We start from the raw sequence: 44,496 nt of genomic DNA, 5'->3' as shown, positions 1-44,496 counted from the left end.
GCGGAGAGATGGCAGGAGAGGCACAGGAGTGTACAGTGAGAGATGTGCCGAGAGATGAGAGAGTGGCGGCCGGAGGGCGTGGGAGAGGGGTAGGGGTGAGAAGAGGCATAGGGAGGGGAAAGGGGGGAGGGTAGGGGGTCGTCGGCAGCGTCGGAGGTGTATAAGAGACAGCTCCGCGCCCGGCACCCCCACCGCCTCCTCCGTCACCGACACCTCGGTGAAGCTGAGCTGGGCCGCGGCCACCGACGACAAGGGCGTCAAGAACTACGACGTGCTGCGCGACGGCAAGAAGGTCGCCACCGTGACGACGACCTCGTACACGGACACCGGCCTGAGCGCCGGCACGGACTACTCCTACACCGTGCAGGCCCGCGACACCGCGGACCAGACCGGCCCGGTCAGCGGCTCGGTCGCCGTGCGCACCACCGGCGGCACGACCACTCCCCCGCCCACCGGCGGCGGCAGCAAGGTCAAGCTCGGCTACTTCACCGAGTGGGGCATCTACGGCCGCAACTACAACGTCAAGAACCTGGTGACCTCCGGCTCCGCGTCGAAGATCACGCACATCAACTACGCCTTCGGCAACGTCACCGGCGGCAAGTGCGCCATCGGCGACTCCTACGCCGACTACGACAAGGCGTTCACCGCCGACCAGTCCGTCAGCGGCGTCGCCGACACCTGGGACCAGCCGCTGCGCGGCAACTTCAACCAGCTGCGCCAGCTGAAGGCCAAGTACCCGAACATCAAGGTGCTGTGGTCCTTCGGCGGCTGGACCTGGTCGGGCGGCTTCGCCGACGCCGCGAAGAACCCGGCGGCCTTCGCCCAGTCCTGCTACGACCTGGTGCACGATCCGCGCTGGGCCGACGTCTTCGACGGCATCGACATCGACTGGGAGTACCCGAACGCCTGCGGCCTGACCTGTGACACCAGCGGCCCGGCGGCGTTCCGGAACCTGATGTCCGCGCTGCGCGCCAAGTTCGGCAAGGAGCTGGTCACCGCCGCCGTCACCGCCGACGGCTCGGCCGGCGGCAAGATCGAGGCCACCGACTACGCGGGTGCCTCCCCGTACGTCGACTGGTACAACGTGATGACGTACGACTTCTTCGGCGCCTGGGACGCCAAGGGCCCCACCGCCCCGCACTCCCCGCTCACCTCCTACACCGGCATCCCGAAGGCCGGCTTCACCACCGCCGACGCGATGGCCAAGTTCAAGGCGCAGGGCGTGCCCGCGAACAAGCTGCTCATCGGCATCGGCTTCTACGGCCGCGGCTGGACCGGCGTCACCCAGGACGCCCCGGGCGGCACCGCGACGGGCGCGGCGAGCGGCACGTACGAGGCGGGCATCGAGGACTACAAGGTGCTCAAGAACAGCTGCCCGGTCACCGGCACCGTCGCCGGCACCGCGTACGCGCACTGCGGCACCAACTGGTGGTCCTACGACACCCCGGCCACCATCAAGTCGAAGATGGCCTGGGCGAACAGCCAGGGCCTGGGCGGCGCCTTCTTCTGGGAGTTCAGCGGTGACACCAGCGACGGTGAGCTGGTGAACGCCCTCAGCAGCGGCCTGTCGTAAGCGGACGAGGCCCGGGAAACACGAAGCTCCCCCGGTCGGCGGGCCGAGGGAGCTTCGTCATGAGGACCGGAGTACCGGAATGCGGGAGTGCCGGAGTGCGGGAGCACAACGTACCCCTGCCTAGGCGACGTTCACCCGCTGTCCGGGCGGGGCCGCCTCAAGCCAGGCGAGGAAGCCCGTCAACGCGTCCTCGCTCATGGCCAGTTCCAGGCGGACGCCGCGGTGCACGCAGACGAGGATCACCGCGTCGGACAGCAGCGCCAACTCCTCCTCGCCCTCGGGCAGCCGGCGGCCGGCCACCTCGATGGAGGCGCGTTCCAGCAGGCGGCGCGGACGGGGTGCGTAGGAGAACACGCGGAACCACTCCACGCGGTCGCCGTTGTAGCGGGCGACCCCGTAGCTCCAGCCCTTGCCGCTGGTGTCGGGGTCCTCGGCCACCTCCCAGCGCAGGCTGCAGTCGAACGTGCCGCCCGAGCGCTGGATGAGCCGGCGGCGCAGCCCGAAGACGAACAGTCCCACCACCACGAGCGCGACCACGATTCCGCACACAGTCAGAGCGAGGACCATCGGCACCGACCTCCTCGTCTCCTAGGTAATGGAACGGAAAAAACACCCACATCCGCCTCAGCCGCGGCCGGTACCGGATTGCTCCGGTACCGGCCGCGGCTGAGTGGTGTCATCACATCGCGAGCTGGGTTCAGCGCGCCGCCGTGGCCGCGCGCAGTCGTACGTCCGCACGGCGCTCGGCGTGAGTGTCGCCCTCTGCCTTCGCGCGCTCCAGCTCCCGCTCCGTGCGCTGGACGTCGATCTCGTCCGCCAGCTCGGCGATCTCCGCCAGCAGCGACAGCTTGTTGTCCGCGAACGAGACGAAACCGCCGTGCACCGCGGCGACGACCGTCCCGCCGTCACTCGTACGGATGGTCACCGGGCCCGACTCCAGCACACCGAGCAGCGGCTGGTGACCGGGCATGACGCCGATGTCGCCGGACGTGGTGCGCGCGACGACCAGGGTGGCCTCGCCGGACCAGACCTGGCGGTCGGCGGCGACCAGCTCGACGTGCAGCTCAGCAGCCAAGGGTGGCTCCTCGGGTCACCACCCGGCAGGGGTGCCGGGTGTTGGGGTCAATTCTAGTAGGCGTGCGTGAGGGGGCGGGACGCTCCCGCCCCCTCACACGAACTCACGGGTGAGTTCAGGAGACGCCCAGCTCCTTCGCGTTCTTCTTCAGGTCCTCGAGACCACCGCACATGAAGAACGCCTGCTCCGGGAAGTGGTCGAACTCGCCGTCGCAGATCGCGTTGAACGCGGCGATCGACTCGTCCAGCGGCACGTCCGAACCGTCCACGCCGGTGAACTGCTTGGCGACGTGGGTGTTCTGGGACAGGAAGCGCTCCACACGACGGGCCCGGTGGACGACGAGCTTGTCCTCCTCGCCCAGCTCGTCGATACCGAGGATCGCGATGATGTCCTGGAGGTCCTTGTACTTCTGCAGGATGTTCTTGACGCGCATGGCGCAGTCGTAGTGGTCCTTCGCGATGTACCGCGGGTCCAGGATCCGGGACGTGGAGTCCAGCGGGTCCACGGCCGGGTAGATGCCCTTCTCGGAGATCGGACGGGAGAGAACCGTCGTCGCGTCCAGGTGGGCGAAGGTGGTGGCCGGGGCCGGGTCGGTCAGGTCGTCGGCGGGGACGTAGATCGCCTGCATCGAGGTGATCGAGTGACCGCGGGTGGAGGTGATGCGCTCCTGCAGGAGGCCCATCTCGTCGGCCAGGTTCGGCTGGTAGCCCACCGCGGAGGGCATGCGGCCCAGCAGGGTGGAGACCTCGGAACCGGCCTGGGTGAAGCGGAAGATGTTGTCGATGAAGAACAGCACGTCCTGCTTCTGGACGTCGCGGAAGTACTCCGCCATCGTCAGGCCGGCCAGCGCCACGCGCAGACGGGTGCCCGGCGGCTCGTCCATCTGGCCGAAGACCAGCGCGGTCTTGTCGATGACGCCCGACTCGCTCATCTCGTCGATGAGGTCGTTGCCCTCACGGGTGCGCTCACCGACACCGGCGAACACCGACACACCGTCGTGGTTGTTGGCGACGCGGTAGATCATCTCCTGGATGAGCACCGTCTTGCCGACGCCGGCGCCGCCGAACAGACCGATCTTGCCGCCCTTGACGTACGGGGTCAGCAGGTCGATGACCTTGACGCCGGTCTCGAACATCTCGGTCTTCGACTCGAGCTCGTCGAAGTTCGGCGCCTTGCGGTGGATCGGCCAGCGCTCGCCGTCGTAGCTGGCCTCGACGTTCAGCACCTCACCGAGGGTGTTGAACACCTTGCCCTTGGTGAAGTCGCCGACCGGGACGGAGATGGGCGCGCCGGTGTCGGTCACCGGGGCCTGGCGGACCAGGCCGTCGGTGGGCTGCATGGAGATCGCCCGGACCAGGCCCTCGCCCAGGTGCTGGGCGACCTCGAGGGTCAGGGTCTTCTTCTGGCCCGCGTTCGCCGGGTCGGAGACCTCGACGTGCAGGGCGTTGTAGATGTCCGGCATCGCGTCGACGGGGAACTCCACGTCGACGACCGGGCCGATGACCCGCGCGACGCGGCCCGTCGCCGTGGCCGTCTCAACAGTGGTGGTCATTAGTAGTCACTCCCCGCGGTCGCGTCGGCCAGGGCGCTCGCGCCACCGACGATCTCGCTGATTTCCTGGGTGATTTCGGCCTGGCGGGCCTGGTTGGCAAGCCGGGTGAGCGTCTCGATCAGCTCTCCGGCGTTGTCCGTCGCCGACTTCATCGCGCGCCGCGTGGCGGCGTGCTTGGAGGCGGCCGACTGGAGCAGCGCGTTGTAGATGCGGCTCTCCACGTAGCGCGGCAGCAGGGCGTCGAGGACGTCCTCCGCCGACGGCTCGAAGTCGTACAGCGGAAGGATCTCGTCCTTCTTCTGCGTCTGCTCCGCCACCTCGTCGAGGCGCAGCGGCAGCAGCCGGGAGTCGACGGCCGTCTGCGTCATCATCGAGACGAACTCGGTGTAGACGATGTGGAGTTCGTCCACGCCGCCGTCCGCGGTGTCCTTCTCGATGGCCTCGATCAGGGGGGCCGCCACCTTCTTGGCGTCCGCGTACGAAGGCTCGTCGGTGAAGCCCGTCCACGATTCGGTGATCTTCCGCTCGCGGAAGTTGTAGTGGGCCACACCGCGCCGGCCGACGATGTAGGTGTCGACCTGCTTGCCCTCGCGCTCCAGGCGCTCGGTCAGCTGTTCCGCCGCCTTGATGGCGTTGGCGTTGAACGCGCCGGCCAGACCGCGGTCGCTGGTGAGCAGCAGGACCGCGGCACGGGTCGGGTTCTCCGCCTCCGTGGTCAGCGGATGCTTGGTGTTCGAACCGGTGCCGACCGCCGTGACCGCGCGGGTCAGTTCCTGCGCGTACGGCGTGGAGGCCGCCACCTTGCGCTGCGCCTTGACGACGCGCGAGGCGGCGATCATCTCCATCGCCTTGGTGATCTTCTTGGTCGCGGTGACGGATCGGATGCGACGCTTGTAGACCCGGAGCTGGGCTCCCATGAGTCAGGTCCCTTCCTTACGTCACTTGGCGGCGGCGGCCGGGGTGTCCTCGCCGAGCAGCTTGCCGTCCGAGGTCTCGAACTGCTTCTTGAACTCCGCGATGGCGTCCGCGACGGCCTGCAGGGTGTCGTCGGACATCTTGCCGCCCTCCTTGATGGAGGTCATCAGGCCCTGCTCCTTGCGGTGCAGGTACTCCAGCAGCTCCTTCTCGAAGCGGCGGATGTCGGCGACCGGGACGTCGTCCATCTTGCCGGTGGTGCCGGCCCACACGGAGACGACCTGGTCCTCGGTGGCCATCGGCTGGTACTGGTCCTGCTTGAGCAGCTCGACCATGCGCTGACCGCGCTCCAGCTGGGCCTTGGAGGCGGCGTCCAGGTCGGAACCGAAGGCGGCGAACGCCTCCAGCTCACGGAACTGGGCGAGGTCCACGCGCAGGCGGCCGGAGACCTGCTTCATGGCCTTGTGCTGGGCGGAACCACCGACGCGGGAGACGGAGATACCGACGTTCAGCGCGGGGCGCTGACCGGCGTTGAACAGGTCCGACTCCAGGAAGCACTGGCCGTCGGTGATGGAGATGACGTTGGTCGGGATGAACGCCGAGACGTCGTTGGCCTTGGTCTCGACGATCGGCAGACCCGTCATCGAACCGGCACCCATGTCGTCGGAGAGCTTCGCGCAGCGCTCCAGCAGCCGGGAGTGCAGGTAGAAGACGTCACCCGGGTAGGCCTCGCGGCCCGGCGGGCGGCGCAGCAGCAGGGAGACGGCACGGTAGGCGTCGGCCTGCTTCGACAGGTCGTCGAAGATGATCAGGACGTGCTTGCCCTGGTACATCCAGTGCTGGCCGATGGCGGAACCGGTGTAGGGCGCCAGGTACTTGAAGCCGGCCGGGTCGGAGGCCGGGGCGGCGACGATGGTGGTGTACTCCAGCGCGCCGTTCTCCTCCAGCGAGCGGCGGACCGACGCGATGGTGGAGCCCTTCTGGCCGATGGCGACGTAGATGCAGCGGACCTGCTTGTTCGGGTCGCCCGAGCGCCAGTTGTCGCGCTGGTTGATGATCGTGTCGACGGCCAGGGCGGTCTTGCCGGTCTGGCGGTCGCCGATGATCAGCTGGCGCTGGCCGCGGCCGATCGGCGTCATGGCGTCGACGGCCTTGTAGCCGGTCTCCATCGGCTCGTGCACCGACTTGCGCTGCATGACCGTGGGGGCCTGCAGCTCGAGGGCACGGCGGCCCTCGGTCTCGATCTCGCCGAGGCCGTCGATCGGGTTGCCGAGCGGGTCGACCACACGGCCGAGGTAGCCCTCGCCGACCGCGACGGACAGGACCTCACCGGTGCGGGTGACCGGCTGGCCCTCCTCGATGCCGCTGAACTCACCGAGGACGATGGCACCGATCTCGCGCTCCTCCAGGTTGAGGGCGAGGCCGAGGGTGCCGTCCTCGAACTTCAGCAGCTCGTTGGCCATGGCCGAGGGCAGGCCCTCGACCTTCGCGATGCCGTCGCCGGCAAGGGTGACCGTACCGACCTCCTCGCGCGAGGCCGCGTCCGGCTTGTACGACTGGACGAAGTTCTCCAGCGCGTCCCGGATCTCCTCCGGCCGGATCGTGAGCTCCGCCATCTGGGTTCCCTGCTCTCCTTGTTGGGCCCGAAGTTTCACTCGGGGGGTATGCCACGAGTCGGGGACTCCCCCCGATAAGAGGTGAATCCTCTGCACGGCCCAACCAGGGCCGTCGTTAACGTCTTGCTGTTGAGTTGCTGCTAGCTCGCCATGCGGCGGGCGGCGTCGTCGAGCCGGTCCGCGAGGGAGCCGTTGATGATCTCGTCGCCGACCTGCACCCGGATCCCGCCGATCAGCTCGGGGTCCACGTCGAGGTTCAGGTGCATCTGGCGGCCGTAGAGCTTGGCGAGGGCGGCGCCCAGGCGCCGCTTCTGCGTGTCGCTCAGCGGGACCGCCGAGGTGACGACGGCGATCATGCGGTTGCGGCGGTCGGCGGCGAGCTTGGACAGGGACTCCAGTCCCGCTTCCAGGCTACGTCCCCGCGGCGCCGTCACAAGGCGCGTGACCAGACGCTCCGTGATGGCATCGACCCGTCCGCCGAGCAGCCGGCGCAGCAGCTCGGACTTGGCCGAGGCGCTCGCGGCCCGGTCGGCCAGCGCGGCGCGCAGCTCGGTGTTGGAGGAGACGATCCGCCCGAAGCGGAACAGCTCGTCCTCCACGTTGTCGAGCGTGCCCGTCCGCTCGGCCGTGGTGAGGTCGGCGAGGTTCGCCAGCTCCTCCAGCGCGTCCACCAGGTCCCGCGGCTGCGACCAGCGCGCGCGCACCATGCCCGACACCAGGTCCACGGTCTGACCGCCGACCTGGCCGCCCAGCAGGCGCTGCACCAGCGCGGCCTTGGCCTCACCGGGCTGCGCCGGGTCGGTGAGGACCCGACGCAGGCCGACCTCGCGGTGGAGCAGTGCCGTGACGGCCGCCAGTTCGTCGGCGAGCCGCGCGGCGGAGGCGGACGTGGAGTCCGTCAGCGCGTCGAGACGCTCACGTGCGGCGGTCAGAGCCTCACGGCTCGCTCCGTTCATCGCGCGGCCTCGGCCTTCTCCTCGAGTTCGTCGAGGAAGCGGTCGATCACACGGCTCTGCCGGGCGTGGTCCTCGAGGGACTCGCCGACGAGCTTGCCGGCCAGCTCGGTGGCCAGCCTGCCGACGTCCTGGCGGAGCGTGGCCGCGGCGGCCTTGCGGTCGGCCTCGATCTGGGCGTGGCCGGCGGCGACGATCTCCTCGCGCTGACGCTGGCCCTCGGCCCGCATCTCGGCGATGAGCGCGGCGCCCTGCTCCTGGGCCTCCTGGCGCAGGCGAGCGGCCTCGTGCCGGGCCTCGGCGAGCTGGGCCTTGTACTGCTCGAGGACGCTCTGGGCCTCGACCTTCATGGCCTCGGCCTCTTCGATACCGCCTTCGATCGCCGCGCGGCGCTCCTCGAGAACCTTGTTGATGTTCGGCAGGAGCTTCTTCCCGAGGAAGAAGAAGACGATCGCGAAGGTGATGAGGCCGATGACCAGCTCGGGGCCGGGCGGGATGAGGGGGTTCTGCTGCTCCTCCGCCGCCAGCTGCACCAGCTGCTGTGTCAGCTGCATGTCATCAGTGCCTTTCCCTGATGGGGGTGGGTCGTCGGCCGCGGTTTACTTGTAGGTGTAAACGAACGGCATGACGATGCCGATGAGGGCGAGCGCCTCACAGAAGGCGAAGCCCAGGATCTGGTTGGCACGGATCAGACCGGCGGCCTCGGGCTGGCGGGCGAGCGCCTGGGTGCCGTTGCCGAAGATGATGCCGATGCCGATGCCGGGACCGATGGCGGCGAGGCCGTAGCCGACGGAGGCGATGGAGCCGGTGACGGCGGCGAGGGTCTCAGTGGCAGCCATGCTGATTCTTCCTTCTCTTTCAAGGACCGGTGGGGGTTGGCCACCGGACGACTGTGACGGGGCGGTTCGTACGGCTCAGTGGTGCTCGGCGAGAGCGCCCTGAACGTAGGAGCAGGCCAGGAGGACGAAGACGTACGCCTGGACGGCCTGGACGAAGAGCTCGAACAGGATCATGACCATGGCCATGACGAACGAGACGGCGCCGGCGACGATCAGCCACTTGTTCATCAGGTACCAGCTGGCGACGGTGAACATCACGAGCAGCAGGTGACCGGCGAACATGTTGGCGAACAGACGCACCGCGTGCGTGAACGGCCGGACCAGGACGTTCGAGAAGAACTCGATGACCACCACGAGCGGCAGCACCGGGCCGAGCGACTTGTCGTAACCGGTGAGGTTCTTGAAGCCGCCGGCGAAGCCGTGCTTCTTGAACGTCAGGACCATCCAGGTCACGTAGACGATCGCGGCCAGGGCGGCCGGGTAGGCGATGATCGACGTGACCGGGAACTGGGCGACCGGGATGATCGACCACAGGTTCATGATCCAGACGAAGAAGAAGATCGACACCATCAGCGGGACGTACTTCTCGCCCTCGCGCTTGCCGAGCGTCTCGTAGACGATGCCGCGGCGCACGAAGTCGTAGCCGGCCTCACCGACCATCTGGAGTTTGCCGGGAACGACCTTGGCCCTGCTGAAAGCGGCCCAGAAGAAGCCGACGACGACCACCGTGGTGACGATGGCGAGCAGCATCGGCTTGTCGAAGTCGTAGCCGCCGACGGTGAACATCGGCTTGAAGATGAAGGAGTGCAGGCCCGGCGACGGAAAGCCGCAGCCGTTCTCGGCGAAGACGCGGCAACTCCAGTCAAAGGCGAGCGTGGTCTGGTCAGCACTCACCGCGGGCTCCTTCGGCGTGGCGCATGGATACGGCAACCTCGTTGTGTCGGCGCGGCGCGCAGCCGCGGGTCGGCACCGGACTGGTGTTACGGATGTGGGGGCGGCCGGCGGGCATCGAGCCTCGCGATCGAGCAGGCGTCAGCTCAGATGCCCGCGCCCGCGATGCCGCAGTTGGCACCGGACGATAGCAGGAGATCACACACGTCTTTATCCCGGCCCTACCCCTCACGACGAGGACCCTGTCTTCTGGGACTTCTCGTTCTTCTCGGAGTCCGGTTCCACGTAGAAGATCTTGGACTTCATGTGCGCGCGCGCCTGTGCGGCCATCCATACGACGGTCGCGACGACGAGCGAGAACGCGAACGCCTTCGCATTGAACAGAGAGGTGCCCTTGAAGAGGGCCAGGAAGATCATGAGCAGCAGGAGTTGGGCGACATAGAGCATGAGGCCCATGGCCTGGAACAGCTGCGGCAACGACTTCGCCGTCCACTGCAGCACGTACAGGCCGATCCCCATGTAGAGAATCGCGAGGGCTGCACCGACCACGGCTCCGATCGCGCCCTTGCCGCCGGCGACCGCACCGCTGACCGCCACCGCGACCACACCGACAGCGGCGGTGGGCACTGCGGTGTGCAGTAGGTTCCGGACGTCATTGGACGGCATGGCGGCAACTCCGCTTTCACAGGGGGCAGGGGTGTCGTCATGGACGAGCGTAGTCCCCGGTTCGGACGAGGGTCCTCCACACCAAGGGGCCCTCGCACTCGGGTCCTTCGGCTGTATCCGGGGTTCTCGTGAACCGTATCACAAACTATTTGATGAGGTCTTTACCTGCTGGGTGTGCTTGCTGTCACACATGAGATCGACAGTGCCCGAGTGTGCAAAAACGTGACCAATTTGCCCGGAAACGCGGGAGATTGCACCCCCATGAATCGGCAACGCTTTAGTCAGATTCTTACCTTGGCCGTCAGCGCGAGGTTTCCGCTTTCCGCCCGTCCAGGAGACGCGAACGGGCGCCCAGCGCACTCGCTCCGTTGACACCCGCCACGGTCGCCGCGATGCGCGCCGCCCGCTCCCCGCTCTCGCCGGCCTCGGCGGCAGCGGCGCCCTCGCAGGGGGCGTCGGCCGTGGCCGGCCCGGAGGCGGCCGGGGCCGTCCGCGGCGCCGCACCCGGGCGACGGCGGCGGTAGCGCGGCGGCACGAACCGCTCGGCCCAGCGCGGCGCCCGGGGCGTGAACCGTGGCAGCAGGAGCAGCACCAGGCCGATGAAGCTGAGGACGACGATGCCCAGCACGATCCACATCGACGCGGAGTTCACCGAGTACGCCAGCGCCCCGAAGCCGATCAGCGCCGCCCAGAAGTACATGATCAGCACGGCCCGGCTGTGCGAGTGGCCGATCTGCAGCAGCCGGTGGTGCAGGTGGCCGCGGTCGGCGGCGAACGGCGACTGGCCGCGCCAGGTGCGCCGCACCACGGCGAAGATGAAGTCGCTGGCCGGGATCGCGATGATCGTCAGCGGCATCAGCAGCGGGATGTAGACCGGCACCATCTGGTGCACGGAGTTGCGCTCGGAGCCGGTGAACAGGTTCATCAGGTCCGGGTCGACCTGCCCGGTCACCGAGATCGCGCCCGCCGCCAGCACCAGGCCGATCAGCATCGAGCCCGAGTCGCCCATGAAGACCCGCGCCGGATGCATGTTGTGCGGCAGGAAGCCCAGGCACATGCCCATCAGGACGGAGGCGAAGAGGGTGGCCGGGGCGGCGGCCTCGATGCCGTACGAGTACCAGATCCGGTAGGCGTACATGAAGAACGCGGCGGCCGCGATGCACACCATGCCGGCGGCCAGGCCGTCCAGCCCGTCGACGAAGTTGACCGCGTTGATCGTGATCACGACCAGCGCCACCGTCAGCAGCGTGCCCTGCCACTGGGTGAGCGCGACCGTGCCCACGCCCGGGACCGGCAGCCACAGGATCGTCAGACCCTGCATGACCATCACACCCGCCGCGATCATCTGGCCGCCCAGCTTGATCAGCGCGTCGATCTCGAACTTGTCGTCCAGCACGCCGATCAGCCAGATCAGCGCGGCCCCGGACAGCAGCGCCCGCGGCTCGTTCGACTTCTGGAAGACTTCGCTGAGGTTGGTCAGGTGGTCGGCGGCCAGCAGGCCCGCGCACAGCCCGAAGAACATCGCGATCCCGCCCAGGCGCGGAGTGGGTTCCCGGTGCACGTCACGGGCCCGGATCTCCGGCATCGCCCCCGCCACGATCGCGAACTTGCGCACCGGCCCTGTCAGCAGGTACGTCACCGCGGCCGTGATGCAGAGCGTCAGCAGGTATTCACGCACGGGCTTCCCCACAGGTCTCGCTGGCCATCTCCGTCCCACACCCTAGCGACGCAGGCATATGTATGGGGACTTCCGGGTAGCGACGATGGTTGCACGTACGTCTGTGTACCGGTTTGTACGGCCCCCCGGCGTGCGCCGCCCCGCCGTACGGCCGCGCCGCGCGCCCGGTGCCCCTCACCGCGGATACGGCGGGAACGCGGCGGCCAGCTCCCGCACCTCCGCCCGGGCCCGGGCGGCGTCCAGATCGCCGCGCAGCACCTTGCCGAACAGCACGCCGATCCACTGCATCTCCTCCTGCGCCATGCCCTGCGTGGTCACCGCCGCGGTGCCCAGGCGCAGCCCGCGGGAGTCGGTGTGCGGCAGCGCGCAGCAGTCCAGCACGATCCCGGCGGCGGCCAGCCGGCCGCGCGCGGTGCGCCCGTCCACACCCAGCGGGGCCGGGTCGGCGGTGATCAGGTGGGTGTCGGTGCCGCCGGTGGTCACGTGCAGGCCCTCCGCGGCCAGCTGGGCGGCCAGCACGCGGGCGTTGGCGACCACCTGGTGGGCGTAGGCGCCGAACGCGGGTGTGGCCGCCTCGGCGAACGCCACCGCCTTCGCGGCGATGGTGTGCATCTGCGCGCCGCCCTGGGTGAAGGGGAACACGGCCCGGTCCACGCGCCCGGCCAGCTCGGCGGCGCACAGGATCATCCCGCCGCGCGGCCCGCGCAGCACCTTGTGCGTGGTGGCGCACACCACGTCGGCGTACGGCACCGGGCTGGGCGCCGCTCCCCCCGCGACCAGTCCGATGGGGTGCGCGGCGTCGGCGATGAGGTAGGCGCCCACGTCGTCGGCGACCGACCGGAAGAAGGCGTAGTCGAGGTGGCGCGGGTAGGCGATCGAGCCGCACACGATCGCCTTGGGCCGGTGCGCCCGCGCCAGGGTGCGCACCTGCTCGTGGTCGATGAGCCCGGTCTCGGCGTCCACGCCGTAGCCGACGAAGTCGAACCAGCGGCCCGAGAAGTTCGCGGGCGAGCCGTGCGTGAGGTGCCCGCCGTAGGGCAGCCCGAGGGCGAGGACGGTGTCACCGGGGCGCAGCAGCGCCGCGTAGGCCGCCAGCACGGCCGAGGAGCCCGAGTGGGCCTGCACGTTGGCGTGGTCGGCGCCGAACAGCGTCCTGGCCCGCTCCACCGCGAGCCGCTCGGCGGCGTCGACGATCTCGCAGCCGCCGTGGTGGCGGGCGCCCGGATAGCCCTCGGCGTACTTGTTCGCCAGCGGGGAGCCGAGCGCGGCCAGCACCGCCGGCGAGGTGAAGTTCTCCGCCGCGATCAGTTGCAGCGTCGTCGCCTGCCGCGCCAGCTCCCCCAGCAGGATGTCGGCCACTTCGGGGTCCTGCCGCCGCAGGACATCGGCCTCGAGGGCGGGGATGACCGACATGGTGGTCTCCGGACGGTCGACGGTGACGTACGTCCAATGTAGGCCCGCGCCGGACCTGCCGCGCGGCTGTTACGCCCCGCGGGTACCCCGCGGCGCCCGCCCTCTCACGCCCGCGCCGGCACGCCCGTCAGCGCCGTCACGACCGGGTCCAGCGCCTGGTGTATCTCGTCGCCGATGGACCGGAAGAACGGCAGCGGGGCGCCGTAGGGGTCGTGCACCTCGTCGGCCTCCGCGGTCGGGGCCAGGAGCCACCCGCGTAGAGCGGCGGCGGCGCGGACCAGGGCCCGCGCGCGTTCCACCACGCCGTCCTCCAGCGGGGGCAGCGTGGCCGGGTCGATCGCCTTGACCAGGCGGGTGAACTCCTTGAGCGTGAAGGTGCGCAGGCCCGCCGAGTGCCCCATCGAGATCACCTGGGCGCGGTGGTCGCGGGTGGCGGTGAGCACCAGGTCGGCCGTGATGACGTGCTCGTCGAGGAGTTCGCGGCCCACGAAGCCGGAGGCGTCCGCGCCGAAGTCCGCCAGCACCGTCTCGGCGTTGGCCTCCATCGGCGCGCCCTCGTGGCCCCAGGTGCCGGCGCTCTCCACGATCAGCCCGCCACCGGCCGGGTCGCCGAGCCGGTCCGCCAGGAAGTGCCGGGTCAGCCGCTCGGTGATGGGCGAGCGGCACACGTTGCCGGTGCTGACGTGGAGGATGCGGAAGGTGTCGCGGGGCGTGTCCGCCCGGTCCTGCTCGCCTATGCCACGCCCCGTGTCGGGCGGCGTCAATTGGCCACCTCGAGGTCGGGTACGACCTTGCGCAGCTCCTCGGGCGACAGGGCGCCCTCGCGGAGCAGCACGGGCACCTCACGGGTGACGTCCACGATGGAGGACGGGGTGTTGCCGGGGATGGGGCCGCCGTCGAGGTACACGGAGACGGCGTCGCCGAGCATCTCCTGGGCGGCGTCGCAGTCCTCCGGCGCCGGGTGCCCGGTGACGTTCGCCGAGGTCACCGCCATGGGGCCGACCTCGGTGAGCAGTTCGATGGCGACCGGGTGCAGCGGCATGCGCACGGCGACCGTGCCGCGGGTCTCGCCCAGGTCCCACTGCAGCGACGGCTGGTGCCTGGCGACCAGGGTCAGCGGGCCCGGCCAGAAGGCGTCCACCAGCTCCCAGGCCTTCTCGGAGAAGTCCGTGACCAGCCCGTGCAGGGTGTTCGGGGAGCCGATCAGGACCGGCGAGGGCATGTGGCGGCCACGGCCCTTGGCGGCGAGCAGGTCGCCGACGGCCTCGGAGGAGAACGCGTCCGCGCCGATGCCGTAGACGGTGTCGGTGGGCAGCACCACGAGTTCGCCCCGGCGGACGGCGGACGCGGCCTCGCGCAGACCGGTGACGCGGTCGGTCGCGTCGTTGGTGTCGTATCGCCGTGCCATGGTCAGCGGGCCTCCTCGTACACGTAATGCGGGACTCCGGTCACGCCTGTCGTCGGGGTCACGGCAGCGCCTTGCGGGCAGTGGCGAACCGGGGGCGGTTGTTGAGGTCGGGGTGGTCGGCCGCGTCCGCCCAGCCCCGTTCCTCGGTGAAGATCCACGGCACCTGGCCGCCCTGGGTGTCGGCGTGCTCGATGACGACGACCCCGCCGGGGCGCAGCAGCCGGTGCGCGGTGCGTTCGATGCCCCGGATCAGGTCCAGGCCGTCCTCGCCGGAGAACAGCGCCATCTCCGGGTCGTAGTCGCGGGCCTCCGGAGCGACGTACTCCCACTCGGTCAGCGGGATGTACGGCGGGTTGGAGATGACGAGGTCGACCTGGCCGTCGAGGTCGGGGAAGGCGGTCAGGGCGTCGCCCTGGCGCAGATCGACCCGGGATCCCGCCATGTTCTTGCGGGTCCACACCAGCGCCTCCTCGCTCAGCTCCACGGCGTGCACGCGCGAGCGCGGCACCTCCTGGGCGAGGGCGAGCGCGATGGCGCCGGAGCCGGTGCACAGGTCGACCACGCACGGCTCGGCCACGTCCATGGCGCGCACGGCGTCTATCGCCCAGCCGACCACCGACTCGGTCTCGGGCCGGGGCACGAACACCCCGGGCCCGACCTGGAGTTCCAGGTACCGGAAGTAGGCCCGCCCGGTGATGTGCTGCAGCGGCTCGCGCTGCTCGCGGCGGGCGACGACCTCCCAGTACCGGGCGTCGAAGTCGGCGTCCTTCACGGAGTGCAGCTGGCTGCGCTTGACGCCGTGCACGAACGCGGCCAGCTCCTCGGCGTCGGTGCGCGGCGAGGGCACGCCGGCGTCGGCCAGCCGCTGGGTGGCCTGCGCCACCTCCGCGAGCAGCACGCTGCGGGGGCCTGGGGGTCGCCCCCCAAATTCTTGCTGCACGCTGGTCCTCCGTGCTCGGTGCTCGTACGTGCTGTCCTGCCGTGCGATGCCGCCGGCGTGCGCCGCCGGGCGGCGCCCGTGCGCCTTACGCGGCCGCGAGCTTGGCGGCCGAGTCCGCGTCCACGCAGGCCTGGATCACCGCGTCGAGGTCGCCGTCCAGGACCTGGTCCAGGTTGTACGCCTTGAAGCCGACGCGGTGGTCGGAGATGCGGTTCTCCGGGAAGTTGTAGGTGCGGATCTTCTCGGAGCGGTCCACGGTGCGGACCTGGCTGCGGCGGGCGTCCGCGGCCTCCTTCTCCGCCTCCTCCTGCGCCATGGCGAGCAGCCTGGAGCGCAGGATACGCATCGCCTGCTCCTTGTTCTGCAGCTGGCTCTTCTCGTTCTGGCAGGAGGCGACGACGCCGGTCGGGATGTGCGTGATGCGGACCGCGGAGTCGGTGGTGTTCACGGACTGGCCGCCGGGACCGGAGGAGCGGTAGACGTCGATGCGCAGGTCGTTCGGGTTGACCTCCACGTCGACCTCCTCGGCCTCCGGGGTGACCAGGACACCGGCGGCGGAGGTGTGGATACGCCCCTGCGACTCGGTGGCGGGCACCCGCTGCACGCGGTGCACGCCGCCCTCGTACTTCAGCCGCGCCCACACGCCCTGGCCGGGCTCGATCTGCCCGCGGGCCTTCACCGCGACCTGGACGTCCTTGTAGCCGCCCAGCTCGGACTCGGTGGCGTCGATGATCTCGGTCTTCCAGCCGACGCGCTCGGCATAGCGCAGGTACATGCGCAGCAGGTCGCCGGCGAACAGCGCCGACTCGTCGCCGCCCGCGCCCGCCTTGATCTCCAGGATGACGTCCTTGTCGTCACTCGGGTCGCGCGGGACCAGCAGCAGGCGCAGGCGCTCGGTCAGCTCCTCGCGCTGCTTCTCCAGGTCCTTGACCTCGGCGGCGAACTCCGGGTCGTCGGCGGCCAGCTCGCGCGCGGCCTCGATGTCGTCGCCGGTCTGCTTCCAGGAGCGGTACGTGGCGACGATCGGGGTCAGCTCGGCGTAGCGCTTGTTGAGCTTGCGCGCGTGTCCCTGGTCGGAGTGGACCGACGGGTCGGCGAGCTTCTTCTCCAGGTCGGCGTGCTCGGCGACGAGCTCCTCGACGGCCTCGAACATCTTGCGGCTCCTGATACTGCGGGGTGGGGGAAGGCGGGCGACCAAAAACGCCGGTCCCGGCGCACCCTCGGTGAAGGGTACGGCCGTGGACCGGCGAATGGGGGCTCGCTACTTCTTGGAGCCGGCGGCAGCCTTGCCGAAGCGGGCCTCGAAGCGGGCCACACGGCCACCGGTGTCGAGGATCTTCTGCTTGCCCGTGTAGAACGGGTGGCACTCGGAGCAGACCTCGGCCCGGATGGTGCCGGACTCGATGGTGCTGCGGGTGGTGAACGACGCGCCGCAGGTGCAGCTGACCTGCGTCTCGACGTACGCGGGGTGGATGTCGCGCTTCAAGGTGTCTCCTAGGTTTCGGGAGGGCGCCGGGTCGCCGCCGCGGGCTGCGGGGGCGTGAACCGGGGCCGACGTACCAGTCTGCCAGGACTGGCGCCATCTCCCAAAACCGGGGGCGGGGGTGTTCTATTCCGCCGCGGGCGGGGGACCCGCCGGGTCCGCCGCGAGCGGGGGACCCTGCGGGCCGGTGATCACTGCGCCCGGCCGCTGCTCACCACGTCCCTGGCCTCGCCGGTGGCCGTGCCCTCGGTGGCCGTCCTCGGGATCGGCCGGTCGTTCCTCAGGGCCGTCCAGACCTGCCGGGCCTTGGGTTCGTCGATGACGACGCGATTGGCGTTGCCGGTGTCGTACTGCACCGGCATCGTGACCATGGTCATGTGCGAGGAGCTGATGCCCTTCAGGCCGTCGGCGAAGGAGATCAGGGAGTTGACCGAGCCGAGGTCGGAGTCGGTGGTGACGGACTTGGTGGCGGTGTCGGCCAGGTCGTAGAGCTTCTTGGGGTTGCTGAACACCCCGACGTGCTTGACCTGGTCGATCAGCGCCTTCACGAACGCCTGCTGGAGCTGGATGCGGCCCAGGTCGGAGCCGTCGCCGACGCCGTGCCGGGTACGCACCAGGCCGAGCGCCTGCTGGCCGTTCAGGGTGTGCGTGCCCGCGTCCAGGTTCAGGTGGCTGTCGGGGTCGTGGATGGCCCGGGTGGTGGTCACCCGCACGCCGCCGAGGTCGTCGACGAGCGTCCGGAAGCCGCTGAAGTCGACCTCCATGTAGTGGTCCATGCGCACGCCGGTGAGCGACTCGACGGTCTTGACGGCGCAGGCCGCGCCGCCGGTGGAGTACGCCTCGTTGAACATCACGTTCCGCGCGGCCGGGTGCTCGGTGCCGTGGGCGTCGGTGCACTCGGGGCGGTCGACGAGGGTGTCGCGCGGGATGGAGACCACACTGGCCTTCTTGTGGCCCTTGTAGACGTGGACGATCATCGCCGTGTCGGAGCGGGCGCTGCCGTCGTCGGTGCCGCCGCCCAGCTTTCGGTTGCCGCCGGAGCGGGTGTCGGAGCCCAGGACCAGGATGTTCTCCGAGCCGTTGTCCGCCTTCTTCGGCCGGTCGCCGCCGAGCATCTGGTTGATGTCGACGGTGGTGAGGTTGCCGTTGAGCTTGAGGTACAGGTACCCGGCGCCGGTGCCGCCCAGCACCACGATCCCGGCCGCCGTCCAGGCCATCACCGTCAGGGCCCGGCGGCGCGCCGTGGGGGGCTTGCGGCGGCGTCCCTTGCCGGCGCGGCGACGGGGGGCGGTGGAGCCGGTGTCCCCGGGTATGCCCGGGCCCGGCGTGCTCTCGGGGGACATGTACTCCTCAGCTCTCGTATCCGGTCGGTCACCCCCTGCTGTCAGGGTCGGCCCCGGCCTGTAGGACCGCGTACCGCGCCGGCGGCGCTCGTACCGTCAGACGGGGCAACTCGGGACAGGGTTGCACAGCGCTCTGTGCCGGCTGTGCGCCCGGAATGCGCGCCGCGTGTCGGCAGGTCACGGAAAGCGGCGGGCTCACCTGCGGTTTCGCGGCAACGGCCGGAGGCGGTCACGGCCCCTGCCGCGCGCGGTTGCTGTGGCAAAGGTCTCGCCGGTCCGGCCCGGCGGCGCAGGGAAGGTCGGCCGCCCGCCCGTGCGGCGCGGCGGTCCGTCGGAAAGCCCGCCCGCCCGTGCGACGACGGCGAGCACGGGCCGTGCGGGAACGGCGAAGGGCCGCCCCCGTGCGGGAGCGGCCCTTTCCGGCTGATCGCGTACCTCAGTCGCCGTTGCCCGGCGTCGGGGTCGTCTTCTGGATCTGCATGAGGAACTCGACGTTCGACTTGGTCTGCTTCATCTTGTCGAGCAGCAGCTCGATCGCCTGCTGCTGGTCGAGCGCGTGCAGCACCCGGCGCAGCTTCCAGACGATGGCCAGCTCCTCGGCGCCGAGCAGGATCTCCTCCTTGCGCGTGCCGGAGGCGTCGACGTCGACGGCCGGGAAGATGCGCTTGTCGGCGAGCTTCCGGTCGAGCTTCAGCTCCATGTTGCCGGTGCCCTTGAACTCCTCGAAGATCACCTCGTCCATGCGGGACCCGGTGTCCACCAGGGCGGTGGCGAGGATGGTCAGCGAACCGCCGTCCTCGATGTTGCGGGCCGCACCGAAGAACCGCTTCGGCGGGTACAGGGCCGTGGAGTCGACACCACCGGACAGGATGCGGCCGGAGGCCGGGGCGGCCAGGTTGTAGGCGCGGCCCAGGCGGGGGATCGAGTCCAGCAGGACGACCACGTCGTGGCCCAGCTCCACCAGGCGCTTGGCGCGCTCGATGGCCAGCTCGGCGACCGTGGTGTGGTCCTCGGCCGGGCGGTCGAAGGTCGAGGAGATGACCTCGCCCTTGACCGACCGCTGCATGTCGGTGACCTCTTCCGGACGCTCGTCGACGAGGACGACCATCAGGTGGCACTCGGGGTTGTTGTGCGTGATCGCGTTGGCGATCGCCTGCATGATCATGGTCTTGCCGGTCTTCGGCGGGGCCACGATCAGACCGCGCTGGCCCTTGCCGATGGGCGAGACCAGGTCGATGATGCGGGTGGTCAGCACGCCCGGGTCCGTCTCCAGGCGGAGGCGGTCCTGCGGGTAGAGCGGGGTCAGCTTGTTGAACTCCGGGCGGCCGCGGCCGTGTTCGGGCGCCATGCCGTTGACGGAGTCCAGGCGGACCAGCGCGTTGAACTTCTCGCGGCGCTCGCCCTCCTTCGGCTGGCGCACGGCACCGGTGACGTGGTCGCCCTTGCGCAGGCCGTTCTTGCGGACCTGGGCGAGGGAGACGTACACGTCGTTCGGGCCGGGCAGGTAGCCGGAGGTGCGGATGAACGCGTAGTTGTCGAGGATGTCCAGGATGCCCGCGACCGGGATCAGGACGTCGTCCTCGGTGATCTGCGGCTCGGACACGTCGTCGCGGCCACGGCGGCCACGGCGGTCGCGGTAGCGGCCGCGACGGCCCCGGCGCCCGCCCTCGTAGTCGTCGTCGTCCTGCTGGCGGTCCTGGCGGCCGCCGCCCTGCTGCTGGTTCTGCTGCTGGCGCTGGCCCTGCTGGTCGTCGCCCTTGCCGCGGCGGTCGCGGTCGCGGCCGCGCTCACGGCGGTCGCGGCGGCGGCCCTCGCCGCCGTCACCGGCGTCACCCTTGGCGTCGCCCTGCTGCGGCTGCTGCTGGCCCTGGGCCTGCTGCTGAGCCTGCTGCGACGACTGCTGGGCCTGCTGCGGCTGGGCCGGCGTCTCGGCCTTCGGCTCGCTCTTGGCCTCGGCGGTGACGGTCTCGGGGCTGCCGGACGGGCTGCCCGCCTCGGCGGTGGCCCGGCGCCGGCGCCGCTCCGCGGGAGCGTCATCGCTGGCGGGCTGCCCGGGAATCTCGATCTGCTGCTGGGCCGCGGCCTTCTCGGCAGGGGCCTCGGCCGCCTTCTTCGAGGCGGCGTCGTCGCCCGTACGGGCGCGAGAGGTGGCGCGGCGCTTCGGCTTGGTCTCGGTGGCGGCCGCGTCGGCCTTGGCGGGGGCGGATCCCCCTGCGGCCTGCGCCTCCTTGATGACCTCGATCAGCTGGCTCTTGCGCATGCGCGCCGTGCCCCTGATGCCGAGGCCGGATGCGACCTGCTGCAGCTCGGCCAGCACCATGCCCTCGAGGCCGGTGCCACGGCGCCGCCGGGAGCCGGCACCGGTGGCAGGCGCGGAGGCGTCCGTGGCGGGCGCGGCAGCGGTCTCCTCGACACGTGCGCCCATCAGATCGGTGGTGTCGCTCACGAAGGGTCCTTCCCTGGAGCGGACGTCGGCCTGTCTGGCTCGGCGACCGGTTGTGCTGTCCGGCTTCGGTCCTTGCTGTGTGGACCGTGCCGGGGCGGTGGTCCGCCAAAGCGGCGGAAGAAATATCTGGTGATGACGCTTCCTCGCGGCGTGACACCCGGTGTCACGCGTGGTCGCGTCGATTCCGGTACTCCCCCAGAGGGGGTTGCCCCACCTGTGGAGCGCTCAGCGTCCGCGTACGACGTACTGCCCGGATACGGCGTAGAGAACACGGAGTGTCTTGGGGAGCTCCCGGAAGAATGTTGGTCCCGGACGGGGACACGAAGCACCTCGCCGTGGTCAGGTCGGGTGCAGACTTGAGGTTAACACTACCGGACCCAACAAACATTCCCCCTCTCCATCATCCGGCAATCGCGTGTCAGCCCGCCAGCGGCAGCACGCTCGCGCCGTGCAGGTCCAGGCTGAGCCGGTTGGCGGCCCAGCCGCTGCCGGCCAGCTGTTCCACCTTGTCGGCGGTGCCCGCGTCGGCCAGGGCCATGACCGTGGGGCCGGCGCCGGAGATGACCGCCGGGACGCCGTCGGCGCGCAGCCGCTCCACCAGTGCGGCGCTCTCCGGCATCGCCGGGGCGCGGTACTCCTGGTGGAGACGGTCCTCGGTGGCGGGCAGCAGCAGCTCGGGGCGCCGGGTGAGGGCCTCGACGAGCAGGGCGGCGCGTCCCGCGTTGACGGCCGCGTCGACGTGCGGCACCGTGCGCGGCAGCAGGCCGCGCGCCGTCTCGGTCAGGACCGGCTTTCCGGGGACGAAAACCACCGGAACGATGGAATCGCAGGGCTCCATCCTGATGGCCCGGGCGGCGCCGGTCTCCATCCAGGACAGGGTGAAACCGCCGAGCAGACAGGCCGCCACGTTGTCCGGGTGGCCTTCGATCTCGGTGGCGAGTTCGAGCAGCGCGGTGTCGTCGAGTTTCGCTTCGCCGCCTATGGTCACGGCGCGGGCGGCGACGATGCCGGCGCAGATGGCGGCGGAGGAGGAGCCGAGGCCGCGGCCGTGCGGGATGCGGTTGGCGCAGACGATCTCCAGTCCGCGCGGCTGTCCGCCCAGGACGTCGAAGGCGGTGCGCAGGGAGCGTACGAGGAGGTGGTTCTCGTCGCGCGGCAGCGTCTGGCTGCCCTCGCCCGCGATGTCGATGTGCAGCCCGGAGTCGGCCACCCGGACGACGACGTCGTCGTAGAGCCCCAGCGCGAGGCCGAGGGCGTCGAAGCCCGGGCCGAGGTTGGCGCTGGTGGCGGGGACGCGCACCCGGACGGCGGCGGCGCGGAACGCTGGACCGGCCATCGCTCGTTGACTCTCCTTGAGCTGCGTGACGGTCGAGTGTCGTTCGAGGCGGTCTCGACGGACATCCGACCGGCGTTCGGCTGACGTTCGACAGGACGTGAGGACCCTCGGGCCGCGGCCGCGGAGACGACGCGGCGCCGCACGCAATGCGAAGGCATATGCGCCGGATGGGTTCAGTACAGCCTATCGAAGGAAGGTTCTGTGGCGACATAGGGCGCACAGGAGGCGCACGATGCGTGTCGTAAGCCCCTTGTGCCCCCCTCATCAGCGTCCCCCGGGGAAGGCGCGCCGGAACATGGCCCGGTTGCGCGACGCGCCGCACAGCGCCGCACGGGTCGCGGGCGGCGCGGGGGCGTGCGCGGCTGGGCTCGGAGCGCGGGACGGGCGACGTACGCGGTCCGGGGTGCCGGGCGCGGTGGCGTGCGCGGGACGGTGCCCGAACCGAGTCGAGCCACGAGGAGCCGCGCGTGCCGCGCGGAGCCGCTCGCCTGCGCCGCAGGTGACGTACGCCACGTGCGGCGCCGTGACCCCGCTACCGCAGGTGGCAGCGGTCGCGCCGACCGGCGAGCGGGCCGGACGGGCGGAGGGGCGGGGCCCGGCCCGCCGGCGCGGCCCCCGCCCGGCCGCACCCGGCCCGCAGCCGCCGCGCCCGGCCCGCCCCCCCCCCCCCCCCGGCCCCGCCCCGGCGCCCCCCCCCCCCCCCCCCCCCCCCCCCCCCCGCCCCCCCCACCCCCCCCGCACCCCCTCTCTCACGCCGAGCTGACGCTCGACCAGGCCGAGGGTGCGCAGGGCCAGGTTGACGAACGTGGAGCCGATGCTGGCGCGCAGCCGCCGCAGCTCGGCGGTGCTCTCGGCGAGTTCGGCGCGCAGTTCCTCGCCGGGGCCGGGCGCCCCGCGCCGCGGGCCGGCCCGGTGCGCGCCGCCCGGCGTCCGCGTCAGGCCAGGCCCAGCCGCTCGGCCGCGGCGGCCGCGTCGACCGGGACGGTGACCGGCTGCGGGGCGCCCGCGACGGCCCAGTCGGGGTCCTTGAGGCCGTTGCCGGTGACGGTGCACACGATCCGCTGCCCCGGGTCCACCTTGCCCTGCTCGGCGGCCTTCAGCAGACCGGCCACGGACGCGGCGGACGCCGGCTCGACGAAGACGCCCTCCTGGGCGGCCAACAGCCGGTAGGCGCGCAGGATTTCACGGTCCGTCACCTCGTCGATGGCGCCGCCGGACTCGTCGCGCGCGGCGAGGGCGAACTGCCAGGAGGCCGGGTTGCCGATCCGGATCGCGGTGGCGATGGTCGAGGGGTCCTTGACGACCTCGCCGCGCACGATCGGCGCGCTGCCGGAGGCCTGGAAGCCCCACATGCGGGGGGTCTTGGTGGAGACGCCGTCGGCGGCGTACTCCTTGTACCCCTTCCAGTAGGCCGTGATGTTGCCCGCGTTGCCGACCGGCAGGACGTGGATGTCGGGGGCGTCGCCCAGCATGTCCACGATCTCGAACGAGGCCGTCTTCTGGCCCTCGATACGCACCGGGTTGACCGAATTGACCAGCGCGACCGGGTAGTTGTCGCTGAGCGCGCGGGCGAGCGTGAGGCAGTCGTCGAAGTTGCCGTCGACCTGGAGGATCTTGGCTCCGTGGACGAGGGCCTGGCCCATCTTGCCGAGGGCGATCTTGCCCTGCGGCACCAGCACGGCGGAGACCATCCCGGCGCGCACGGCGTACGCGGCGGCGGAGGCGGAGGTGTTGCCGGTGGAGGCGCAGATGACCGCCTTGGCGCCCTCCTCCTTCGCCTTGGAGATGGCCATGGTCATGCCGCGGTCCTTGAAGGACCCCGTGGGATTGGCGCCCTCGACCTTGAGGTGGACCTCGCAGCCGGTGCGCTCGGAGAGCACCTGCGCGGGCACGAGCGGCGTACCGCCCTCACGGAGTGTCACGACCGGCGTGGTGTCGGATACCGGCAGCCGGTCCCGGTACTCCTCGATGATTCCGCGCCACTGGTGGGTCATTGCTGGTTACTCTCCTTCAACCCGCATGATGCTGGCGACACCGCGGACGGTGTCGAGCTTGCGCAGCGCCTCCACGGTCCCGTTGAGGGCTGCGTCGGAAGCACGGTGGGTGACGACGACGAGGGAGGCCTCCCCGTCCTTGCCCTGCTGACGGACCGTGTCGATGGACACGCCGTGCTCGGCGAACACGGTGGCGACCTGGGCGAGGACGCCCGGTTTGTCCGCCACGTCCAGGCTGATGTGGTAGCGCGTGACGACGTCGCCCATGGGCGAGACGCGCAGCGCGGCGTACGCCGACTCGCCGGGCCCGGTGGCGCCGCTCAGCCGGTTGCGGCACACGGCGACGAGGTCGCCGAGGACGGCGGAGGCAGTGGGCGCCCCGCCGGCGCCGGGGCCGTAGAACATCAGCTGCCCGGCGGCCTCCGACTCCACGAAGACGGCGTTGTACGCGCCGCGCACGGAGGCCAGCGGGTGGCTGAGCGGGATCATCGCGGGGTGCACGCGCGCGGTGACGGAGGCACCGTCGGCGGCCCGCTCGCAGATGGCGAGCAGCTTGATGGTGCAGCCCATCTCCTTCGCGGAGGCGAAGTCGGCGGCGGTGACCTCGGTCATGCCCTCGCGGTAGACGTCGTCGAGGCGGACGCGGGTGTGGAAGGCGATCCCGGCGAGGATCGCGGCCTTGGCGGCGGCGTCGAAGCCCTCGACGTCGGCGGTCGGGTCGGCCTCGGCGTACCCGAGCGCGGTGGCCTCGTCCAGCGCCTCCTGGTACCCGGCGCCGGTGGAGTCCATCTTGTCGAGGATGAAGTTGGTGGTGCCGTTGACGATGCCCAGCACCCGGTTGACCTTGTCGCCCGCCAGGGACTCGCGCAGCGGCCGGATCAGCGGGATCGCCCCGGCGACGGCGGCCTCGTAGTACAGGTCCCGGCCGTTCTGCTCCGCCGCGGCGTGCAGCGCGGCGCCGTCCTGGGCGAGGAGGGCCTTGTTGGCGGAGACGACGGAGGCGCCGTGCTCGAAGGCGGTGGTGATGAGCGTGCGGGCGGGCTCGATGCCGCCGATGACCTCGACGACGACGTCGAGGTCGCCGCGTTTGACCAGGGCGGTGGCGTCGGTGGTGACGAGCGCCGGGTCGATGCCCTCGCGGGCCTTGGAGGGACGGCGGACGGCGACACCCGCCAGCTCCACGGGAGCGCCGATCCGGGCGGCGAGGTCGTCGGCGTGCGTCGTCATGATGCGCGCCACCTCTGAGCCGACAACTCCACAGCCCAGCAGCGCCACCTTCAGCGGACGCGTACGCATCATCCGACCTCGTTTCCTCATACCGTCTACGGTGGGACCAGTCTCACTCACCGGACCGGACTTTCTGCCTTTCGTCCGGATCGTGAGACGTTTATTTCATTTTCGCCGGGCCGGGAGACAGGAGATCTTCCGGCGCGGAGTGCCACGTCGCCCGACGCCCGCCCGTGTCACCGGACGCGGCCCGTGTCACCCGACGTCGAGACGCAGGAGGTCCTCCTCCGTCTCGCGCCGGACGACGACGCGGGCCGCGCCGTCGGCGACGGCGACGACCGGCGGGCGCAGCACGTGGTTGTAGTTGCTGGCCATGGACCGGCAGTACGCGCCGGTCGCCGGCACGGCGATCAGATCGCCCGGGGCCAGGTCGCCCGGCAGGAACGCGTCCTTGACCACGATGTCGCCGCTCTCGCAGTGCTTGCCGACGACGCGCACGAGCATGGGATCGGCGTCGGAGGTCCGGGAGACCAGCGCGACGGAGTACTCGGCGTCGTACAGGGCGGTGCGGATGTTGTCGCTCATCCCGCCGTCGACGGAGACGTACGTGCGCAGCCCTTCCAGCGGCTTGATGGTCCCGACCTCGTAGAGCGTGAAGGCGGTCGGGCCCACGATGGCGCGCCCCGGCTCGACCGAGATGCGCGGCACGCGCAGCCGGGCGGCCTCGCACTCGCGCGAGACGATCTCGGTGAGCGCCTTGGCGATCTCGTGCGGCTCCCGCGGATCGTCGTCGCTGGTGTACGCGATGCCGAGGCCGCCGCCGAGGTCGATCTCGGGCAGCTCGACACCGTGCTCGTCGCGGATGTCCTTCAGCAGCCCCACGACCCGGTGCGCGGCGACCTCGAACCCGGACATGTCGAAGATCTGCGACCCGATGTGGGAGTGGATCCCGATCAGCTCCAGACCGTCGAGCCGCAGCGCCCGCCGCACGGCCTCGGCGGCCTGTCCGCCGGCGAGCGGGATGCCGAACTTCTGGTCCTCGTGGGCGGTGGCGATGAACTCGTGCGTGTGCGCCTCGACCCCGACGGTGATCCGGATCTGCACCTTCTGCCGCTTGCCCAGGGACTGCGCGATGTGTGCGACGCGCACGATCTCCTGGAAGGAGTCGAGCACGATCCGCCCCACCCCGGCCTCGACGGCGCGGTGGATCTCCGCCGAGGACTTGTTGTTGCCGTGGAAGGCGATGCGCTCGGCGGGCATCCCGGCGGACAGCGCGGTGGCCAGCTCGGTGCCCGAGCACACGTCGAGGTTCAGCCCCTCCTCGTGCAGCCACCGCACGACGGCCCGGCACAGGAACGCCTTGCCCGCGTAGAAGACGTCGGCGTCGGCCCCGAAGGCGGTGCGCCAGGCGCGGGCCCGCGCGCGGAAGTCGGCCTCGTCCAGGACGTACGCGGGCGTCCCGAACTCCTCCGCGAGCCGGGTGACGGGAATCCCGCCGACGGTCACGACGCCGTCCGCGTCCCGTGCGACGGTCTGGGCCCAGACCTTCGGGTCGAGGACGTTGAGGTCGGCCGGCGGGGCGGCGTAGTGCCCCTCGGGCAGGACATCGGCGTGACGGGGCCCGGCGGGGGGTGCGGAACGGCTCATGTCGGGTACGTCTCTCTGGCTCTCAGAGGTGGTCGGGTGCGTCGATGCCGAGCAGGGACAGGCCGCCGGCCAGCACCGTCCCGGCGGCTTCGGCAAGGGCGAGCCGGGCGCGGTGGGCGGCCGAGGGTTTCTCCTCGCCGAGCGGGAGCACGGCGGGCAGGAGGGGCAGCACGGCATCGGCGACGGTGACGAGGTGCCGGGCGAGCCGGTCGGGCGCACGGTGCGCCGCGGCCCGGGCGAGGACGCGAGGATGATCGGCGAGCGTGGCGAGCAGCGGCCGCGCGACGGCCGGGACATGGGTGGCTCCCGGCTCGGGCCCGAAACCGAGAGCGGCGGCGTTGCGGTGCAGGGCCCGGGTGCGGGCGTGGGCGTACCGGACGCGGAAGAGAGGGTTGCTCTCGCGCTGGACGAGGTGCTCGGCCCCGATCCGGGGCCGGTCGTGCCCGGCGGGATGCAGCAGTGCCCACCGCCCGGCATCGCGCCCGAGGGCGAGGACGTCGGCGGCGGGCACGGGGGCGGGAACGGGACGCACGAGAACAGGGGCCGCACCGGCACCCACGGCCTCACCGCCCTCGCTGTCGGCAAGCCCGTCGACCTCGTCGAGGCCGACGTCCCGCACCGCGAACAGCTCACCCCATTCCCGCGGAACCGGACCGGCGCAGACGACGCGGACGCCGGCCCCCTGGGACCGGAGCAGCCGGGCGAGGGCGTCGGCGACGACGAGGGCGCGCAGGTCGGCGGGACACCGCAGCCGAACGTCCTGGGCGGTGCCGTGGCACGCAGTGTCGGACGATGCGAACCGGTAGCCGTACCCGTACCGAACGCCGTCCCGCAGGACGTCCTCCACCAGCCGCACGGAACCTCCCTCGGCCTGCCCGTCCTCAAGACTGATGTTGAGGAAACCGGGCCCGGTGACGACGACGTCGCGGATGCCGTCGAGGGCGAGGAGGTGGGAGCGCAGCACCTCGGCGACGCGCAGCGGAGGCTGACCGGCGGGCCGGGCGAGCCGGAGGGCGATGGCGGTGGCGTAGTCGCCACAGCCGCCGGGCCCGGGCGGCGCGACGACCGCCCGCTCCGGAACGCTCACGCACAGCTCTCCCCCGTCGACAGCACGACGTACCGCGCGCAGCACGGTGCGGGAGAGTTCCACGGGGGTCACGGGACAAGCGTAGGGGAGGAGGCGGGTGGGCAGGCGAACGGATTTGCCGAGGTATCGCCATGTGGACGCCCGCCACCCATGATCGGACGCCCGGCCGCGACCGCGCTGCCCGATCACCGCGCCGGAGGATCAACCCGGGTTGCGCCCGGATCAACCCCGGTTGCGCCCGGACTAGCCCGGGTCGCAACGGCATCGACCCCGGTCTCGCCCGATCGACCCGGTCTCGCCCGGATCAGCTCTGGTTGCGCCCGGCCCGCTCGGCATCCCCCGGGCCGCCGGGCCCTCCGGGACCGACACCTCGCACCCGCCCCGCGACCAGGTCCAGCACGAGCCGCACCAGCTGGGCCGGCTCGAACGGCTTGGCGAGGAAGGCGTCGACGCCGACATCGAGCCCGGCCTCGACCTCGCGCTGCGTACAGGCGCTCACCAGCGCGAGAGGAAGATCACGGGTACGGGGATCGGCCCGCAACCGGGCCGCGGTGGCGAGCCCGTCCAGCCGGGGCATGACGACATCCAGGGTGACGGCGTCGGGCCGCACCCGATGCACGACATCCAGACACTCGACCCCATCGGCCGCGGTCACGACCTCGAGCCCCTCGAGCTCGAGATTGACCCTGATCAGCTGCCGGATGACCTTGTTGTCGTCCACAACAAGCACCCGGCCCGAAGCGCCTGACACAACTCGAGAGTAGGTCGGCACCGGCCACCGCGTCCGGGTTTTCCCCACTTCCACCCCGTCCGGGCGACGGGGTGGAAGTGGGGTGGACGCGTCCGGGCCGGCGGCCACCCCGGAAAACGTTCATGACCACCCCCGCGGAGCTGGTAGTGTTCTACTCGTCGCCGCGCAGAGAGCGCGACGAACCCCGCCCCCGTAGCTCAGGGGATAGAGCAACGGCCTCCGGAGCCGTGTGCGCAGGTTCGAATCCTGCCGGGGGCACACTGTGTAAGTGTGCCTAAGACCCCGTGACCAGCGGAAACGCTGAGTACGGGGTCTTTTTGTTTGTGCAGGCGTGTGCCGTCCGGAGCGGCCGTATGTCGGGGGCTGTCGACTATTCGAGGACAGATGTTGGAGCGTCTGCCCAGGTCAACCCCTGCAAATGGGAAGGCCCCCGGACGAGTCCGGGGGCTCACGCTCCTCAATGACCGTAGCCCTTCGCCGACAGGAGCCCGCGACTGCCAGCGGCAGCCACACGCAGCCTGCCGGCCAACGTGATTGCTACGGCTCAGCCCGTCGCCGCCCCTCGCTTGGACGATGCTCGGCGGGGTGTCGCACGATCCAAATGGACCACCACGGTGGAGTAAAAGCGGTGCACCGCGTCGTCGACGCTACGGATGAAGCCGGACTCGGCGTTGCCGCGGCTGCTTCCCATGCTCTTGACCAAAGACAGGCGGAAGCCGGTGATGCGGGTGCCGCTGTCCTTCGGGAGCATGTCCGCCGGCTCGGGGCGGAGCCGTTCCAGGGTGCCCCGCGGGCCACCTTGCTCCCCGTCGACAAGGGTTTCGATGTGGAGAGTCGCTGGTGCTTCTTCCAAGTTCCGGATGAGCCGTTTCGCCCAGGACAGGGGGTAGCCCTGCTCTGGTGCAGGGATCTCGATAGAGGTGCGCAGCTTGCCTGTGCGGAGGTCCGCGCTGACCGCCAGGATGCCGGGCGTTCCCTCGATGCGCAGTTCCGCCTGCAGTTTTCCATCGAGGCAGAGCTGATCGGCGAAGCGGCTCCGGCGTGCCCCTGGATCCGTTCCCCGCCTGATGCGCTGCACAGGCAGTACCTTCTGCCCCAGTTCGCCGCCGAGCCCGAGACATACCTGCCGGATGAGCCGCTCCCAGCTCTCGACGACCTCCAGTGCGCGCGAGTCTCCCTGGCACAGGGTTTCGTCGTCGATTCCGTTGCGTACGGGGACCCAGGCCGGACCCATGTTCTGGAAGCCGTGGCAGCCGGAGTTGTCGTGCTGCAGGTAGTACAGCAGCTCCTGCAGCAGCCAGGCGTGCGCCGCGTTGCCGACGCCCTCGTGGCGGATCAGCATCTGTGCCTGGTGCGTGACTTCTGCCCAAGAAAGGTGCCATAGGGCGACCTTGTGCTTGCGCCGTCCGTCGATCTTCACGTCGACGAGCGGGCTGCCCTCCAACGCTACGTCGTTCGACAGCGTGATCACGGCCTCGTAGCCACGGCGCGCGGCGATGTCCATGTACGCCTGCACCTGATCAGCCTTGAGGGCGTTGCCGTTGGTCTTCGTCTCGACCAGGGCCGTCCACAGCTTGCCGGCCCGCTCGACGCGAATCACCCCGTCGGGGCGCCGCGGGGTGTCGCCGTGCGGCAGGGTGACCTCAGTGAAGGTCTCCATCCGACCTGCCGGCGCTCCAAACGCTGCGGTCAGTCTCCTGCCGAACTCCGGCACCTGCGCCATCACCGACAGCAGCACCGAGGTGGCCCGCATTTCACGGTCCCGGTCGCTCTTCAGCGCCGACACTGGAAAGAGCCGGGCCTCCCTCCACGACTCGTTCTCCGCCAAGGTCTTCTTGGCCACCTTGGGCAGGGTGATCTTCTTCTTCGCGGTACGAGGTCGAGCAGTCGTCGGCTTCCGTGACTCGCTGCCTTCGGGTTGACGAGGAGACGGAACGTGCTCGGGCGCTCGTTGTGGACTCAGCTCATCAACCGCAACCGAGGCCGTCACGCCCTCATGATCGACGCTCGCCTCATCGTCCTGCGCTTCTACTGCTTCCGCGTCGTCCTCGATATCGACGCCGAAGTCCGTTGCCAGACCGGCGAGACCGGTGGCATAGCCTTGACCGACAGCGCGGAACTTCCACTCGTCTCCGCGCCGATACAGCTCACCGAAGATGATCGCGCTCATCGAGTCGACGTCGTCGATGGCAAAGCGAAGAAGGTCCTCACCAGCTCCGTCGGCCAGCGACAGCCGCACGTCCTCAAGCTCACCGAAACGCGCTCCGTTGTAACGGCTAGCAGCCACAACTATGCGGTCGACATGAGCAGGGACCGCAGTCAGATCGAAGCTGATTCGGTCCTCGTTTCCGTCCGCCGTCGGCATTTTACCCAGAAGCTGCACACTGCCGTCAGCGGCAACTGGGTTGTTGTAGAAGTAGAAGTCGGTGTCGCTACGAACCTTTCCGTTCAGGTCCAGCAACAGAACCGAGACGTCTGCGTCGCCTTCGCCGGTCGGGCTCCCCCAGCCCAGACTGACGATCACCGAACCGACGTTCTCACTCAGGGCTGACAGCGCTACATTCGAGCCCTTGATCATTTCATGCACAATGCCCCCCAACCAACGCAAGCCGGGCACACAAGTGCTTACGTCCCAGCCGCCTGACAAGCGACGCAGTATGACGCGCCGCGCACAAGTAACTGTAGTGCTCACGGAGCGGAGCGCGAGGCCAAACGGGACCTTCGTACCTCCCCCAGATCGGCTGCATCAATGGCTCAGCCCCCAGACGAAGCCGGGGGCCTGAGCTTGATGCCGTACATGATCATTCGTACTCACGCAGCAACTCTTCGATCTTGCGGTTGGCGATCTCCTGCCGCCCGTCGATGCACTTGGCGTAGCGGTTCAGCAAGACCTCAACACTGTTGCCCGCGCGTTGGCCCACCTCGGTTGGATCGACCCGGAGTTGAGCCACGTCGACAACGCCGAATGTCCGAGATCGTACGGCCGAGCAGCGAGCGGCGAAGCGACCGCGGCCGGCGGGAGCGCCAGCGCCCGAGCTTCTTGCCAGACGCGGTAGTACGTCGAGGACCCGACCACTCCCCCGCGCTCGTCAGTGAACAGCCGCCCGTTATCAGCCGCGCCGAACGTATCGAGATGCTGCCGAAGAATGGTGACGAGTTGGGGCGGGATCGGCACGAGCCGGACCGCTTCCGCCGGCCGGTTCTTGAGACCTCGGTCATCGTGGGCTTCGCCGGAATCCGTCCACTGCTTGCCGACACTGGGACGCGTCCAGTTCAGCAGGGCCGTCCCCCAGCCAGCCTCAGGCAGCTTCACGTCCGCACTGGTGAGGCCGACGGCCTCAGCCGGACGCAGAGCGCCGTAGTACATGCAGGCAAAGAGGCCGACGAGCCGACGGCCACGCGCACGGCCGTACCCACCGACGTACGAGACCGCGGTCAGCAAGGAGCGAGCCTGCTCAGGATTGGCGACCACCCGGGGATCGACCTCCCCGGCGACCTTCGGCCCCGTGGCACCTGCGGGCCGGTGCCACCTTCCGGTTCAGCGCTTGTGAGGACGCCGTTCCTGGCATGGGTGCCGCGTCGGGAAGCCGGAATCACCCCAGCCGGAGGGGCCTGTGCGGGGCCGCTTTGTACGGTTAGACAATCCTCGGCGGGCGGCGCAGCATGGATTTGTTGGGAGGTGTGAAGATCGCGGGTCCTTGGGGTGTCGCCACCTGCGGGCTCCCGGGTCGACCGAATCGCGAGCGATCACACGGCTATGGTCTCAGACGATCTCCCTGCCTCTTCTCTCTCGGTGAAGAGCAGGCCATCCGTACACCTGGCTCTCCTCGGTGGTTTTGATCTCGTAGTCGATGACGTTCCGGTGGCGGTCCCGGTGGGCTCCAAGCGGCTCCTGGCGTTCATCGCACTCAATTACCGCGTTTCCGTCCCCAGGGCCCTGATCGCCGGAAATCTGTGGCCCGACGTGTGCGAACAGAAAGCTCACACGAACCTCCGGGCAGCGCTGACACGTCTGCACGACCTCGGCCGGATGGCGCTGGACGTCTCTCCCTGCGAGGTGCGTCTCGCGCGGAAGGTCACCGTCGACCTCTACGACGCCCGTTCGCTGGCCCAGCACATCCTTGATCCCCGCGTCCCGGCCGAGGATCTCGAGCTCAACGCAGCGACCGTGGACCAGCTCTCCGCCGATCTGCTGCCCGGGTGGTACGACGAGTGGGCTGTACTGGAGGCGGAGAAATGGCACCAGCTCCGACTCCATGCCCTTGAGCAACTGGCCGGAGAGTTCATCGACACCGAGCAGTTCGCCGGGGCAGTCACTGCCGCCCACACGGCCGTGCAGGCGGATCCGCTGCGGGAGAGCAGCCAGGCCTCGTTGATCCGCGCCCACCTGGCGGAAGGCAATTTGGCTGAGGCGCTGGAGCACTTCGAACGCTACGCGCGGCGCCTTCGCAACGAGTTGGGACTCCGTCCCACACAACGGCTGCGCCGGCTCGTGGCCGGGCTGCGGCAACCGCGCACGGGGCAGTCGTCCCGGGAGGCGGACATCAGGGACCGCGACGCAAACGCAAGGAGCCGGGCCGGACCGCGGTGAGGGCTCAGGAACCCGCCACGTTCCTGCGTGGCGGGTTCGCTGTGCCGACGCGGGGCGTGGAGGCCGCTAGGACGACTGGTTGTTCTGGTTGCCGCCGAAGTTCCCGGACGACTGGTTGTTCTGGTTCCCGCCAAGGTTACCGGAAGCCTGGTTGTTCTGGTTCCCGCCAGTGTTACCGGAGGCCTGGTTGTTCTGGTTCCCGCCACCGTTACCAGAAGCCTGGTTGTTCTGGTTCCCGCCACCGTTACCAGACGCCTGGTTGTTCTGGTTCCCGCCACCGTTACCGGAAGCCTGGTTGTTCTGGTTCCCGCCACCGTTACCAGAGGCCTGGTTGTTCTGGTTGCCGCCAGCGTTCCCGGACGACTGGTTGTTCTGGTTCACACCCCTGTTACCAGAAGCCTGGTTGTTCTGATTGACGCCGCCCCTGTTACGGGTCGACTGGTTGTTCTGATTGAAGCCCTTGCAGGACTTCTTGTTCTTGCCGCACGGTGCTGTGGGTGCCGCCTTTGGCTTTGCTGCGTCCTGGTGCACAGCTGTGGCGGTCCCCACTCCCCCGCCGAGAGCAAGCGTCGCGGCCAGCCCGGACGCGGCGATCAGGCGAGGTATGCGATGCCGGATGTTCGTCACCATGGTGGTTTCCTTCATCTGAAGGCAGTTTTCCGCTTGCACCAAACATCATGAGGCGCGGGGCATCACCTTCCCGTGACGCAGGCGTGACCGGAGCGACCTCTTCGCGACGAACTGCCTCTGCGGGCAGGGTGGAGGCCCGCCCGCCCTGGCGAAATCAACCGGGAAAACCGACGCGAACCCGCCACGGGGGCCGTGGCGGGGTCGCGTTGTGTTCGCTGTTCGGCAAAAGCCGACGCCTTCAACTATTCGACCCGGACGCAGTCTGCTTCTCCTGCGGATTCGACTGCTGGATGGCCAGGGCGAGCTAGTCGGCCGCCATCGTGGGCCCGTTCACCTGGATGTTCTCGTTGCCGCTGCCGGTCACGCTCGTCGCCTGGTTGTTCTGGTTGACGCTGCCGGTGACGCCCGTCGCCTGGTTGTTCTGGTTCACGCCACCGGAAGAGCCGTTCACCTGCACGTTCACGTTGCCACCACTGGAACCGGCGTTGCCGCCCCCCGAGGCGCCGTACGCCTGCCTGGTCCCGGTGTCGTCCCCCGAGGCGCCGTTCACCTGGTCGTTCCGGTTGTCACCCGACGCACCGCTCACCTGGTTGTTCTGGTTGACACCCCCGGTGACACCCGACGCCTGGTTGTTCTGGTTCACGCCACCGGAAGAGCCGTTCACCTGCACGTTCACGTTGCCACCGCTGGAACCGGCGTTGCCGCCCCCCGAGGCGCCGTACGCCTGCCTGGTACCGGTGTCGTCCCCCGAGGGGCCGTTCGACTGGTCGTTCCGGTTGTCACCCGACGCACCGCTCGCCTGGTTGTTCTGGTTGACACCCCCGGTGATACCCGACGCCTGGTTGTTCTGGTTCACGCCACCGGAAGAGCCGTTCACCTGCACGTTCGAGTTGCCGCCCCCGGAGGCACGGTCCGCTTTTCCGTTGTCGTTCGACCAGGCAGTGGTCCTCATCAGCCGGTGCGGCGTCCACAGGAGGCCGTCCAGCAGGCTCACGGTGTGCGCGGCACGCGCGGTCTGCGCCGTCGCGCTGCGCACGGTCGTCTTCTCCGCCGCCATGTGCTGCACGTACGGGATGAGGCGGTCCACCAAGCCGGCGGCGAGGAACGGCTGCGTTCCTGCGTGCGGGAAGGTGCTGTAGTCGGCGGCACAGGCGGTTCCCGAGCCGAGAGCGACCAGGCCGCCGACCGTTGCGGCGGCGATCGCGGCCTTCTGGAGCATGCGCATGAAACTTGCCCTCCGTGCGTCTGCAGCGCAGAACTTGAGACCCATCGCAATGGGATGATCACTCAAAGTAGCTGCGCTGGGGGCGGGCCTTACTTCAGGAACGCGTGTCGCATCGCCGATCACCCGTTCACCGCTCCGGCAGCGGCGCACGCTCGCAGGTGTCCTGCGCCATCCCTAGGAGGGGGTCCGGCGTCGGCGCACGGTGAGCCACGTGCCTCGGGGCGCCTTGGCCGACTCCTCCGTCGCCCGCAGCTCCACCAGGTCCGGGAAGCGGGTCCGTAGCTCCGACTCCAGGCGGGAGTGGAGGGTGAAGCCGGCGGCCGGGCAGTGGGTACAGGTGCCTGCCATGCGCACTTCCGCTCGGCGGTCGTGGGCGGAGACGATCGTCACCTCGCCGCCGTGGGAACGGATGTAGTCGCCCGCGGGGCCGGCCAGGACGTCCTGCAGTGCGGCGCGCAGCAGGTCGTCCTCGGTGACCTCGTCGGCCGGGCGCCACTGCTCGGGGTGCCGGAGTGCGGTGCTGAGCGCGTCGCGGACCTGGGCTCCCAGGGCCGACCAGCTTCGGCCGTCGGCGAGGCGGATCACCACGGCCCGGGTCTCCACCTCGATGGAGGCGATGTCCCCGGAGTGGAGCATCGCGCCGAGTTCGTCCGGCGCTTCGGTCATCCGGCCGACGACCGGCAGCGTGCCCGCAGGGATCACCCAGCGGACCGTCTGCGGGTCGGCCCCGGCCTCGGGGTGCATGGGGACGACGGGGGCGCTGGAGCCTCCGTTCACGTCAGCGCTCCTACGACGGTGTGCGTGAGGAAGGCCATGGTCCAGGCCAGCACGAACATGTAGCCGAAGGCGACCGCGGGCCATCTCCAGGAGCCGGTCTCGCGGCGCATGACGCCGATGGTCGACATGCACTGCAGGGCGTAGAGGAAGAAGACCAGCAGGGCGGCCGTCGTGGCCGGGGTGAACAGCTTCTCGCCCTGGTGCGGCCCGTCGGTGTAGGTCATGTGGGTCAGGGCCTCGGCGGGCTGGTCGGGGTTCTGAGCGGCGGCGACCTGGCCGAGGGTGGCGACGAACACCTCGCGGGCGGACAGCGAACCCAGGACACCGATGTTGATCTGCCAGTCGAAGCCGAGGGGTTCGAAGACGGGTTCGATGGCCTGGCCGATGTCGGCGGCGAAGCTGTGGTCGACCTCGTAGGCCGAGACCGCGGTCCGGTCGGCCGGGTCGATCCCGGCGGAGCGCAGGTGCGCGTCGCTGTGCATGGGCAGGCTGAGCAGCAGCCACAGCCCGACGGTGACGAGCAGGATGATCCGGCCGACCTTGGACAGGAAGCCCTTGCAGGCGCTCCAGATGGCGTCGGCCACCGAGCGCAGGCGCGGCAGGCGGTAGGACGGCATCTCCATGTAGAACGGCAGCACCGGACCGCTCCGGCTGCTGAACCGTTTGAAGACCCAGGCCGTCGCCATGGCCGAGAACGCGCCGGCGAGGTACAGGGCGAACATGACGAGACCCTGGGCGCCGAAGGGACCGACCCTGGTGTCGGGGCTCACCAGCAGGCCGGTCAGCAGGACGTAGACCGGCAGGCGCGCCGAGCAGGTCATCAGCGGCGCGCCCATCATGGTCGCGAAGCGGTCCTTGGCCGACGGCAGGGAGCGGGTGGCCATGATGCCCGGGATGGCGCAGGCGAGGGCGGACAGCAGGGCGACGAACGCCCGGCCCTCCAGGCCTGCCTTGGCCATGAGCCGGTCCATGAGGAAAGCCGCGCGGGACAGGTAGCCGCTGCCCTCCAGCAGCGAGATCATGAGGAAGAGAAGGGCGATCTGCGGCAGGAAGACCAGGACGCCGCCCACGCCGCCGATCAGGGCGTTGCCGAGGAAATCGGACAGCAGCTGAGGGGAGACGTGCTCGGTGACCTGCGTGCCGAGCCGGTCGAAGACGCTCTGCACCGCGTCCTGCAGCGGGGTCGCGACGGTGAAGATGATCTGGAAGAACACGAACATCGTCGCGAAGAAGATGAGCGTGCCCCACAGGGGGTGCAGCAGCACGGAGTCGATGCGCCGGGTGCGGCGGTCGGCCTCGGGGACCTCATAGGCCGCGCTGTGCAGCAGCGACTCCACCCAGGCCCGCCGCTGGGAGGGGTCGGTGGGCGGCGGGACGACCGGCCGCTCCCACGCGGACCGGTCGAGCAGCATGGACTGCAGCTCCGCCAGGTCGTTGCGTGAGCCGCTGGTGACCCCGACGACCGGCACACCCAGCGCCCGGCGCAGGGCGGCGACGTCGAGGCTGCCGCCACGGCGGGCCAGCTCGTCGCGGAAGGTGAGCACCACGCAGATCGGCAGGCCGGTCTGCATGACCTGGGCGAGCAGCCCGAGGGAACGGCGCAGCGTCGTCGCGTCGATCGTGACGAGGACGGCCTCAGGAGTGCCGAGGTCCGGGTTCCCCGGGTCGAGCACATCGGCGACGACCTGCTCGTCCGGGCTGATCGGGTCGAGGCTGTAGGTGCCGGGGAGGTCCTCGATGACGACTTCGTGCTCGCCGACCCGCGCGACGCCCTCGTAACGGGCGACGGTCACCCCGGGGTAGTTGCCGGTCTTGGTCCGCAGGCCGGTCAGGGCGTTGAACAGGGTGCTCTTGCCCGAGTTGGGACTGCCGACCAGGGCCAGGCGGGTCCTGCCGGTGACCGCCCGGGCCGACACCGGACCGCAGTGCGCGCTCACGCCGTGCGCCGTACGTGGATGCCGGCGGCCTGCTCCTTGCGCAGGGCCACCTCGTAGTCCGCGACGTGGAAGACGACGGGGTCGCCGAGCGGTGCCTTGCGCAGCACGGTGACCTCGGCACCGGGGGCGAACCCCAGGTCGAACAGGCGTCGCGCGGTGCTCGGCTCCACCGACTCGTCGATGTCGGTCACCTGGCCTCTCATGCCGGGTCGCAGGTCGGCCAGTCGCGCGTCCTGCGCGGATTCCGCCGGTGCGGCTGTGTCGCCCTGCCGGCGCGCGTCCCACTGCACTGAGACCATCGACATCCTCAACCCCGCGATCACCTGGACTTCTTAGGGAAGGCTAACCTTTTGAACCGGTAGCAACGATATCGCCCCTTCCTGTGACCGCCCGCACCGGCCCACCGGCGCTCGCGCATCGTGTCGGCGGGGCACGGCCGAGCCGGCCCGGGACGGAAGGGGCTCATCGAAGGGGCTCGCCGTCTCGGTCCGGGACGGAAAGGGCTCATCGAAGGGGCTCGCCGTCTCCGTCCGCGGTGGTGTGGCGGGGCCCGGGACCGCACCGGGCGCGGTCCGCAGGCGGCGGTCGGCCGGGGCGCATCCCGCAAGACACCTGCGCAGATGCGAACGAGGCCGGATGCGACCTTTCAGGGACTTGCGTGGCCGCTCACACTCCTACGCATGGGGGCATCTCAGGGCAATGGGTGTGGTCCATGCCAGATGTGCGGTAAGCGTGATGCCACCGTGCGCGGGCGCGGCAGGATCGGCCTCCTGGCCGAACTCTGTGAGGCCTGCTGGCAGCGACTGGCGAACGACATCGCCGAGGAGGAAGGTGCCACGGCCGCGCCGCTGCCGGACCCGGACCCCGACACCATGACCTGGATCGAGCCGCCGGCCTGCCCCGAGTGCGGTGCGGAGGTGCGCGTGTACCCCACCAACTACGACCGCTGGGTCAGCCTGGCGACCCGGGAACGGCCCGCGAAGGACGTGCCGCCGCGGTATCGCTGGCGGCTGGTCCCGACGGCGGGCGGCCTCGTCGCCGTCCGTGTCCGGGGGATCGAGCCGCTGCTCGGTGATCCGGTGGTGCCGGATCACCGGATGTTCTGCGTCGCGGAGGAGGACGGCGCCGACGACGGCTGGGGCGCGCGGTGACCGTGCCTCATCCGTGTCCGGTCGTCAGCCTGTTCCTGTCGTGAGCTGCACACGCCGGGAACACTCCGGTCCCCGAGTCCCTTACTGGGTGGTGCCGTTGAGTGCGGATCAGGTGTCAGGCCGTCGTGTTCTTCCGTTCGGCACCCGCGCCTTCACCGCACCATGGCGCGGTTTCCGGTCCTTGGCCGGCCCGCGCCTGTCGCACACCCCGCGCGCGCACGAGGGGGTGATCAGGGGGCTGCCCGTGCCGGATGTCAGGCGAACAGGCAGCCCGCGATGTCGGGCCGCGGCTTGCTCTTGACGCGCTGTCCACGGGGCTGCGGCTTCTTCTGGTTTTTCGAGGCGCTCCCGCCGTCCGTCACGGTTCCTCGCGCCGGCGGCCCGCCCCGCTTCGGTTGTGACGTGCCGTAGGTCACAGCCCTGGCCCACCCTTGCCCCTCGGCGTGAGCTGCCGCACACCGGCTCGAGGAGCGGAACCGTCAACTCCGCGACTGAGCGGGCGGATTGAGGGAAGGAGCTTGGACATCCCATTTGATCCCTGTGTCCAGCGCCATAGCTTTTCGGGGCTTTGCCCCTTTCACTCGGGATGTCCCTCGAACGACACCTCGGGTCACAGGAAGCAGTGCTGATATGTCCCATTCATCCGAGATGCCGCAAGTCCCCCTCCACCCCCACACGGTGACCGCCGCCGAGGTGGTCCCCGGGGATCTGCTGGCCCTGTCCCAGGAAGAGGCCGAGCGCCGGCAGTGGTGTGTCGTGATGCACACGCTGCCCGAGTCCCCCGACACCATCCGGTTCACCCTGCGGCCGCCGCTGGGTGGCGTGGACCGCGACGAGGTCCTGACGCGCGGACAGCAGGTCGTCGTGGCCGGCCGGCGGGTCGACGTGGCCGCCGTCCCGGCCGTGTCCACCCCGCTCCTGGACACCGTGGAGTTCCACGACGGGGACCGGGTGGGCCGGCTGCGGGCCGTCGATCCGGAGGGCGCCGAGGTGACGTACGAGCGGCGATGGGGCCGGTGGCACCGGGACCCGGACGCCCCCGTCACGCCGGACGGCGAGCACGTGACCGACGACGACGTGCGCGGCTGGGCCGCCGACGCCGACCGTGCCGGGTACGTCGTACGGCACCACGCGCGTCCCCGGCGCGAGCCCGCCCCCGTCGTGCCGCGGCGGGTCGTCGTGACCGGGCTCGGGGCGATGACGCCGCTGGGCGCCGGGGTGGCGGAGCTGTGGCAGGGGCTGCTCGACGGGCGGTGCGGCATCCGGGAGCTGCAGGGCGAGGAGTTCCGGGAACTGCCCGTGCGGGTGGCCGGGGTGGTGCCCGTGGACCCCGCGATGCTGCTGCCCCGGGCGGCCGCGCGGCGGATGAACCGGGCCGCGCAGTTCGCCGTGCTCGCCGCCCGCGAGGCCTGGGCCGACGCCGGGTTCGCCGCGGGCGGGACCCGGGACAGCGGCCTCGACCCGGAGCGGGTCGGGGTCAGCCTCGGGGCGATCCTCGGCGACGCCTCCGTGCTGGTCGGCGGCGACCGCAAGCTGCGGGACAAGGGCCCGCGCGCGGTCTCCCCGCTCACCACGCCCATGACGGTGCCCTCCCAGGCGGCCTCCCAGGTCTCGCTGGACCTGCACATCACCGGGGAGGCCCGCACCGTGACGGCCGCCTGCGCCTCGGGGACCGAGGCGATCGGGCAGGCCATCGACCGCATACGGTACGGGCGCGTCGACGTCGCCCTGGCCGGGGGCGCCGAGGCCGTCGTCACCCCGGCGATCATGGCGTCGTTCGCGGCCATGCGCGCCCTGTCCGGCCACGGGCTGAAGGACGGGACCTCGCCCTCGCGGCCCTTCGCCGAGGACCGCGACGGGTTCGTCAACGCCGAGGGCGCCGGACTGCTCGTCCTGGAGGCCGAGGAGCACGCGCGGGCCCGGGGCGCCCGGATCTACTGCGAGGCCGCCGGCTGGGGGGTCTCCGCCGACGCGCACCACATGGCCGCGCCCGACCCGTCGGGCACCGGCGTCGCGCTGGCGCTGCGGCGGGCGATACGGGACGCGGGCGGCCACGTCGTCGACGTCGTCCACGTCAACGCGCACGCCACCGCCACCGTGGAGGGCGACCTCGCCGAGGCCAGTGCGCTGCGCGCCGTCCTGGGGCGGCCGGGCGTGCCCGTCACCGCGCTCAAGGGGCACCTCGGGCATCTGCAGGGGGCGGCGGGAGGCGTGGAGGCCGTCGCGGCGGCGCTCACCCTGCACCACGGGGTCGTGCCGCCGACCATCGGGTGCGCCCGCGTGGACGAGGAGATCGGGCTCGACGTGGTCACCGGCGCCCCGCGCCCGCTGCCGGCCGACGGCGACCTCGTCCTCAGCAACTCCTTCGGCTTCGGCGGGCACAACGCCGTCCTGGCGCTGCGGCGCCGCTGACGCCGCTCGCCCGGCCGGGGCGCGGAGGCCCCGGCCGGGCAGGGGGAGCAGATCGGGGGGTGTGCCGGTGGGGGTGGAGGTTCACGCCGTGCGTTTGCGGGCCGCCGTCTTCTTCGCGGCCGTCTTCTTCGCCGCCGCCTTCTCACCCGTCCGTGCCGCCGTCTTCTTCCCCGCCTGCGCCGACTTCGACCCGGCCGCCTTCTTCTCCGAGCCCGCGGCGGCGGCCTTCTTCGCCGCCGTCTTCTTCGCCGTCGACCGTTTCCCGGCACTCGCCTTCTCGGGGGCCGTACGGGCGGCGGTCTTGCGGCGCGGCAGGTGCCGGACCTCGGCCTCCTCCGCCGCCGCCTCGGCGCCCCCCTCCCCCTCGCCCACGGCCTCGCCCCGGGACTGCCGGGCGGCCCGCACGCTGTTCTCCAGGGCCGCCATCAGGTCCAGCACCTTGCCGCCGGGAGCCGGTTCGGGGGTCTCGGGAGGTGCCTCGCCGGACACCTTGGCCGCGATGACCTCCTCCAGCGCCTCGCGGTACTCGTCGTGCAGGTCCGCGAGGTCCACCTCGCCGAGGGTGTCCATCAGGGCGTCCGCCAGGTCCAGTTCCTTGTCGCGGACCGTGACGTCGACGTCCGGGGCCACGCCCTGCGGGGCGCGGATCTCGTCCGGCCACAGCAGGCCGTGCATGGCGATGACGTCGTCCACCACGCGGAGCATGCCCAGCCGCTCCCGGCCGCGCAGGGCGAACTTCGCGATCGCCACCCGGTTGCTGCGCTTGAGGGCCTCGCGCAGCAGCGTGTACGGCTTGGCGGCGGGGGCGCCGCTCGCGGCCAGGTAGTAGGCGTGCTCCATCTGCAGCGGGTCGATCCGGTCGGCCGGGACGAAGGCCACGATGTCGATCGTCTTCGCGGTCGGCAGCGGCAGGTGGGCCAGGTCCTCGTCGGTGATCGGGATGATGCTGCCGTCCGCGTCCTCGTAGCCCTTGCCGATCTCCGCCTGGGTGACCTCGCGGTCCTCCAGTTCGCACACCTTGCGGTAGCGGATGCGGCCGCCGTCCTCCGCGTGGATCTGGCGGAAGGAGACGGAGTGGCTCTCGGTGGCGTTCACCAGCTTGATCGGGATGCTGACCAGGCCGAACGAGATGGCGCCGTTCCAGATGGATCGCACGTGCAGCACCTTCCGCGGTCGTCGTGGCGTGCGGGGTCGGGTCGGTTCGGGGCGGTTTACGCCGTTTCCTCGCGATTGCGTGGTTTTCTTATCGTATGGCGCCGATCACAGAGGTGGAGGGGCGACGGCTCGCGCTCAGCAACCTGGACAAGGTGCTGTATCCGGCCACCGGGTTCACCAAGGCCGAGGTGCTGCACTACTACGCGACGATCGCCGACGTGCTGCTCCCCCACCTGCGTGACCGGCCGCTGTCCTTCCTGCGCTATCCCGACGGGCCGGACGGGCAGGTCTTCTTCGTCAAGAACGTGCCGCCCGGTACGCCCGAGTGGGTGATGACCGCCCGGGTGCCGCGGTCGGAGGGGCCGGCCCGGATGGTGCTGGTGCAGGACCTGCCCAGCCTGATGTGGGCGGCCAACCTGGTCACCGAGTTCCACACCCCGCAGTGGCTGATCGACACCCCGGGCGAGGCCGACCGGCTGGTGTTCGACCTCGACCCGGGGCCGCCGGCGACCGTGGTCGACTGCTGCCGGGTGGCGCTCTGGCTGCGCGAGCGGCTGGCGCGGGACGGGGTCGAGGCGTACGCGAAGACCTCCGGGTCCAAGGGGCTGCATCTGCTGGCCGCGGTGCGCGGGGCGTCCAGCGAGCGGACCTCCCGGTACGCCAAGGATCTGGCCGTGGAGGCGGAGCGCGCGATGCCGCGGCTGGTGCTGCACCGGATGACCCGCAGTCTGCGGCCGGGGAAGGTGTTCGTCGACTGGAGTCAGAACGCGGCCCGCAAGACCACCGCCGCGCCCTACACGCTGCGGGCGCGGGCGGAGCCGATGGTGTCCGCGCCGGTGACGTGGGAGGAGGTCGCGGAGTGCCGCGCGCCCGGACGGCTGGAGTTCCGGGCGGCGGACATCGCCCCGCGGCTTCAGGACTTCGGTGACCTGCTGGCACCGCTGCTCGATCCGGGGCGCGCGGCCGAGCTGCCGTGAGCGCCTCGGGCCGGCCCGCCCCCGCCGTCAGGTGCCGCCGTGCGTGCGAGCGGGTCGGCCTCCGCTGCCGCGTACGCGAGTGGGCCGCCCCCCTGCCGTGACCGCGAGCGGGAGCGCGGGAGCGCGGGAGCGCGGGAGCGCGGGAGCGCGGGAGCGCGGGAGCGCGGGAGCGCCCAGGGCAGGCTTACAGCCTCGCCCACGTCCGCCGGTCCCGGGGCGGATTCACAGCCTCGCCCACGTCCGCCGGTCCCGGGCCATGGCGTGCAGGGCCTCCACGTCGGCCGGTTTCAGGACGCCGCCCAGCCGGGCCAGACGGGGCAGGTCCCGGTCCTCGAGGACGCGGACCCCTCTGGGCGGGGCCGTCACCCGCACGTCGGCCGGTGCGATCAGGACCAGCGCGGGGCGGACCTCGGCGGTGAGGGCGTAGGAGGCGCGGTCGGCGGCGGCGCGGACCCGGCGGACGAGGGGCTCGGGCTCGTGGCGGCCCAGCGTCACCAGCGGGTCGGCGACCCGGACGCGCTGCTTGCGGGCGTACACGGCGTGCACGGCGAACAGTCCGCCCGGGCCGATCACCAGATGGTGGATGCGGTCGCCGCCGGGCAGCGGCACCGAGTGCACGGTGCGCCAGCCGGCGCCGTCCAGCCGGTCCAGTGCGTCGCCGGCCGTCTGCTCGGCGGCGAGCGCCCGGCGTCGGGGGTCGGGGCGCAGGCGGTGGGCCGGGCCGGGTTCCCGTTCCAGGGCGATCAGCAGGGCCTCGCCGGGGCGGTTCGGGGCCAGGTCGTCGTCCGGGTGGAGGCTGAGCCGGGCC

Annotated in this window: 37 protein-coding genes, 1 tRNA gene and 2 pseudogenes; 6 read left to right on the top strand and 34 right to left on the bottom strand. The window is 70.7% G+C overall.

Annotated elements, in window-relative coordinates:
* Positions 1 to 172: 172 nt before the first annotated feature.
* Positions 173 to 1,573, top strand: a pseudogene (locus tag GV126_RS22155) (glycosyl hydrolase family 18 protein); the annotation flags it as partial.
* A gap of 120 nt (positions 1,574 to 1,693) precedes the next feature.
* Here the strand turns inward: GV126_RS22155 and GV126_RS22150 are convergent.
* The 25 genes from GV126_RS22150 to GV126_RS22025 form a co-directional block, all read right to left on the bottom strand.
* Entirely contained in the window at positions 1,694 to 2,140 is a 447-nt protein-coding gene (locus tag GV126_RS22150) for a DUF2550 domain-containing protein (RefSeq protein WP_159669617.1), read from the bottom strand.
* Positions 2,141 to 2,270: 130 nt separating this feature from the next.
* Positions 2,271 to 2,648, bottom strand: coding sequence for a F0F1 ATP synthase subunit epsilon (locus GV126_RS22145; RefSeq protein WP_159669614.1), 378 nt, complete (start codon positions 2,646 to 2,648; stop codon positions 2,271 to 2,273).
* Positions 2,649 to 2,763: 115 nt separating this feature from the next.
* Positions 2,764 to 4,200, bottom strand: coding sequence for a F0F1 ATP synthase subunit beta (gene atpD / locus GV126_RS22140; protein ID WP_159669611.1), 1,437 nt, complete (start codon positions 4,198 to 4,200; stop codon positions 2,764 to 2,766).
* Positions 4,200 to 5,117, bottom strand: coding sequence for a F0F1 ATP synthase subunit gamma (locus GV126_RS22135; RefSeq protein ID WP_159669608.1), 918 nt, complete (start codon positions 5,115 to 5,117; stop codon positions 4,200 to 4,202). Before GV126_RS22135 ends, atpD begins: the two co-directional genes overlap by 1 nt.
* A 21-nt stretch (positions 5,118 to 5,138) precedes the next feature.
* Positions 5,139 to 6,731 carry a F0F1 ATP synthase subunit alpha gene (gene atpA, locus GV126_RS22130; RefSeq protein ID WP_159669605.1) on the bottom strand — a complete coding sequence of 531 codons (1,593 nt, stop codon included), beginning with the start codon at positions 6,729 to 6,731 and terminating at the stop codon, positions 5,139 to 5,141.
* Between the two features lie 140 nt (positions 6,732 to 6,871).
* A complete protein-coding gene (locus tag GV126_RS22125; RefSeq protein WP_159669602.1) occupies positions 6,872 to 7,687 on the bottom strand; it encodes a F0F1 ATP synthase subunit delta in 816 nt (271 codons plus the stop codon).
* Entirely contained in the window at positions 7,684 to 8,232 is a 549-nt protein-coding gene (locus GV126_RS22120; protein ID WP_159673981.1) for a F0F1 ATP synthase subunit B, read from the bottom strand. Before GV126_RS22120 ends, GV126_RS22125 begins: the two co-directional genes overlap by 4 nt.
* A gap of 51 nt (positions 8,233 to 8,283) precedes the next feature.
* Positions 8,284 to 8,523, bottom strand: coding sequence for an ATP synthase F0 subunit C (atpE, locus tag GV126_RS22115; protein WP_018571456.1), 240 nt, complete (start codon positions 8,521 to 8,523; stop codon positions 8,284 to 8,286).
* 75 nt (positions 8,524 to 8,598) lie between these two features.
* A complete protein-coding gene (gene atpB / locus GV126_RS22110) occupies positions 8,599 to 9,417 on the bottom strand; it encodes a F0F1 ATP synthase subunit A (protein ID WP_185948300.1) in 819 nt (272 codons plus the stop codon).
* A 225-nt stretch (positions 9,418 to 9,642) separates the two neighbouring features.
* Positions 9,643 to 10,080: a Cg1360 family ATP-synthase-associated protein gene (locus GV126_RS22105; RefSeq protein WP_159669599.1), complete on the bottom strand. Its 438-nt coding sequence runs from the start codon at positions 10,078 to 10,080 to the stop codon at positions 9,643 to 9,645.
* Between the two features lie 301 nt (positions 10,081 to 10,381).
* Positions 10,382 to 11,758, bottom strand: a complete 1,377-nt coding sequence (locus GV126_RS22100; protein ID WP_159669596.1) for an MraY family glycosyltransferase — start codon at positions 11,756 to 11,758, stop codon at positions 10,382 to 10,384.
* Between the two features lie 174 nt (positions 11,759 to 11,932).
* Positions 11,933 to 13,171 (bottom strand): serine hydroxymethyltransferase, encoded by a 1,239-nt coding sequence (gene glyA, locus GV126_RS22095; protein WP_159669593.1) that lies wholly within the window; start codon positions 13,169 to 13,171, stop codon positions 11,933 to 11,935.
* 104 nt (positions 13,172 to 13,275) lie between these two features.
* Positions 13,276 to 13,935 carry an arsenate reductase/protein-tyrosine-phosphatase family protein gene (locus GV126_RS22090; protein ID WP_159669590.1) on the bottom strand — a complete coding sequence of 220 codons (660 nt, stop codon included), beginning with the start codon at positions 13,933 to 13,935 and terminating at the stop codon, positions 13,276 to 13,278.
* Entirely contained in the window at positions 13,932 to 14,579 is a 648-nt protein-coding gene (locus GV126_RS22085) for an L-threonylcarbamoyladenylate synthase (protein WP_159669587.1), read from the bottom strand. Before GV126_RS22085 ends, GV126_RS22090 begins: the two co-directional genes overlap by 4 nt.
* Positions 14,580 to 14,637: 58 nt before the next feature.
* Entirely contained in the window at positions 14,638 to 15,477 is an 840-nt protein-coding gene (prmC, locus tag GV126_RS22080; protein WP_159669584.1) for a peptide chain release factor N(5)-glutamine methyltransferase, read from the bottom strand.
* A gap of 127 nt (positions 15,478 to 15,604) precedes the next feature.
* On the bottom strand, positions 15,605 to 16,672 hold the full coding sequence (prfA, locus tag GV126_RS22075) for a peptide chain release factor 1 (RefSeq protein WP_159669581.1): 1,068 nt from the start codon (positions 16,670 to 16,672) through the stop codon (positions 15,605 to 15,607).
* Positions 16,673 to 16,780: 108 nt separating this feature from the next.
* The gene (gene rpmE / locus GV126_RS22070) at positions 16,781 to 17,005 is read right to left on the bottom strand and encodes a 50S ribosomal protein L31 (RefSeq protein ID WP_014675000.1); all 225 of its coding nucleotides are present in this window, start codon (positions 17,003 to 17,005) and stop codon (positions 16,781 to 16,783) included.
* A gap of 188 nt (positions 17,006 to 17,193) precedes the next feature.
* The gene (locus tag GV126_RS22065; protein ID WP_159669578.1) at positions 17,194 to 18,345 is read right to left on the bottom strand and encodes an LCP family protein; all 1,152 of its coding nucleotides are present in this window, start codon (positions 18,343 to 18,345) and stop codon (positions 17,194 to 17,196) included.
* A 436-nt stretch (positions 18,346 to 18,781) separates the two neighbouring features.
* Positions 18,782 to 20,791: a transcription termination factor Rho gene (rho, locus tag GV126_RS22060; protein WP_159669575.1), complete on the bottom strand. Its 2,010-nt coding sequence runs from the start codon at positions 20,789 to 20,791 to the stop codon at positions 18,782 to 18,784.
* A gap of 418 nt (positions 20,792 to 21,209) precedes the next feature.
* A complete protein-coding gene (gene thrB / locus GV126_RS22055) occupies positions 21,210 to 22,127 on the bottom strand; it encodes a homoserine kinase (RefSeq protein WP_159669572.1) in 918 nt (305 codons plus the stop codon).
* Positions 22,128 to 23,062: 935 nt separating this feature from the next.
* Positions 23,063 to 24,121: a threonine synthase gene (gene thrC / locus GV126_RS22045; protein ID WP_159669569.1), complete on the bottom strand. Its 1,059-nt coding sequence runs from the start codon at positions 24,119 to 24,121 to the stop codon at positions 23,063 to 23,065.
* Between the two features lie 6 nt (positions 24,122 to 24,127).
* Positions 24,128 to 25,417, bottom strand: coding sequence for a homoserine dehydrogenase (locus GV126_RS22040; RefSeq protein ID WP_159673977.1), 1,290 nt, complete (start codon positions 25,415 to 25,417; stop codon positions 24,128 to 24,130).
* Positions 25,418 to 25,603: 186 nt separating this feature from the next.
* A complete protein-coding gene (gene lysA / locus GV126_RS22035) occupies positions 25,604 to 26,995 on the bottom strand; it encodes a diaminopimelate decarboxylase (RefSeq protein WP_159669566.1) in 1,392 nt (463 codons plus the stop codon).
* Positions 26,996 to 27,017: 22 nt separating this feature from the next.
* Positions 27,018 to 28,154: an ArgS-related anticodon-binding protein NrtL gene (gene nrtL, locus GV126_RS22030; RefSeq protein ID WP_159669563.1), complete on the bottom strand. Its 1,137-nt coding sequence runs from the start codon at positions 28,152 to 28,154 to the stop codon at positions 27,018 to 27,020.
* Between the two features lie 232 nt (positions 28,155 to 28,386).
* Positions 28,387 to 28,881 (bottom strand): response regulator, encoded by a 495-nt coding sequence (locus GV126_RS22025; protein ID WP_159673975.1) that lies wholly within the window; start codon positions 28,879 to 28,881, stop codon positions 28,387 to 28,389.
* A gap of 138 nt (positions 28,882 to 29,019) precedes the next feature.
* Between GV126_RS22025 and GV126_RS22020 the strand changes: the two genes are divergently transcribed.
* A tRNA-Arg gene (locus GV126_RS22020) sits at positions 29,020 to 29,091 on the top strand.
* A 286-nt stretch (positions 29,092 to 29,377) separates the two neighbouring features.
* On the opposite strand, the gene GV126_RS22015 is transcribed toward GV126_RS22020, so the two are convergent.
* Both GV126_RS22015 and GV126_RS35875 read right to left on the bottom strand, forming a co-directional pair.
* Entirely contained in the window at positions 29,378 to 31,411 is a 2,034-nt protein-coding gene (locus GV126_RS22015; protein ID WP_185948304.1) for a TerD family protein, read from the bottom strand.
* 223 nt (positions 31,412 to 31,634) lie between these two features.
* Positions 31,635 to 32,335: pseudogene (locus GV126_RS35875) on the bottom strand (site-specific integrase); the annotation flags it as partial.
* A gap of 291 nt (positions 32,336 to 32,626) precedes the next feature.
* Between GV126_RS35875 and GV126_RS22005 the strand changes: the two are divergent.
* Entirely contained in the window at positions 32,627 to 33,424 is a 798-nt protein-coding gene (locus tag GV126_RS22005) for an AfsR/SARP family transcriptional regulator (RefSeq protein ID WP_201299864.1), read from the top strand.
* Positions 33,425 to 33,490: 66 nt separating this feature from the next.
* Here the strand turns inward: GV126_RS22005 and GV126_RS22000 are convergent, their stop codons facing one another.
* The 5 genes from GV126_RS22000 to GV126_RS21980 all read right to left on the bottom strand — a co-directional run bounded on the left by GV126_RS22000 (position 33,491) and on the right by GV126_RS21980 (position 38,292).
* A complete protein-coding gene (locus GV126_RS22000) occupies positions 33,491 to 34,054 on the bottom strand; it encodes a hypothetical protein (RefSeq protein WP_159669554.1) in 564 nt (187 codons plus the stop codon).
* A gap of 304 nt (positions 34,055 to 34,358) precedes the next feature.
* A complete protein-coding gene (locus GV126_RS21995) occupies positions 34,359 to 35,402 on the bottom strand; it encodes a hypothetical protein (RefSeq protein ID WP_159669551.1) in 1,044 nt (347 codons plus the stop codon).
* Positions 35,403 to 35,453: 51 nt separating this feature from the next.
* Entirely contained in the window at positions 35,454 to 36,056 is a 603-nt protein-coding gene (locus tag GV126_RS21990) for a NifU family protein (RefSeq protein ID WP_159669548.1), read from the bottom strand.
* The gene (gene feoB, locus GV126_RS21985; protein ID WP_159669545.1) at positions 36,053 to 37,993 is read right to left on the bottom strand and encodes a ferrous iron transporter B; all 1,941 of its coding nucleotides are present in this window, start codon (positions 37,991 to 37,993) and stop codon (positions 36,053 to 36,055) included. The genes GV126_RS21990 and feoB overlap by 4 nt, the downstream gene beginning before the upstream one ends.
* The gene (locus GV126_RS21980; protein ID WP_159669542.1) at positions 37,990 to 38,292 is read right to left on the bottom strand and encodes a FeoA family protein; all 303 of its coding nucleotides are present in this window, start codon (positions 38,290 to 38,292) and stop codon (positions 37,990 to 37,992) included. The genes feoB and GV126_RS21980 overlap by 4 nt, the downstream gene beginning before the upstream one ends.
* Before the next feature lie 420 nt (positions 38,293 to 38,712).
* On the opposite strand from GV126_RS21980, the gene GV126_RS36615 reads away from it, so the two are divergent.
* A complete protein-coding gene (locus GV126_RS36615; protein WP_236570066.1) occupies positions 38,713 to 39,144 on the top strand; it encodes a DUF6083 domain-containing protein in 432 nt (143 codons plus the stop codon).
* Positions 39,145 to 39,792: 648 nt separating this feature from the next.
* A complete protein-coding gene (locus GV126_RS21970; RefSeq protein ID WP_236570065.1) occupies positions 39,793 to 41,556 on the top strand; it encodes a beta-ketoacyl-[acyl-carrier-protein] synthase family protein in 1,764 nt (587 codons plus the stop codon).
* 81 nt (positions 41,557 to 41,637) lie between these two features.
* On the opposite strand, the gene ku is transcribed toward GV126_RS21970, so the two are convergent.
* Positions 41,638 to 42,711 carry a non-homologous end joining protein Ku gene (ku, locus tag GV126_RS21965; protein ID WP_185947985.1) on the bottom strand — a complete coding sequence of 358 codons (1,074 nt, stop codon included), beginning with the start codon at positions 42,709 to 42,711 and terminating at the stop codon, positions 41,638 to 41,640.
* 95 nt (positions 42,712 to 42,806) lie between these two features.
* On the opposite strand from ku, the gene ligD reads away from it, so the two are divergent.
* Positions 42,807 to 43,688, top strand: a complete 882-nt coding sequence (gene ligD / locus GV126_RS21960) for a non-homologous end-joining DNA ligase (RefSeq protein WP_159669533.1) — start codon at positions 42,807 to 42,809, stop codon at positions 43,686 to 43,688.
* A 222-nt stretch (positions 43,689 to 43,910) separates the two neighbouring features.
* Here the strand turns inward: ligD and GV126_RS21955 are convergent.
* Positions 43,911 to 44,496: nuclease-related domain-containing protein (locus tag GV126_RS21955; RefSeq protein WP_159669530.1), on the bottom strand; the 586-nt coding region annotated here is incomplete at its 5' end.

It is taken from the genome of Streptomyces mexicanus (assembly GCF_902506575.1).
Taxonomy (GTDB): Bacteria; Actinomycetota; Actinomycetes; order Streptomycetales; family Streptomycetaceae; genus Streptomyces; species Streptomyces mexicanus.
This window is presented reverse-complemented; position numbering and strand designations above follow the sequence as displayed.

Coding starts and splice junctions, on each gene's coding strand:
- GV126_RS22150 (WP_159669617.1), bottom strand. CDS start 2,140: ATGGTCCTCGCTCTGACTGTGTGCGGAATCGTGGTCGCGCTCGTGGTG.
- atpD (WP_159669611.1), bottom strand. CDS start 4,200: ATGACCACCACTGTTGAGACGGCCACGGCGACGGGCCGCGTCGCGCGG.
- GV126_RS22135 (WP_159669608.1), bottom strand. CDS start 5,117: ATGGGAGCCCAGCTCCGGGTCTACAAGCGTCGCATCCGATCCGTCACC.
- atpA (WP_159669605.1), bottom strand. CDS start 6,731: ATGGCGGAGCTCACGATCCGGCCGGAGGAGATCCGGGACGCGCTGGAG.
- GV126_RS22125 (WP_159669602.1), bottom strand. CDS start 7,687: ATGAACGGAGCGAGCCGTGAGGCTCTGACCGCCGCACGTGAGCGTCTC.
- atpE (WP_018571456.1), bottom strand. CDS start 8,523: ATGGCTGCCACTGAGACCCTCGCCGCCGTCACCGGCTCCATCGCCTCC.
- GV126_RS22105 (WP_159669599.1), bottom strand. CDS start 10,080: ATGCCGTCCAATGACGTCCGGAACCTACTGCACACCGCAGTGCCCACC.
- glyA (WP_159669593.1), bottom strand. CDS start 13,171: ATGTCGGTCATCCCCGCCCTCGAGGCCGATGTCCTGCGGCGGCAGGAC.
- GV126_RS22085 (WP_159669587.1), bottom strand. CDS start 14,579: ATGGCACGGCGATACGACACCAACGACGCGACCGACCGCGTCACCGGT.
- prfA (WP_159669581.1), bottom strand. CDS start 16,672: ATGTTCGAGGCCGTCGAGGAGCTCGTCGCCGAGCACGCCGACCTGGAG.
- GV126_RS22065 (WP_159669578.1), bottom strand. CDS start 18,345: ATGTCCCCCGAGAGCACGCCGGGCCCGGGCATACCCGGGGACACCGGC.
- thrB (WP_159669572.1), bottom strand. CDS start 22,127: ATGGCCGGTCCAGCGTTCCGCGCCGCCGCCGTCCGGGTGCGCGTCCCC.
- thrC (WP_159669569.1), bottom strand. CDS start 24,121: ATGACCCACCAGTGGCGCGGAATCATCGAGGAGTACCGGGACCGGCTG.
- GV126_RS22040 (WP_159673977.1), bottom strand. CDS start 25,417: ATGCGTACGCGTCCGCTGAAGGTGGCGCTGCTGGGCTGTGGAGTTGTC.
- lysA (WP_159669566.1), bottom strand. CDS start 26,995: ATGAGCCGTTCCGCACCCCCCGCCGGGCCCCGTCACGCCGATGTCCTG.
- GV126_RS22015 (WP_185948304.1), bottom strand. CDS start 31,411: ATGATCAAGGGCTCGAATGTAGCGCTGTCAGCCCTGAGTGAGAACGTC.
- GV126_RS22000 (WP_159669554.1), bottom strand. CDS start 34,054: ATGGTGACGAACATCCGGCATCGCATACCTCGCCTGATCGCCGCGTCC.
- GV126_RS21980 (WP_159669542.1), bottom strand. CDS start 38,292: ATGGTCTCAGTGCAGTGGGACGCGCGCCGGCAGGGCGACACAGCCGCA.
- GV126_RS36615 (WP_236570066.1), top strand. CDS start 38,713: ATGTGCGGTAAGCGTGATGCCACCGTGCGCGGGCGCGGCAGGATCGGC.
- GV126_RS21970 (WP_236570065.1), top strand. CDS start 39,793: ATGCCGCAAGTCCCCCTCCACCCCCACACGGTGACCGCCGCCGAGGTG.
- ligD (WP_159669533.1), top strand. CDS start 42,807: ATGGCGCCGATCACAGAGGTGGAGGGGCGACGGCTCGCGCTCAGCAAC.